This is a genomic window from Undibacterium sp. FW305-107 (assembly GCF_058788535.1).
Window position 1 is genome coordinate 1 of the sequence record NZ_JBYTAV010000017.1, and the last position, 57,671, is coordinate 57,671.

A 57,671-nucleotide genomic window follows, 5' to 3' on the forward strand; every position below is an offset into this window, starting at 1 on the left:
GGGTGATGCCACCCCAGGTGAGTCCGTAGAGGCTGTCTTTGGCACCGGCATAGGAGAGGTAGCTGTCGGTGACGGAGTGTCTGGCGATTTCTATGCCTAAGCTGGCTCCATCATCGCTGCCACTCCAGCGCAAGCCACCAACAACATTCTGGACGGGGAAACCTATGGGGCTGGAGCCTATGTCTGCCCTGACACCGGCAATTTCGTAGCTGAGGTTGAGGGCGACGCCTTTGGCTTCTTCGTCGAGTGTGGCGACGTTGGACAGACCTTGCTGGCGGGCGATGGTGGTGAACGGGACTTTGCCGTATCTGGCGCGCTCTACCACGATGGCATTGCGGCCAAACTGGCCTGAAATAGCGGGATCATTCAGATACAGGGTTCCTGCATCCACGACAACGGGGATGATTTTGAGACCAAACTGGCCCAGACCAAGGGTGTTGATGCGGGCTTCTATCGGGATTTCTATATCTGTCAACGCGGACAGGCCTTTTTCTCCGCTGCGCGTCCTGGTCGCCACTTCTACTGATACTTCTGTGCGCTTCAGTTCGTTGATGGCGTCTATTTCTTTCAGCAAGGCTGCTTCTTCTGCGCTCACATTTGCGGCCTTGACTGACCTCGCTTTGCTATTACTTACCGCATATTGCTGAGGCACCGGCACGGGCGCCGCGTAGCTGGCTTTGGGCGGTACATATGGCGTAGCTGGGGTGTATTGTGCCAGCATGGTTTGCCCTTCAGGATAAGGGCTTTGCATGGTCGCGCCATTGCTGTATGTATCTGGCCTGCCACGGTTTGGCTCTGGTGGTGCACCCACCGCCGTTGGCATCTTGGGCTGTAAAGGATTTGCAGGTGGCGGTGTCGAACCCGCTGGCGTGCTGGCCGGGGCAGGCTGAATTTTGGGGGCAACAGGCAGACTTGGAATAGCCTTGGGCACCGCGCTACCAGGCGTTACATTATTAAGTGGTGCTGCGCCTGATGCAGGTGGTGCTGTCAGTGGTTTGCCGACAGGTGCAAATATGCCACCGGTAAAATTACTGGCTGGTGCCTCCTTCAGGACTGGCCCTGGCATTATAGTTGGTGCTACCGTTTTTAACTGGGGTTGTTGTCCCTGTACCGGCCCTTGTCCCTGAGCTGCGCCACCAGCTTTGCGGTCCGCAAAAGGATTCACCTTGAAATCGTTTACCGTACTGGCTGGTGCAGTATCCACCAGACGCAAACCATTCGGGCCTGAGCCGACCACAGTTTTTTGTGCCTGTTCGAGTGCCAGCGCTTTTTTGAAATAACTGAGGGCGCGGCTATTATTTCCCTGTGCCCTGGCGACATTGCCTGCCAGTGCCAGGTAACGCGGATTATCAGGTTCCTGGCGCAGCAATACACTCAGGTATTTTTCTGCATTGTTGAGATCACGTGCTTCCATTGCGGCATAGACCAGGCCTTGCAAGACTTCAGGGTTTTCTGGATCGCTTTGCAATACCTTGACATACAATTCCCGCGCTGACGCGCTATCGCCTGACGCCGTATAAATACGGGCCAGGGTCAGCAGCAGCATCTCGTCATCAGGCGTGGCAATCAGCATGGGCTGTATGTAGGCATAGGCCGTTGCATAATCGCCTGCTTCACGCGCACGCTCGGCATAGCGCATGGCCAATACCCTTTGCAGTTGGGTGAAGGCGGTAATTTCTGCCTCTTGCAGATTGGGCATGGCGGCTACCCGGCGCATGACGGCTTCGAGCTCACCTTCCTGGTTTGCCTGCATCAGGGTGCCAGCATATTGCAAGAGCAAACCTGCCGCCGGTTTGGGCGTATTTTGCACAGCCTCGCGCAACATGGCGTAACCACGTTCCTTGTTGCCCAACTGTATATACAGATTCGCCATGGTGCCGGTGAATTCCATATCGTTGCCGGCGACCTGTTCTACCTGTGTCAATATGTCACTCGCCAAGCTGGTATTGCCGCGCCTGGCCAGCAAGGTGATGCGGTCTATCTGTACTCTGATCCACAGGCGTTTTTGCAGATCCACCATTTCCTTCTTACGCGAAGCTGTGGGTACTCTTTCCAGCGTATTCAAGGCTTCCCACCAGAGTTGCTGCATTTCACTGAGCAAGGCACTGACATAGAGTGCTTCTGGATCCGCTGCCTCAACATTGGTCATGGCCTCTATCAGGGCTCTTGCCTGGCCTGGCATATCACGCTTCAGATAAATTCTGGCCAACGCCATGCGCAGCCAGGCATTGTCAGGCTTGATCATGATGGCATCTTCCAGCATTTTTTGTGCTGTGTTGATGTCACCTGCAGCCTCAGCAGCTTTGGCCTTATTCCACAAATCTTCTGACTTCAGGTTGGCGATGATGGCCAGATGACGCGGCAACATGATGCTGCTCAGCGCTTCCAGATCAGTAATGCGTTTTTGCAAAACCAATACGCCAATCACACCATCCAGCGCGCGAATATTGGTTTTATCTGCATCAAGCACGCGGCGGTAATTTTCCTCTGCACCTTTTAAATCGTTCTCTGCCTGCAAGGCATCAGCGAGTTGCAGAATACCGGCAGGTTCCTTGCTATTCAGGGCGATGGCCTTGCGCAGGAAATCAATGCCCTTGGTGCTGTCACCGTCTTCAAAGGCATTCCTGGCTTCTGCCACGGTTGCCCAGTAGCTGGCATCGTCAGAGGCTTGCTTCCATTGGTCCTTGGACTGTGCAGGTGAATACTCAACCGCCTTATGTAAAAAGCCACGCGCCTCTATGAATTCTTCCTGACGCATCTTGACCAGTCCCATGCCGCCATAGCCTATGGGATTTTTGGGATAGTTTTTGATCAGGCCCTGGAACTCGGTTTCTGCAGCCTCGATCTCATTGTCTTCCAGCGCCTTGAAACCGGCGATGCGGCTTTTCTCTATGGGATTTTCTGTGACCGGCTTGGGTTTTGGAGCGGCTTTCTCAGTCTTCTCAGCCTTCTCAGTCTTATCGCTCTTCTCAGTCTTATCGGTCTTCTCAACCTTCACAGGCTTGTCTGCGAGCTTTATCTCTGCTGGCTTTGCAATTTGTGCAGTTTGCACTACTGGTGGCGTGACTGCCGCAGGCTTGCTCAAACCTGCCATCCTGTCCCGGATGAGCTGGTCATCCGGATGTTTTTCGAGGTAATGGTTGAAGTATTTGGCATTTTCCGGCTTCATGCCCATCCAACTCAGTGACTGACGCCAGGATTCTGTCGCTTGTTTGCCGACATCGGGCCTGCTGCTCAGTCCTTCGAGCAAGGCCATGCCCTCTACCCTGCTGGGCTCACGGTAAGTCAGTACCTGGGCATAGGCGAGTGCATACTTGCTGTTGCCTGGATTTTCCTTGTTAAGCTTTTCCAATCCCTTGCGGGCTTCGGCATGGCCATTCTTGGTGCCGCCCAATACCTGAAAATATTCGAACGCGGCGTCGCCTTTGAGTTTGGATGGGTCACCTATCTGTTTGTAGGCATCAACGGCTGCCTCAGTATCGCCTTGCCTGGCAAGCATGCGGGCATTTTCCAGCTGACCTGCACCACCATTGCTACCCTGGCGCAATGCCTGTTCAACGTTACGTATTTGGGCTGAACTTGCCTGCGTACCACGCAGGCGCGAAAAATAGGTTTTGGCCTGCTCAGGATTACCTGCCTTGGCTTCGAGTATGGACAATGCCATCAAGGCATCGATATTATTGGCGTCGACCTTCAGCAACTTGCGCCAGATATCTGCCGCATTGTCATCGCGACCACGTTGTTGCCAGAATTGCGCCTGTTCTTTCAATTGCTGTGTCAAAGCTGATTGCGCAAACGCAGTTTCGCTCTCAAAAAAAACCGTCAAAAGCGCAAATACTATCGCTTTCTTCTTGAAGACCATTTACTTCCCCTAATGATCGCTTTTTTCTGTGAGTCAGCTTCTTTATCGTCACCTCAGAAAATCAGCACTGTGTCAGGTTTTAAATCAAGGAAATGGGCAGCGCTATCTACATATTTTACTCTTCAGATAGCACGCTGCCCCTCTCAATCCATTTCAATTATTTCTTTTTATCTTCCAGCGCCAGGCGGGATGCCGCCTTTTTACGCAAGAAACGGAACAGCATGGTCGCAGCAATCAGCGAGGCCAGCATCAGGAAAATAATCATGATGAAAGGCTGGGTAGACAAATGCCATTTGAGCCATGTCCACCAAGGCAAGCTACCGGAATAATAGGTTTCACCTATCTGTGCATTGGCGATACGGTCGCCCTTGATAAGCACCAGATCACCCTGGAATTTGCTACGCAAATCAGCCTTGTTCAAACCCGTCGTCAGGTCAGCCAGACTGGTCGAGTCGCCAGAGGTCATGACAATCACGCTATGGCCGCTGGACAAAGGTGATTCAAACTGCATCATGGCACCAAAGGCATTACCAGTCTTGGCCAGCATTTCACCTGCGTGGCGTTCCATGGTGTCGAGATCACGGCCAGCCCAGCGTGTAACGAGACGCAGGAAACCTGTAGGCAGTTGCAGGCGGTTGCCGTTTTCATCCATGCTCATGGGCATGTATTTTGACCATTGCTTGAGCAAGGGCAGGTTGCCGCTGGTACCAATCAGCAGGAAATCTTTATCGCTATGTTTTTCAACATCAGCACCACGGATCAGACTGCTATTAAGTACTGGGTAACCGGTGGACTCACCCATACGGCCCATGACATTCAGGAACAATTCCATCTCTTGTGTATTTGGCCTGTCCGGCATGACGATGGCGGTTTGCGCCAGATCTGCCATACGGGTGAACGGGAAACCGGCATTTGCCATATACGCCAGATTAGGCATCGCTGCATAGTGCGGCATATTCGAGAAATCGATGGTCGAATCCGGGTCTATCGCAGAGCGCACATTGTCCAGGTAGACATCTTTACACGCGCCTTGTTTTGGGTAATCGTAAAAGAAGTGGAACTGCAACTGGTTTTCTGCACCGATGCGGAAAGTCGGCACCTGGATTTCATCCTGGGCATAACGCTGACCATCCTTGAAGAACAGCATGACCGATTCCTTGATCTTGCCTTTTTCTACTTGGGTACCAGACAAAGGCAGGGAGCGCACGAATTCATCATTGATACCGATGTTCAGCGTTGATTTGTCTACCGTAGGACGTGGTGTGAAGCGATAACGGAGATCGATAGGCACACCTTCTTTTTGCCAGGTGAACAAGTCAGGTGCAACGCGCAGGTTGACGCGGATCAGGTCAGGGGTCAAGCCATTGACTTTCAGGGCTGGTGGCGCAGCCAGCTCACCAAATTTGACTGGCCTGTCGGTAGGCAGCCACTTTGGCGCATCATAAGCTTTGCGTGGGTCGATTTCTTTAAGGTTCTTGATCAGGGCAGACTCACCAGACATGGCCATCTGGCCCATGGTCAGCGCCTGCACGGCAATCTTGAGTTCATTGACGTCACGTCCCAGCACCAGCAACAATTTGGCCTTAGGATTGGCCGGGTTAGCCATGATAGCCAGGGTTGGCCCTGCAATCGCTGGCAAGGTCACACCTGCCGGTGCTTCGTTGGCAGTGGCAAACAAGACAGCATTACCACGTGGCAGTGTATTCGCTTCAATAGGAAAACGCGCACCACGGTAAGAAGACAGATGACCAAACCAGGAGGCAACCACACCAGCATTGCGCAAGACTTCCAGTGATGGTGTGGCTGGCAGGATGAAAGGCAGTTCCAGCAATTTGTTGTCGCGCCTGTCAAAGAATGGTGCCGGCAACATGCCCAGGTCATTCGCCAGGGTCAGAGGGGAAACTGTCAATTCCAGATTGGTCGTGTGGCTGAGCTTGGCCCACAGGCTGGAGTGATAAGGGTCTTCACAATCCCTGGTGTAATGGCCGATGAGCTTGAAGCTGAGTTGGTTGAAGTCAGCAAAAAAACGTGGATCGATGACATCTTCACGCACGATGCCTTTGGAGGTTTCTTTAGGTAGGGCTACGACGCTGACCAGTTCATTATTGACCAGCACCTGTATATGGGACAGGTCAGGCAATAATGCCGGTGAATAGGCAATGCCATATTTGACCTTGGCAGCAGTGATCACTTCGTCGCTGCGTACTGTGAAGGGGAAGGAGCGCTCCCCTTCCGTACCGCGCAGTTCAACGCTGGAGCTGACGCCTATCATGTCCTTCAGGCTGATGTTATAAGTCTTTTGACCACCGATCACCGAAGTCGGCTGCAAGTCTTCCAAAGCCACTTTTTCAGTTGCGACAGCCTGTGCACTGGCAGAGGCGCTGGCATGCTTGGATTTGGCCATCACGTCATCATGATGTACTACACTCGTCAGGCCGCAAAGGATGGCCAGGGCCGTGCTACTGCCTTTACGCGATAATTTTGCCCGAACATTTGTCACTATGGTTTTCACGATGGACGCCTCATTTATTTTATTCATATGCCCTGTTCTTTCCGCTACGTATTGCCTGATACTGGTACCAAACCTGCTGAAGCCGCGCATGCTGTGGTATGCGATTTCTTTCAAACCATTCAGTGGGTGGTCGATATCCCTGTCATTTGACCAGCTGAGCCAGACGTCGGCTCGGCCTATGGTGCAATTGATCAAATCCATTTCTTGCTGCAAATCGAGCGGCATGAATTGCACGCTGAGCAGATTATCCTTGAAGAACACGGTCTTGGCCGGGAATACTGATTCACCGTTGGTGCCGTACAGGGAGACCATCAAGTCTTCTTCCTTGTGCATCTGAAAACCTTCAGGTACGCGGAAAGACATGCCACCCATGGAAAAATCCTCAGTACGGCAGACTATAGAATGTCCATTATTCAAACGCAGGGTGGCATTCAATACTGCCCTGACCCTGTGGGTACGCCTGACCTGCTTGGACTCCGTGGCCACAGCCAGTGTTGCACCTAGGATGACCAGGTTATAAATCGTCCACAGCATATTGAGGATAACGGTATCCATCTCGTAGGTATTCCACCACACTGCCCGGCCTATGCCGACAAAGAAACCCAATATATTCATGCCCAACATGATCAGATAGGGCTTGGAGATAGACCAGTCAAAATGCTCTTGCTCAACCAGACCACCTTTGGCAGTCACGTTGAACTTACCCAGTTTGGGGTTGATCAGCGCCACCAGCGTGGGGCGGAAGATATACCAGGCCAGCGTTGCCTCATACACCTCGGCCCAGAAAGAATGCCGGTGCGCACCCTGTATGCGGGAGTTGGTCAGATTGGCATGCAGGAGATGCGGCAAGGAATATGCCGCAATCGACAGGGCCGAGGCCTTGATGATATGCACTTCAAAGAACAGGTACGACAACGGCGCCAGCAAAAACACCATGCGCGGCAAGCCATAAAAGAAATGGAGCATGGCATTGCTATAACAAAGCCGCTGGCCAAAACTGAGCCCCTTGCCAAGCAAGGGATTATCAGTACGGAAAATCTGCGCCATACCACGAGCCCAGCGTATACGCTGACCGACGTGGGCAGACAAACTTTCGGTCGCCAAACCTGCAGCCTGTGGCAGCGCCAGATAGGCGGTGTTGTAGCCAAGACGCTGCATTTTCAACGCAGTGTGGGCATCTTCAGTCACGGTTTCAACCGCAATGCCACCAACTTCTTCTAGGTAGGTGCGGCGCAGAATGGCGCAGGAACCACAGAAGAAAGTCGCATTCCACAAATCATTACCATCCTGTATCAGGCCGTAAAACAGCTCGCCTTCATTCGGCACATTGCGGAAGGTTTGCAAATTGCGCTCAAACGGGTCTGGCGACAGGAAATGATGGGGGGTCTGTACCATGGCCAGCTTGGGATCAACCAGAAACCAGCCCATCGTATATTGCAAAAACGAGCGCGTCGGCATGTGATCGCAATCGAAGATGGCGACGAAATCGCCCGTAGTGCGCTTCAGTGCAGCATTGATATTACCGGCCTTCGCATGATTATTATCGGCACGGGTAAAACACTGGACACCCACAGATTTTGCAAATTCGGCAAAAGCAGGACGGCGTCCATCATCCAGGATAATGATATTGAGCTTGTCTTTGGGCCAGTCTATGCCCATCGCCGCCAGCACAGTAGGCTTGACCACACTCAGGTCTTCGTTATAGCTGGGGATGAACAGATCGATGGTAGGCCAGGTCGATGTGTCTGGTGGCATCATTACAGGCTTGCGCTTTAATGGCCAGGCGGTTTGCAAATAGCCCAACAGCAGCACCAGCCAGGCATACACCTCAGCCATGATCAGTACCAGCGCAAAAAACAGGTCGATCAGATTGTCTGTGCCTATGGTGTATGTGATACGCCAATAGATATAGCGACTGGTAGCACTGATGGAAAACATCACCATCACCAGTGAAATCAACGTACCGGTATACCGGCGCAGATACAGCGCAGTACTGAAAATGATGATGGAAAACAGTGTTTGCAGCGGCAAATCCAGCGGGATGCTGATACTGGTCCAGTACAAAAAAATTGCCACCATCAAAGCCAGAAAGCGTGGCGTCTTGCGCTCCCAGCCTGGCCAGTTGACCATGGCACGCCCCAGGTCGTTGAGGCGACCGTAGAGATATCGGGAGTTAAGTATCGAGCGCATTAGTCAACCAATCTGAAATTCGTTTGCAGCCAGGCCGTCAGCTCTTGCATATCATGGGTGGCAGAACAATGCTGGGAGTAATATGACACCGGCGTCTGGCAAGCCAGTGCTTCACTGACTGCTTCATCTTTATGAATGGTGACCGGTATAAAGCGTTTACCCAGACTGCTGCGCAACATGCCAAAAACATCGCGGCTCAATTGTTTTGCTGCATCCATCTGATTCAACAAGTAGCAATAACCCAGAAATTCCTTGCGGTCGGCACAGTAATATTCAATCAGTGATTCTATGGATGGAATCGTTGAATAAGAAGCTGCATCCGGCTTTAACACCACCAGCGCATAATTGGCAGCATGCAGTACCTGTTGTAAATAAATACTGGGGCCAGGTGGCGTGTCGATCAGGACTACACTGTTTTCTGCCAGATTCAGAGAAGCAAGCCGTTTTGCCAGCCACTTGGGATTGGCCTTGATTTCTTGCTCAAAAACTGCGCGCTGAGCTTCATCCACACTGCCATAAGGCAGAAAATCAACACCATAAGCGCTTTCAAACAAAACATCTGTCCAGCCACTGTCCATCGTTTCTTGCTGCGCAATACCGCTGGCATCATCATGTGCCATACCAAAATGCAATCTGAGTGCATTTTGTGGGTCCAGGTCCAGTATGGTGATACGAGGACCAAGACGGGCCAGGGATGTCGCCAGATTGGCGGTGACGGTAGTTTTACCTACCCCACCCTTGGGAGAAATGACGGCAACTACCCTCATGGTTTAAATATTTTTTTAAAAAATGAATTGGTACCTGTATCGGCTGGCTTGGCTTCTTCCTGCTTGCCAGCCAGACGACCAAAGACTGCGCTGACAGGCTGGTCTTTGGCGGCGGATTTGGTCTTCACGCTTTGATTACGTGACTCTTCAACATGCTCATGTGCTTGTTTCACCGGCATCGCGTGCGCTGCAGGTATGTTATGTATGAAGGTAGCTGCAGGAGCGACGCTCACAGGTTTGCGTACACTGGAAATCGGAGCAATACCGGGCGCAACATGCGCTGGCGCTTCAACTTCACGGGCCGGTGCAGGTACTGATGCTGCTTGTGCCCTGCTGGAAAACAAGCCACTGCTCACAGATTCTTTTTGATTCGCCGCACTTTGCTTTGATGCTGCGGGCAAAATTCTTGATAAAAATGGTGATGCTGCTTCTGCCGCAGGCTCTTGCTCTTCGGCTGCAGTTTTTTGCATCAACATTTGCTTTAAGGGCAATTGTGAATTGTGCTTGATATTTGCGTGAACCTCAGGTGCAGCTTGTACGGGGCTGGCTTTGACTGCCGCTGATCTGCTCGTTGCAGTTTTCGCAGCAGCGGGGCGAAATGGACTGTCATTCAACTGCACTGGCGCAGCTTGTTCCTCTTCACGATGTTGTACACGGACAGGAGCTGGCCCCGCATGCAGATGCACGTCGCGCAACAAGGGCCAGCGTTGTCTCGCCAGTTCGCTATCTGCATCACGATTAATTTCGCGATAAGCATCTGTCGATTGTCCAAATTTCTGAAAAAGATTTTTTACGTCATCATCCATAATGTCCACCAGCTCCGGTTACTTGCAGCGTCACGATCAAATTAACGACGTGTAAAATAAGACGGTTCTTCTGACTGCTTCTTCAAATCAAATACAAATAACTGCCCATCTTCGAAAACCCCGGCACGCTGCGTCAGGCGCAAGGACTTATCCATGCCCAGGCCATCGAACCACTGTGCATAAACACCTTCCAGCAAAGCTGGCGACCAGTCCAGAGCATTTTCGCCGAACGCTACTTTCAGTGGCGAAGCATGATGGGCAACCACCAGAGCATCGGCTTCTTCCACCAGCTCGACCCAGCCCCAGTTCATTTCGGACCAGACCTGATTCATGCACGCTTCCAGCGCTTGCAGACTACTGCCATCATTCACATGAAAACCTGCTGCCATGGTGCGGCCCAACTGGTGCATGAATGCACGCAAATCTCCGGGTTCGCCCTTGGAGGCGAATTCAGCAGAAAATGCTCCCAGGAAAGATCTCCACTGGACTGAGCACTGCTGCTCTTCGTAATAACGAATAGTATTTGTCGACATGCTTATTGCACCTTTGCGTTAACTTTTTCTCTATGGCTACTATCGTGACACGCAAATCATAGAGAGTGTTGATTCGTTGCGACTTTACCACTCGCCTTTATTGCTAGTCCAGCCTATATGAATGGTGAAATGTCAACAATTAATAATAAGACCAAGCATTTATAAAAATTTAATTATTTTGCAAACCATTTTCACAATTGTTGAGCTAAAACGCGCAATTTATTGGTTTTTGCACTAAGCAACACACACTTACCAATGTAGGCAAGCGTGTCCACAAAAAACAGTAATATGGTGATAGAACCTGAAGAATTTCAGCATGCTCACGCAATTGAAATCTCAGCGTCCACCCGTCAACCCGGCCAGCAACCAGTCTATGATTTTTTGTATGCTTAAAGACGCAGGATTGTCCGGCTTGTATTCGAGTACCGGACGCTCATAAGCGAGCGCTTCCTCGACTTGCGGACTTTCCTGGACGATGAAGGGAACCATGCGTTCACCCAACCTGTCGGCAATCAGGGCAACGACATCTTGTGCCAGTTGCCGTTGCGAGCCCTGGTTGACAATATAGGCTGAACCAACGTCAGCCTGACTTCTGTGGCCATAGGTAGAAATCAACTCTTCCATCTCTGGCAAAGTGGAATACGAAGCAGCATCTGCCAGCACCACCACCAGCAAAAAATCTGCCGCATGAATGGCCTGTTTCAGATAGACAGAAGGGCCCGGTGGAGTATCAAGCAAAACGATGGCATTGGCTGGCAATTTTGCCGCCTGCAGTTTCTTGCGCAGCCATGGCTCTTGCTGCTCCAGCATGTCTTCAAAGCGCATGCGCTGTTTTTCGCCGCCATTACCAAAAGGGATGAAGTTCAATCCAAATTGGCTGGTGTAGCAGGCATCCATCAGCTTGGCACGCGCTGCAGTCAATAGGCTGATGCCATTTGTCTCGCCCTGCTCCAGACCACCGAGATGCCATTGCATGGCATTTTGCGGATCGAGATCAATAACGGTGACAGGAAAACCACGCTGCGCCATACCTACACCCAGATTGGCAGTGATCGTGGTCTTGCCGACCCCGCCTTTCGCAGAGACGATGGCAATCACGATCATGCGTGCAACCCCGGCTTGTCAATACATGGCTTGACACAGGCCATCAGGCAGTTCCCCCAACGGTCAAACCTTCTATGCGCAGACTGGGCTGGCCCACACCTACCGGCAAACTTTGACCTTCCTTACCGCAGACGCCGATCCCGGAATCAAGGCGCAGGTCATTACCTATCATGCTGACATGATTCAAGACTTCAGGGCCATTGCCAATCAGGGTAGCCCCCTTGACCGGATAGGTGAGCTTGCCGTTTTCTATCATATAGGCTTCACTGGCTGAAAATACGAACTTGCCATTCGTTATATCGACCTGGCCACCGCCAAAGTTGACGGCGTAGAGGCCATTTTTTACAGACGCCAGGATTTCTTCAGGGTCCTTGTCACCGGCCAGCATGTAAGTATTGGTCATGCGGGGCATAGGCAGGTGTGCAAAGGATTCACGTCGCGCATTGCCCGTCACCGGCATGTTCATCAGGCGTGCATTCATGGTGTCCTGCATGTAGCCTTTCAGGATACCGTCTTCAATCAATGTCGTGCACTGGGTAGGGTTGCCTTCGTCATCCATATTCAGAGAACCGCGACGATTCAACATCGTGCCATCATCAACAACCGTCACACCTTTGGCAGCCACACGCTGACCTATGCGGCCAGAGAATGTGCTTGAGCCTTTGCGGTTGAAATCCCCTTCCAGGCCATGACCTATCGCTTCATGCAGCAGTACGCCCGGCCAGCCTGGGCCAAGTACCACGGTCATAGGGCCTGCCGGAGCAGGACGTGCTTCCAGATTCACCAGGGCAGACTTCACGGCTTCATCTGCATATTGCTCGAGCAACGCATCAGTGAAATACGAATAATCATAACGTCCACCACCACCGCTGGTGCCCATTTCACGACGGCCATTTTGTTCTGCGATGACAGTCAGCGAGACACGCACCAAAGGACGGATATCGGCAGCTATTACACCATCACTGCGGGCCACCAGCACCACATCATACTCACCTGCCATGCCCGCCATGACTTGTACTATGCGTGGGTCCTTGGCTCTGGCGATTTTTTCCAATTTTTCCAGCAACTGGACTTTTTGATTGGCGTCCATGGAATGCAATGGGTCATCACGCAAATACAAAGAGCGGCTATCCAGACCTTGCAGGCTGGATGCGACCTGGATTTTGCCAGAACCCTGACGGGCAATAGTACGGGTTGCCTTGGCTGCATCAAACAAGGCTTGCTCGGATATTTCATCAGAGTAAGAGAATGCGGTTTTATCACCAGAGACAGCGCGCACACCTACACCCTGATCGATAGAAAAACTACCTGTCTTGACTATTCCTTCTTCCAGACTCCAGCCTTCATTGCGCGTGAACTGGAAGTACAGATCGGCATAATCCACCTTGTGAGTGAACATACTGGCCAGCACCTTGCTGAGTTTGGCTTCGTCCAGGCCAAAAGGGGTCAGCAAAATATCACGTGCAACAGCGAGGTGGTTTAAAGCGGGTTCAAATGGTGTCATAGAATAAATTATTTATACAGCGAATCAACAGCGCACTTTGGTAGCAAAATTTGTTATCAAAAACAGGCGCACACACTTACATTGTAGAGCATCTGCAGCAATCGCTGGGTTGCATACTCAGGATGCTGTCAGCTTAGGTCTTGCCATCCTTCATAACTTGCGGTGGCGCAATGCTGGCAAACTTTCGCGTATGCTGGCAATCAGGCTTTCATCGATGTCACCGATGACGATGCCCTCACCTTCTTCCAGTACATTGACGACTTTACCCCAGGGATCAATCAGCATGCTGTGGCCCCAGGTACGGCGACCATTGACATGCTTGCCGCCCTGGCCGCAAGCCAGTACATAGCACTGGTTTTCTATGGCGCGGGCACGCAAGAGTATTTCCCAGTGTGCCTGGCCTGTCGTGTAGGTAAAGGCTGCAGGCACGACGATCAAAGAACTGGTTCCGAGCGCGCGGAACAGTTCAGGGAAGCGCAAGTCATAGCAAATAGAGAGGGCAACCTTACCAAAACCGGCATCAAAGCTGCTGATCTGGTTACCAGCCACAATGGTGCGCGCCTCTTCATACGACTCTTCACCTTTGCTGAATCCAAACAAATGAATCTTGTCATAGCGCGCAATCTGCTCTCCCTGAGGGTTATAGACGAGCGTAGTATTCAAGACCTTGCCTGGCTCATCCGCCTGCAAGGGTATGGTGCCGCCGATGAGCCAGACGCCCAGGCTGCTGGCCATATCGGCCATAAAGGTCTGCAGCGGACCGTCACCGGCTACTTCTGCAATATCTACTTTGTCTGTCTCCTGCAAGCCCATCAAGGGCCAATATTCAGGCAGTAGCAATAATTTCGCGCCAGATGCAGCAGCTTCTTGCAACAAACGTCTGGCAGTTGCTATATTTTCCACCGGACCTGGCGTGGATATCATTTGTATTGCTGCGATCTTCATATCAATCCCCCTATCTTTTATGGTGATGGCATCGTCGAAAGATTCAAGGCCTGCTTGCAGCCTTGATTGCTGACGGGCTGTCACGATTTTCAATTTTAGTCACTGTCGGTTCTTTCCATGAGCCGCTGACTTTGTATTCAAAAGTAAATGCCCTGCTCAAAGGTTCCTTTAAAAACAACTGAGCAAGAAAAGTGCCAAGACCGATCACTGGATTCACAGCCAGACCATAGACGACTGAAGCCGTACCTACGTTGACAACAGGTATAACGGTTACATGCAGGTCTTGCGCTTCCCGGACGATATCAGCATTTCCTTCCAGCAGCACAGTCGCATTCACGCCCAGCATCTTCAGGTTATCGGTTTTTGCCACACCCTGCTGTATCTGGGCAATACCTGCTATTGAATCAAAGGCAAAGCCATCAGAAAACACATCGCGGAAATCCAGCGTCAGACGACGTGGCAAAGATTGCAGACTAAGTACGCCTAACAGTTTCGCTGCACCTGGGTCCACTTTCAAAAATTGTCCGCTGGCAAGCACCATCTTAACCTGACCACTCATGCTCGGTATATCCATGGCAAAAGGCAGACCATTCCATTGCACTTCCCCTTCCAGCTTACCTTTGCCGCCGCGCAAGACATCGGCAAAACCAAGGCGCTCAAGCAGCTTGCCTGAATTGACTATATCCAGCACATAGTTGAGTTGGGTACGTCCATCGCCACCTTGACTCGCCCATTTACCGGTAGCAGTAAAGTCTGCATCAGGATTTTTCAGCAGCAGCTTATTGATCTGCCATTCGCGGCCGCCGTTCCCTTGGCTGATGATTTGATTCACCGCCTGTAATTCCAGATGGCCCAGCTTTTTATTAAACAATTCAAAGTTTTCAGCAACAATGTCCAGGCCAGGTATCTGGGTCGTGGTATTTTTCCCTTCCAGCAATTCACTGACATCGGCAGCTGCTGACTGCGGGATAATGAGATTACTCAGGCGCGCAGTGACGCTGCCCAAGCCTTGTCCGCCCGTACCATCGCTCCAGCTCAGGTAACCAGCCACCTGATTTGAATGTATGTTGGCCTGCCAGACTTTATTCTGGCGAGAGACACCGACAACGACATTCTCCAGTTGCTTGCCCATGATATGCAATTGCGGCGTTCTGGCCGCCATGGTAGTCGGCTCCAGATAGGGTGCCAGGTCGACTTCCGCACTGTCCCTTTCTACACCTGTTGCATTTGCCTGAGGTGCCGCAGCCGTCGTTGACATCAGACGACGCCACTCGTCGATATTCAGGGACTTGAATTCTATATTGGCATTCAAGCCACTATCAGGTTCAGGTGCAGGTGCGTTCACGCCTATGCCGCCGCGCAATACCTGCCAGGGTCCATTGCCCTGTTTTTGCCGGGAATATCTGGTATTGATAGAACTGCCAAGGCTGACGCGTATTTCATCGCGCAAGGTCTGTGCATCCTGGGCTGCCTGCGGCATCAGCTCAAAGTGCAAAGGCATGGATTCTGCCGTATTCTTTTTCAAAGGAGCAGGGAAACTCAAGGACATGCCTGACAGCGTTGAATCGATAATGATCTCTGGCTGGCGCTTTTTCACATGAATGCTTGCGGTATAACGGCTGGCACCACTGATGCGGTCAGCTACTTTATCTATCATGCTGACGGGTATGATCTTGCGTATACCTTCGGCTGTAACCATGCCATCAAGTTTGACTTTGACGCTATTATCTTTTTGTGAGCCGCCAGTGATCTGTACCGGGCCACCAAGTACCATGCCTTTGAGCATACCCAGATTAACACCCGTTTCATTGAATTCCAGTTTGCCGTTCAAGCCTGTTACCTGTGGGATACCAGGCTGCAAAATCACGTCATTATTGGCGAATTGCAAAATACCAAGAACTTTAGACTCAATCAAATGCTGGAGTGGTAATTGCAGTTTCAATTGCAAGGCAGCCGGCGCTGAGGTTTTGGCTTCTTTCAAAAAATGTCCCAGCCAGCCACTGACCGGGCTGGCACCAACATAGGCCAGCATGTTTTGCAAACTGCCGCTGACCGCACCATCAATATTCAAAATGGCGCCATGCTGGGATAAATCAGGGATAATGGCTTTGACTTTTTTGAGATCCACACCCAGAGTTCTGGCAGTGTCCCCCGTAATTTCCATCCTGGCCTTGTCAAAGACAAAGCCACCCTTGATATCTTCAATGACTGGCCATAGAGGTTTGCCTTCTTCATTCAGGGCTCCGGCAGAAAAATCGAGTTTGGCACCAGCCAGATTGCCTTTGATCAGGAATTCACCCTTATGGGCTTTTTTACCATCCGTGTTATGAAACGGAAAGTAAGCCAAGTCACCGCGCACACGCACACTGACATCATTGGCCTTGCCACCCAGGATGGAATTCAGCAGCCAATGCCGTAAATGCTCTTCTGCACCAGCAGGGATGTAGCGATCCAGTTGCTTCAGGTCAAAGCCGGAAATACTGCCCGTCAAATCAACTTCACCAGGCTGGGCATCAACACCATGGCGCATGGACATGATGTGCTTGCCGGACAAAACAGCACGCATACCCTCTTGCTGGGCTTCCATTTTATGTATCTGGAAAACCAGCTTGTCCTGCTCGACAAACTGCCATTGTGCATGCATGTTCAGCCGCGAGAATGGCATGACAGGATCAACAAAATAGCTGGACAGGCGTAAAGACAGGTCTTTTGAATCCAGTATGAAACTGCCACCCTTGTCATTTGCCTCCAGGCTGCCCGACAGGTTTTCAAATCCCGGTATGGCAGGCACGGCAGCTTTTGCAGGTGAAGTTGCCGTCTTTGCCCTGGCCAGTTGTGCTGGCTGCGCCGTCATGGACAAATCGATGAATTGTCCTTTGACGCTATACGATGAGACATCTGGATAAGTCCCTTGCCATCTGGCAGTGAAGTCTTTGAGTTGTCCTTTGGGCGCAAAATCCAGCATCATCTGGCGCTGGTCAGCAGGTAAAGGCAGATGCTCGGCAAAATTTGCCAGGGTCTGCAAATCCAGGGTTTTGGCGTATAACTCTACCTTTTCAGGCTGTCCCTTTTCGCCCGGTGTAAATGTTTCCTTGATAGTGGTCACCGGTAATTGCTGTCCATCGCGGGTGCGCATGGAAAAATTGATGAGCGAGACACTGTGACCAGCCTTCCCCATCAACGCTGCCAAAAATTTGCGTGTTGCCGATTGCGTTTCGCTGGCGACCAGGCGACCACTGACCAGGGCCATGTCCAGTTCCGGTAAATCGGCGCGAAACTTACCTAGCACATCTGCCAGACTCAAGTCTGCAGTCAAGTCAGCCAGCCTGCCCTTGTCAAGATGCAGCCAGGCACGTACCGAGCCATAGGCTTTTTTGACATCTGCCGGGTAATCTATAAAGGCTTTCAGTGCTGCAAGATCAGTACGGCGCAGGTCGGCATAGAGATCGCCAGTCCACAATGAAAAATCTGAAATCTTTTTGGCAAAAACTGGATGCTGGAAATCACCGCGGATATCCAATGGTGCAGACAGGCTGATATCAGGTGTGGCTTTAAGCGCAAACCTGTGGCGGCGCCACTGGTTTTGCAAAAGAAAATCGACATCCGGCAATTTCAGCTCAGTTGCATTGCGCATTTTATCTGTCCAGCGCACAGAACCGTTGCGTATCAATACCTCGTGCTGGGCCAGCACCCAATCCAATCCCTGTCCCTTGCTTTCAGCAGTTGGGTCAATATGAAAACCACCCACATAAATTTTGCCGTCTGCATCCCTTTGTATATCCAGAGCAGGCTTATTGATAACAATACGTTCAAAACGCAAATCCGCGACTGCCAGTGTCCACCAGGACATGGTTGCAGAAACTTCAGGCAATACCAGCGCCTGTCCGCCTTGCTTGTCATGCAGCACGACATTTTCCAGCATTAATTGCGGATTGAGTCCTTGCCAGGATGCATGCAAATTGGCAATCTGTAATTGCCTCCCCAGTGAACTTGAAATTGCCTGCTCTATCTCTGGTTTGTACTTATCGACATTGGGCAACAGTACGTAGCGCAATACCAGCACCAGTATGCAAAACAGGAAATACAATGCAAGTATCAGCCTGAACGTGAAACGCAGGCTCTTGTCGCAGGTCCGCCAGGTAAAGCGACAAAGCCGCCAGAAATGCCCCGGCTTGTTGTCCTCGGCTGCGTTGTTAGCAATGTGTTCTTGATCTGCTTGTGTCATTGCTAATGTTCAATTTATTTGTAAGTAAGACTTGCGCAAAAACCATGCGTTGCAAATAAGCAAGCTTCATTGCTCTTGCGCAAATCCTCACATGCTGGGAAGCATAAGCACAAAACCCCGAAATTTCAAACATACTAACAACTCAATGCACCATCTCCGACTATTTTTTTATTAATTTAGCAATCGTCACATCGATCAGGTATAAGTCCATTGTTTTTAACCGTAATGATTTTTATACTCCCAAGGAGTATAAATTTATTTCCCGTCTGTTGCCTAGCCCTGGCGGCCAATACCACTCTGCCCGCCGCTTATAGCTTAAAATCAATCACAACACTGACCAGAACAGCCCCATTATGACTGCAAGCATCACCATGAACGCCGAAATTCTTCAGGCTTCCCGCTTTTTCAATCATTGCATGGAGGCAGATGCCAGCCGAAATGAGCAGTTGCAGCAAGTTTCTGAATTATCCTTGAGCCCGGCGCATTTTGCGCAGTTTTTACAAAAAGAAATATACGCAGGTGCATCTCTTAACAAAGCCATGCGCCGTTTGCGCAAACTGGTGGTATGCACTCTGATTAAACGCGACTTATGTGGTCAGGCCGATCTGAATGAAGTCATCACCACAATCAGCCTGTTTGCTGACTTTGTCGTACAGCAACATTTGCAAGCCCTGGATATCGAAATGCAGGCCATGCATGGCATCCCCATAGGAGAAGAAAGTGGCAAACAGCAAGCCATGATCGTGCTGGGCATGGGCAAACTGGGTGGCTATGAACTGAACGTTTCTTCTGATATCGATTTGATTTTTTGCTATGCCGAAGATGGCGAAACACAGACGACAGACTCCAGCCAGCGCAGCCTGTCAAATCATGAGTACTTCAGCCGCCTGGGTAAAAAACTCATCGCCGCCATCTCTGAAGTGACTGAAGACGGTTATAGCTTCCGCGTCGATATGGCATTGCGCCCGAATGGCGCATCTGGCCCCCTGGTGGCCAGCTTCAATATGATAGAAGAGTATTTCCTGATACAGGGGCGCGAATGGGAACGCTATGCCTGGGTCAAAGCCAGGGCAATGACAGGCAATGCCGATGATATCGCTGCGTTGGAAAAAATTATCCGCCCCTTCGTTTATCGCCGTTATCTCGATTATGGTGCGATTGATTCCCTGCGCTCCATGCATGCCCAGATCAGGGCTGAAGTAGTACGTCAGGAAACCAAGCATCCCGAGCGTAGCAATAATGTCAAACTGGGTCGGGGTGGTATACGTGAAGTAGAGTTTCTGGCGCAAGTCTTCCAGCTGATACGCGGTGGCCGCGATGCCAGCCTGCGTGAGCGCTCTACCCGCCAGACTTTGCAGACCCTGGCTGAAAAAGGCATCATGGATGCCTCCATCATAGAGAAACTGCTGGACTCCTATACCTTTTTGCGCAATCTGGAACATCGCCTGCAATATCTGGATGATGCCCAGACCCATACCTTCCCTGCCAGGGATGAAGATCAGCAAAGAATTGCACAAATGATGGGTTGTGCCAGTGTTAATGAACTCCTGGATCAGTTGCGCCCGCATCGTGAATTCATCGCCGAACAATTTGATGCCATCTTTCGCGACAAAGCCGAAAACAATAGCGAGAATGAACAGGGTATGCTGGCAGTCAGCCTGTCCAGCCCAGACAGTGACGAATTGATTGCCGCCCATCTGGCAGGGCTGGAATTTTCAGCACAGGATGCGGCGGCATTTAGTCAGAGGCTTGTGGCAACCTGGCAATCCCCCAAGGTGCAATCCTTGTCCGAGGCCAGCCGCATGAAGCTGGTGGCTTTGGTGAACAATGCCCTGAACATTATCGCCAGACAAAACAGCAATCAATTACTGGCCTGGAACCGCCTGCTTGATTTCATGGAGGCCATAGCCCGCCGTGCTGCCTATCTGGCACTGCTGACTGAATATCCACATGCACTGGCGCGGGTAATACGCATGATGGCGGCCTCTGACTGGGCAGCCAAATTCCTGACCCGCCACCCCCTGCTGCTAGATGAGCTGCTGGATGAATCCTCTCTCCATCAACGGCCGGACTGGTCAGTATTCCGCCTGGACTTGCAACAACATCTGGCGCAACACGCAGGCGACACCGAAAGGCAGATGGAAACCCTGCGTGAAATGCACCATGCCATGCAATTTCGCTTGCTGGCGCAAGATCTGGAAGGCCAGCTCAGCGTAGAGCACCTGGCTGATGAGCTCTCGCAACTGGCTGACATCATCGTCGCAGCAGTCTTGCAGTCTGCCTGGCTAACTATCGCCACCCGACACAAAGCGGAACCCAGCTTTGCCGTAATCGCCTATGGCAAACAAGGTGGCAAGGAACTGGGATATGCCTCCGACCTTGATGTGATTTTCCTGTACGAAGATGAAGACCAGGATGCACCTGCCAATTATGCCAAACTGGCGCAGCGCTTCATTACCTGGATGACCTGCCACACCCCTGCGGGTATTTTGTTTGATATTGATATCGCCCTGCGTCCTGACGGTGCCAGTGGCTTGCTGGTTTCTTCAGTCTCCTCCTTTGCCCGGTACCAGGAGAAATCTGCCTGGCTGTGGGAGCATCAGGCACTGACACGGGCCCGCTTTTGTGCAGGCGATACAAATATAGGTGCACAGTTTGAGCAGATACGCGAACAGGTCCTGCGCCAGCAAAGAGACATAGACAAGCTGCGCACTGAAGTTATCAGCATGCGTAAAAAAATGCATGACGCGAATATCAATCGCAGCGACCTGTTTGACCTCAAGCAGGATGCGGGCGGCATGATAGATATAGAATTCATCGTGCAATTTCTGGTATTGAAATATGCAAACCAGTATCCGGAATTAACGGCCAACAAAGGCAATATCGCCTTATTAAGACGCTGCGGCGAGCTGGGTTTAATTGACTTGCATCTGGCCAATCAAACTTCAGATGCGTACAGACTATTCCGCAAATTGCAGCATGGAATACGGCTGCAAGGTGAAGACCGCGCCAGGGTGGAAAGCGAAAGGGTCAGCAAAGAAGCGGATGCGACAAAAGCTCTATGGGATAGTCTGTTCGCTTAATCTAGCAGAACAAAAAATGACGCTCAGTTTATGTTCTGAACGTCATTTTTTTGCAGTTTTTATAAGAAGGATAAAGATACCTCCTTATTTTCCGCTAGCGACGTGAACCAACAACTTCCACAGTCACTCGACGGTTTTTTGAGCGCCCTTCGCTTGTTTTATTATCAGCGATAGGTTGCGTTTCGCCCTTACCTTCGGTGTAGACGCGCGTAGTGTCAATACCTTTGCTCACCAGATAGGCTTTTACAGCTTCGGCACGACGGATAGACAATTTTTGATTATATTCATCACTGCCTACCGAATCAGTGTGACCGACGGTAATCATCACTTCGGTATTCATGCCCTGCAGCTTATTCAACAAATCATCCAGTACTTGTTTGCCCAGTGGCTTGACAACTGATTTATCAAAGTCAAACAAAGCCTCTGCACTAAAGGTAATTTTTTCAGATACCGGTTGTGGTCTTGGCGGTGGAGGTGAATTTTGCGCAACCGTAACTGGGATGGGGTCTTGTTGCATCACAGGTATTGGTGGTGCTACATTGACTACTGGTCTGGCATAGGCTGGCTTGCCAAACTTGTAGACGAGGCTGAAAGAATAAAAATCTACATCACCACGATTATGGACAGCATCGTTGACGCGATATCGTTCTGCTTCACCACGTATTGCCAATGCTTGCGTGAATTTATATTCAAGGCCAACACCGACTTTTGGGTTCAGTTTTTTCTCAGTAGGATTGGGATCTGTTATCGCGAACAGGCGATTGCCGCTGAAATGAGCATTAGCCCTGGTGTAATTTGCACCGACTCGTCCGAGCAAAGAGAAACGCTCAGACAATGGCAACTGCCCCACCAGATCCAGATTAAAACCGCGAAAACCAACTTCACCATTGATAGAGCCTGGTGGCGTAGTAGTTGCATTGAACCCAAACTTACCAAGATCAAAGTAGCCTGCTTCTATGGCAAAGTATCTATTCATTTGCTTGCCCATAAAAAGCTTGAAGGCAGTATCACGCTCGTTTGATCCGAATGTCACCGAACTTGCACCATTGTCCATCAGGCTGCGCACCAGTCTGTCTTTGTCAATACTGGTATTTGCACGACCAGCACCCGCACCTATATACCACGCACTGTCTGCCCAATCCTGGTTGGTCCATGGTTCATCAGCTTGTGCCAGTTGACTGACAAGAAGTGCACAAGCGAACAAGTTAAGTGTTACTAATTTTTTTGGCAGCGCCATATTTTTCTCCTGATGAGTTTGCCTGAGTTTATTGAGACGTTTATTGAAAGAGCTCACCATGAACTCTTTCAAAATCCATACGTGTTTAACGAGCGATCACATTATTTTTTAATGTCACTGCACTACCCGACAATACCCGTCCGTTTTGCAGCGTCGCAGTATCACCCATCGTGATGGCTGCAGACTGCCCCATGATGTTCCCCTTGAACACACTGTTTGCACCAAGGGTTGTTGCTGATACAGGCACCCAGAACACGCTGGCTGCCGAAGCACCACCATTCAAAGCAACGATGGAATTCGCAGCCGTGTTTAAAGTAGAGCTACTACGGAACAGGTACAGGCCAGGACCATTCATCGTGAAAGTACCGGTAATAGTGATGGCACCGGCATAGCAATACACACCAGGCGTAAAAGTTTGCCCGCCCAGATCAATGCCGCTGGCGGAATTGACAGTACAGGTGCGACTATTCGCATCAGCAATGGCAACTTGCAGATCAGCCAATGCGGTAGTCAATATCGCACCAGATTTGTAGTTGCTAAAACCTGCTGTCTGTACCGGATCAACCGTCTGCGATGGCGCACCTACGTCGCCACTTACCAGGGTAATGCCACCAGAATTATTGGTAATCGATGCGCCTGCCAATACAGCAAAGCTGGCTGCACCACCAAGATTGATACTTGCCACTGGCGCTGCTGTTACGGTGAAACTGGTACTTGCTGTCTGCACACCTTGCGTTGCCGTGATATTTGTCACACCTGCAGCAATTGCCGTAGCCTGTCCACTGGACGAGATACTGGCTACACTACCAACACTTGAATTCCAGCTTACCGTGCTGCTGATGTTGTTTGTTGTACCGTTTGAATAAGTGCCGGTCGCCGTAAATTGCTGCAATGATCCAGCAGGTACTGAGCCATTGACTGGCGCAAGCGTAATGCCTGTCAGAGTGACGGCCGGCGTGACTGTTACGCTGGCACTACCCAGCTTGCCAGCAAAACTGGCGGTAATGGCAGCCGTACCGCCAGACAAACCATTGGCGACTCCCGTTGCTGATACCGAGGCAACTGCCGCATTGGCTGAAGCCCAGGTGACAGAATTGCTGATGTTAAGGCTGCTGCCATCTGCAAAGCTGCCCGTAGCGACCAGACTCTGTGCGCCATTGACAGCTATGCTAGGCGAGGCTGGCGTCACCGCGATGGAATTTAAAGTTGCAACCGGCAAAACATTGATCGTCACTGAAGCAGATTTAGTGCCGGATATCGCCACAACAGGTGTAGTTCCAGGAGAGACTGCAGTCACCAGCCCACTTCCATTCACCGTTGCAATCGTACTTGCACCAGAACTCCATGTGATGGAGTTTGTAATATTGGCGGTACTGCCATCCGAATAACTACCCGTTGCCACCAGATTCTGTGTTGCACCAACAAGCAAACTGGCTGGTGGTGCAGCAATAGATATTGAAGTCAAGGCCGGGCTGGATACAACTGTGAGTGTGGCTGTCGCCGATTTCGTATTCAGGCTCGCTGTGATGACTGATGTACCTGCCGTCACACCTGTAGCTACGCCAGTCGACAATATGCTTGCAACCGAACTGCTGCCAGAACTCCAGGTAACCAAATTCGTGACATTGACATTGCTGGCATCAGAGTAAGTACCAATCGCTACGAATGCCTGGGTAGAACCTATCGCCAGATTTGCAGTGACGGGGGTGATCACGATAGAGTTCAGGGTAACAGCAGGTACGACAGTCAATGCGGCAGAACCTGTTTTACCACCCAGCGTTGCTGTTATAAGCGAAGGGCCGGTAGCCACAGCAGTAGCAAGACCGTTTGGCAAGACAGTTGCAACCAGAGGTGAGCTTGTCGCCCAGGTCACGCCATTGCTGATGTTTGCTGTTGTTCCGTCAGAATAACCGCCACTGGCGACAAATTGCTGGGTACTGCCAACTGCAACATTAGCATTAGGTGGTATCACGGTAATAGTAAGCAACACGGCAGAACTGACGTTGATGGTCGTTGTCGTGCTCATGCCATTAAACGTCGCCGTAATGACAGAGGGGCCAGTAGCGATTGCAGTCACCAGACCATTGCTGGCTGCGACAGTCGAGACTGTTGCATTGGCAGGTGTGGCAGAACTGAAGCTGGTCGCCGCAGTCACATTCACGCTGCTGCCATCTGAATATTTAGCCGTAGAAGTCAGCTGTTGCGTCGTGCCTATTTGCATAGCCGGATTAGCGGGCGTCAAAGCAATGGAAAGCAAGCTTGCCGGTGTTACAGTCAGCAATGTTGTTGCCGTCCTTGCGCCAGACACTGCAGCAATGACCGACGATCCGATTGCTACACCTGTCGCCAATCCAGTGCTGCTGATCGTGGCCGATGCAGGCGTTGCCGACGTAAAGCTGGAGATCGCTGTAATGTCACTGGTGGTGCCATCAGAGTAAGTTCCCATCGCCGAGAATTGCTGCTTACCACCGATAGCTAAAGAAGGATTTGCCGGAAGCAGGCTGATCGATTGCAGAGATGCAGGCGACACTGTCACAGTAGCAGAAGCAAGTTTGCCACCGAAGCTAGCGGTGATAATCGCAGATCCACTCACCAGACCTTTGGCAACGCCGGTATCACTGACGACACTAGCTATTGCAGGGCTGCCAGAACTCCACACGGAAGCCGTTGTGACATCACGGGAAACACCATCGGCAAAGGTCGCTGTAGCGACAAATTGTTGCATACCGCCGCTTGCTACTGTGGCAGTTGCCGGACTGACGGTAAGAGTTGACAGAGTGGTCGACGGCAACCCCAAAATCGGATCGCGGCCTTGATCACCACCGCCGCAACCTGCAACGAATGATGTGATGAGCATTGCAGAGACGCACGCAAGCGGCCTCAGGTAGCGCTGTAGGATATTCATTTTTGCCTTTTTTTATCAGGTGAAACCGGTGCCGAGTAATTTCGGTATGGCCGCAATACGGTGCTTCTTTCTTATTTCGGAAAGCGACCTGAAGTGAAATTGCTAACCAAGATAGGTTTCATTGGTTACGTTGGTTTCACATGTGGGAGGCAGTCTTTATCCGTCCGACTTTGACAGATTGACCAGGCAATTTCTGCTTGAGTAAGGTATCAAGCATCCCTTATCTCTCTTTTCTCCATGTGCGATCTGTGCGATAGCGCACAAAAATCCAATTGAATTTTTAATTGTTTTTTTAAACAACACATGCGAATGTTTTTACAAAAGGCAAACAGATGACCTGCAGCGATGGACTTGCCTGTGTACACTAATAACAAAACAGAATATTCATACTTATCAACAAAGCCTTCACGTGATGCCAAAAAAGTGAGCTGCGGAAAATCATGCCTGGCAGCTCGTTTGCGAGCATCAAAGCAAGCTGAAAATGTAGGTGCACCCCGGCAAAGCTGAAATAAGCCTGCGGAAGGCTGCGGAAGTAAGGATGAATATGGGCGAAAAAATACCCGCTTTTAGCGGGTATCTTAATGAAATCTAAAATGATGCCAGTTTTTACCTCTGGCTATACTTGTTCCTGAGCATGAATTTCATACATGGGGTTTGATTGTCTCCAGCCATTTTTTCATGCGGTCTGCATCGGCCAGACGTGAATACTTACCCTTGGAATCGAGGAAAACCATGACGATATTACGACCTTCGATAATGGCTTGCATAACCAGGCAGCGGCCAGCTTCGGCAATATAACCAGTCTTTTGCAGGCCAATTTCCCATGCAGGGTTAATCACCAATTTGTTGGAAGTACCGTATTCGAGATTTTTGCCGCCCGGTGCGACGACATATTTTGAATCAGTGGAATACTGTCTGATGACAGGATGCTGATAGGCAGCATTCACCAGTTTGACCAAATCCCGTGCGCTGGCGCGGTTCTGGCTGGAGAGACCGCTGGAATCAACATAATGCGTGTCCGACATACCCAACTGTTTGGCTTTGGTATTCATGGCTGCGACAAATGCAGGCAAACCACCTGGATAATTGCGCCCCAGTGCTGAAGCTGCGCGATTTTCTGAACTCATCAAAGCGATATGCAACATGTCAGAACGCGAGAGTTTGGCACCGATCTTCAACCGGGAACTGGTATTTTTTTCCTTGTCGATGTCATCATTCGTCACTTCTATCTGCTCATCCATGTCCTGGTGAGCCTCCACCACAACCAGGCTGGTCATGAGTTTGGTAATCGAAGCGATAGGCAGGGAAACGTCGGAATTTTTCTCAAACAAGACCTTGGAACTGTCCTGATCAACCACATAGGCCACATTCGATTTCAGATCCAAAGGATCTTGGGTATTTTTCAAGCCTGCACTATCGCCCATACTTGGCCTGTCCGGCACTTCACGCACCAGTGCAACACGTTCAGTAATCACTCTGCGCTTGCCATGTACAAGAACGGTACGCTTGACCACTGTGCCCGATGCGGTATGAATAACAATTTTTTTGTGAGAAGCCGCATGCGTCTTGCCGTGAGTCGCATGTTTTTTGGAAGAATTTTTGTGTGAGTTTGTGGCAGCCAGCACGCTAGCCATTGGCAAGAGCGCGATTAATGAGAAAACCACTGCACATCGGGCAAATTTCACCATTAATGACTCCAGATCAGATATGCCAAAAAGATAGTGCAGTGTAGCAAAATTCGGAAATTCCGCAAGGAAAATAAGGAGTTAGCGAAGCTTATTCATTAGTTGTATTAGACTAAGTTGCAAAAACATTCTGACTTTTAAACAAATTTCACAATTCAGTTTCCATAAAATATTCAATTATCTTTTCTAATCGATAAAACGAGCAAAATCTGATGGACTGGCTCTTTCAGTCACCAGAGTATTTTCAATCTTGCTATGATCCGCATAACCTAATGACATACCGCAGACCAGCATTTCATCTTCAGGCAATCGTAATTGCTGGAAGATAATTTTGTGATACTGGGTAAATGCTGCCTGTGGGCATGTATCAAGGCCACGACCACGTGCGGCGACCATGATACTTTGTAAAAACATGCCGTAGTCCAGCCAGGAGCCTTGCTCCATCACCCGGTCTATCGTGAAGATGAAACCAACAGGCGCATTAAAAAACGCGTAATTGCGGCCATGCTGTGCATGCATACCCATTTTGTTCTCGCGCCCCAGGCCTAGCAACGCATATAAGTCCCACCCCACTTTGCGGCGGCGCTCCAGATAAGGCGTCACCCATTTGACGGGGTAATAGTTATATTCTTGCTCATGTCCGCCCTGCCCCTCGCTGTTATGCGCCGCCAGGATGGCATTTGACAATGCTTGCAGTTTTTCTCCTGTCAGTACATATACCTTCCATGGCTGGGTATTGCTGCCAGAAGGGGAACGTGCAGCCACTTCCAGTATTTGCTCAATATCTTCACGAGCCACCGGCGTCGGTAAAAACGCACGAATGGAGCGACGCGACGTGATGGCTTCATCCACCACTTGCTGTGTTATTGAAGTGATCATAGGGGTTATGCCTCTATAGTTTGCAAAAGCTGGCGCATGGCAGCAGGGATGGCCGTTGGACGCCGATTTTCCCTGTCCACATACACATGAACGAAATGCCCCTGGGCAGCCGCACTGTCTTCGCCACTCTTGAAAATACCTACTTCATAACGCACGCTGGAATTACCCAACTTGCTGACCGCAACCCCAGCCTCAATAACGTCAGGAAAAGCCACCGACGCCAGATAATTGCACTGGGTTTCTATGACCAGGCCAATGACAGGGCTGTTCTCTATGTCCAGCACCCCATTGGTGATCAGAAACTGATTCACGACCGTATCGAACCAGCTGTAATAAACAACATTATTAACATGCCCATACGCATCATTGTCCATCCAGCGTGTGGTAATCGCATGGAAATGCTTAAAGTCTTTTCTGGTTTTTGCTTGTATCGCCATCGTCTGCCCACCCTACTATGATTAGAAAATGAATTGCCCGAGCGCAAGTCTCAGCACGAAAGTCTAACATAGGCAACACACTTCATTTTCTGGTCATAATTGCCATACATAATTGCCTCAGGAAAAATGTTTTCAATGTTTTCATTTTCCTGTTTGTATATTTATTAAAAAGTATTTCCAAATGAATAATTATTATATTGCGACGCACAAATTTATCTTGACTTCATTTTGTGAATCAATAGAATGTAACTTATTGCATCGCACAATTTCATGGTTTATTAATTAAGTCCGCGCTGCAACATTCCACTTAGCAATCGCCAGGTTTCTTGTATTCCACTTTCCTACTTAGGAGACGTCCATGTTTACTGCACCAGAACAAATTTCCGCAGCAACTAAAGCCAATTTCGATGCACAACTTGCTCTGTTCACTACATTGACAGGCAAAGCATTTGAAGGCGTAGAGAAATTCATCGAACTGAATTTGAATGCCGTCAAATCCTCTTTGGAAGAAAGCTCTGCCGCAACCAAGCAATTACTGGCAGCCAAAGACCCACAAGAATTTTTCAATCTGTCCGCAGCCCAGGCACAACCTACTGCTGAAAAAGTACTGGCTTACAGCCGTCACCTGGCAAATATCACTTCCAGCACACAGGCAGAATTTACACATGCTGCTGAAGCACAAATCGCAGAAACCAATCGCAAAGTTTTGTCTTTGATCGATGAAGTATCCAAAAATGCTCCCGCAGGTTCCGAGCAATTTGTTTCTTTCTTCAAAACATCGATAGACAATGCGAACGCCAGTTACGATCACATCAGCAAAACAACCAAGCAAGCTGTTGAAGCGCTCGAAGCTAATCTGAACAATGCGGTCTCGACTGCAACTAAAGCCGCCGCACCAAAAGCTGCAAAGAAATAAGCAAGTATTTTCATCCTTGCCATGCGCTTTTACAGCGCATAAAAACAAAACCCCGCACATATTGCGGGGTTTTTTATTTCATCCGAACTTAAGGTAATGACTGCATTTGTGCAGGAGAATTCTCCCAAGGCAAAGAACGGGTCAGCAAGACATTCAAGAGATTGTCTTGAAAATTGATGTTATTTGTCAGTTGCACATGGTTTTCACACAAGAAAAACCAGTAAGCAATCGGAATAAAACTATCCTCGCTTTGTTCAGCCGACGGATCCAGGGTTTCCCTTGCCAGCAAAGATGGCTTGGTAACCCGGCCATCTCCCGGCTCCAGCATCAGCTCTTCGTACCGCACACCAGCAACTGGTCTGCGTATATGGGCAGGATCCAGTCTGGTCAATAATTGCTCACCCTCTTTTTCCAGCATCAGGCGTGCTGGTGTCAAACTGCAATCGCCACCAAACAAGACATAGCGTATCGGTGTTTCGGGTTCTGGCGTAGACAAAGCCCACATGAAGCGACGGGCACGCTCCAACCGGTAAGCAAAGAAACGCTCCAGATCTTTCTGAGGCATGCCTGACATGGCGGTGTCCTGCCCCTGTATGCGTGCTTGTATTTCAGGATTAAAAAGACTCCAGCGATAACGTTGCCAGGTTGCCATATCGAACAGATTATCGCCGAGGACATTGCCATCCGCATCGATGAGCCAGGTCACCAGAGGATGAGGAAATAACTGGTAACCGCTGGGCATCGTGGCCAGCACTTCAGGCAGGATACGTCCCAGGCCTATCGGCTCTCCACTCAGGAAGGCATGCAAGGAAGAAGCGGAACCAAGATTAGGCGTCCCCAGCAACACCAGCTTGCGTACCCGTGTCGTACCGTATAGCGTTACTTGCTCATGTTCACCGCTGAGTACGTCAGCAATGCCATAGCGCAGATAATAGCGCGCAACCAGTCCCCCCATGCTGTGGGCTACCAGATCAACCCGCAATTGGGGATTGGCGTAATCGCGTCGGACCTGATTGATCAAAGCTTCCAACGCTACTGCATGACCACTGTTATCTTGCCTGAAGTCATAGGGAAACAGGTAATAGCGGCGTTCCCCCTTGCGAACAGGTGTACCTGGCACTCCTTTTACATAACCACCAAATTTTTCCAGGGTACTGATAATGGGGCCATAAATATCCTGACCGAGCACCTTGTCAGCGACATCAAAAGCTTCCAGATCATCAGGCAGTACCTGTAGAGTTAGCGGGTCAAATTTCAAGGCCAGTTGACGATAGTCACCAAACAACACGTCCGTCGCAGATCCGGGCCAGACTTCTTTGCCTGTTCGGCGATTGCGCAACTTTGAGCCAAACAACCCCGGGATGAGAATGACAGGCGTGTTATCGGCAGCCCGGTCACTCAATCTGTAGAGGCGTGATAAATCAGGTCTGGGAGCAGATGCGCAGGACAATAATAAACCACACAATAACAGGCAGTTAAAAATGGGGAAGCATGGGGAGAACCATAAACTAAACAAGCGCTTGAGCTGATTTGACATCTGCTTACTCCTCGCTGGAATCATGCACGCTGTGATGTGACTTTCACTTGCCTTTCCGATTGTAAATGACATCTGCCGCTGCGAGATCGACGAATGACGCTGAGTGAGAAAAAATAGACAAAAAAATACCTGCAATTACTTGCAGGTATTTGAAATGCCCTGGCACGGCAATGCCATGCAGCGGGCTTACCTTACTTCGTAAATCGCTTAGCTCGTACTAGCCTTCACCCAGGTAAGCTGCCTGGACCTTAGGATCATTCAGCATATCCTTGGCGTTGCCACTCATGGTAATGGCGCCAGAATCCATGACGTAACCACGGTGGGCTGCCTGCAAGGCCAGTTTGGCGTTTTGCTCAACCAGCAGGATGGTGATACCCTGGGCCGACACATTACGCACGACTTCAAAAATCTTCTCCACCATGATAGGTGACAAACCCATGGATGGCTCATCCAGCAACAGCAGGTTGGGGTGGCTCATCAGTGCGCGTGCCATGGCCAGCATCTGTTGCTCACCACCGGACAAGGTACCTGCCAATTGGGCAGCACGTTCTTTCAGTCGTGGGAAAACCGTAAACCATTTTTCCACATCGGCATTGATACCCGCTTTATCGTTACGGATATACGCACCCATCATCAGGTTTTCCAGAATCGTCATGCGAGTAAACACACCACGGCCTTCTGGCACCATGGCCAGATGGTTTTTCACCATCTCGAAGGAATTGACGTTACGGATGGAAGCACCAAGATAAATGATCTCGCCTTCCACTTTGCAAGCGGGCAGCGTGCCGGTGATGGCTTTCAGTGTCGTGGTCTTGCCCGCACCATTGGCGCCAATCAGGGTAATCAATTCGCCCTTGTTGACTTCCAGGTCTATCCCTTTAACGGCCTTGATGCCGCCGTAAGCAACTTTCAGATTGCTTATCTTTAATACGTTCTCAGCCATTAGTGACCACCTCCCAAATACGCTTCAATAACTGCCGGATTTTTCTGTATGTCTGCTGGCAAACCTTCTGCAATTGGCTTACCGTAATCCAGAACAGTCATCCTGTCACATAATCCCATCATCAATTTGACGTCATGCTCGATCAGCAAAATCGTCTTGCCTTCTGCCTTGATCTTGACCAGCAACTCACGCAGGGCGAGTTTTTCAGTCGCATTCATACCGGCGGCTGGTTCATCCAGCGCCAGCAGTTTTGGATCAGTTGCCAGTGCACGGGCAATTTCCAGGCGGCGTTGATCACCATAAGACAGGAACTTTGACGTGCGGCTGGCAAACTGGCCTATGCCGACGAAATCCAGCAATTCTTGTGCACGCTTACGAATATCCAGTTCCTCTTTGCGCGCAGCAGGATGGCGGAATACCGCACCAAACACGCCCTGATGAGTACGGATGTGGCGGCCTACCATGACGTTTTCCAGAGCAGTCATTTCACCAAACAGGCGGATGTTCTGGAAAGTCCTGGCGATACCAGCCTTGGCCACTTCATGCGGTGCTGATGGCGAGTATGGTTTGCCATCAAGTTCAAAAGTGCCAGTATCAGGCTGGTACAAACCAGTAATGACATTGAAAAAAGTTGTTTTACCTGCGCCGTTCGGGCCTATCAGGCCATAAATCTGGCCTTTCTTGATATTAATGCCGACATTCGACAGCGCCTGCAAGCCGCCAAAACGCTTATTGGCACCTTCGATTTTTAAGATAGTCTGTTCAGTCATCTTGATCTTCCTTAAGCTGCCGCTTCGTTAGTCTTTGCCATACGATCTTCATGCTTCGGTGCAGGCCACAAGCCGGCAGGACGATTAAGCATGATGGCAACCATGGCGAAGCCGTACAACAATTGACGCAATACTTCGGCTTCGATCCAGACTTTACCGAAAATCAGGTTTTGTACTGGTTCAACCACGTGACGCAATACCTCTGGCAAAGCCGCCAGCAATACCGCACCGAGAATAACCCCTGGAATATGACCAATACCGCCCAAGACCACCATTGCCAGAATCACGATGGATTCCATCAGGGAGAAAGACTCTGGTGACACGAAGCCCTGGAAGCTGGCAAACATCGCACCGGAAACACCACCAAAAGAAGCGCCCATGGAGAAGGCCAGCAATTTGACGTTACGGGTATTGATACCCATGGCCTTTGCCGCAATCTCATCTTCACGTATCGCCACCCAGGCACGGCCCAGACGGGAATCTTGCAAACGCAGCGAGACGATAACAATCGCGATACACAGGAACAGGAACAGGAAGTAATACGCATTTACTGAAGGCATGCTCATGCCCAGGAAACGTACTGTCGCATTCGAGCCTTCTTCACCACCCAGCGATACACCAAAGATACGGATAGGATCGATCATGTTGATCCCTTGTGGGCCGTTCGTGAAATTGATCGGTGCATTCATGTTGTTCATGAAAATACGGATAATTTCACCAAAACCCAGGGTCACGATCGCCAGATAATCACCACGCAGTTTCAAGGTTGGCGCACCAAGCAAGGCACCAAACATGCCTGCAATCGCCGCCGCAAATGGCACGATGATCCAGACTGACAAGTGAATACCGTTTTTGGTAATTTCCGGCCCGCACACAGCAACCAGGAACTCACCCACTACCGGGTAATTATTGACGAAAGACTCAAGAATGGTCGCGAACTGCTGCGAGCCAAAAATCGCAGCCAGATAAGCACCAACGGCATAGAAAGCGATATAACCCAGATCCAGCAGACCGGCAAAACCGACCACGATATTTAGACCTAGCGCCAGCATGATATACAACAGCGCGAAGTCAATAATCCTGACCCAGGAATTACCAAAATTGGCGGCCACGAATGGGAACAAGACCATGACCACGCCCAGCACAGCAAAGCTGGCGTAAGCCTTGGTTGGATTAGCTTTTACATCAAATATGGTTGACATTGATTTTCTCCTTACGCACGGTCAGCAACACGCTCACCCATGATGCCGGATGGACGCAAGGTCAGTACGATGATCAAAACGACGAAAGCAAAAATATCCTGATAGTGACTACCTAACACACCACCAGTCAGGTCACCGATATAACCGGCACCCAGACTTTCAATCAGACCCAGCACGATACCACCTACCATCGCGCCATAAATATTCCCGATACCACCCAGTACCGCTGCCGAGAAGGCTTTCAGGCCAGGTACAAAGCCCATGGCAAACTGTGCGGATGAATAGTTCGCTGCCCACATCACACCAGCAATCGCAGCCAGTGCAGCACCGATGGCGAAGGTAGCAACAATCACCTTGTTGGAATCGACCCCCATCAAACCGGCGACGCGTGGGTTTTCAGCAGTAGCACGCATGGCACGACCCATTTTGGTTTTTTCAACCAGCAAGACCAGGCCTACCATCGCCAGCGTTGCCAGTACCAGCAAGACGATCTGGGTTTGCGAGATCACAGCGCCACCGATTTGTACGGGGATGAAGGACATCACGGATGGGAAAGAGATAGGGCTGCGGCCCCAGATCATCATGGCGAAAGTTTGCACCAGGATGGACACACCGATCGCCGTGATCAGGGGAGCCAGGCGTGGTGCATTCCGTAATCGTCGGTAGGCGACGCGTTCTATCAATAGATTGACTGCGATACAGACCGGAATGGCACCCAGAATCGCGATGATAAGTTTGATGATGCCAGGCAGGTCAGGCGCAACCACTTGCAATACTTTGATGATACTCAGGCCTGCCATCGCACCAACCATCAGTACGTCGCCATGCGCAAAGTTAATCAGATTGAGTACACCATAGACCATGGTGTAACCGAGTGCGACCAGGGCATACATGCTGCCCAGCACCAGACCGTTAATAATTTGTTGGATAAAGGTATCCATATTTTGCTTCTCACTTTAAGAACGAAACGAATTTCTGAAAAAACCAGGAGATGAACTGCTTGCCATCTTGCCACTTGAAAGAATCAAGTAACAACGAACAGGTTTCAGCAAAAATCATTCCTGATAAGGAAAGCGGCACCCTGTCTGGGTGCCGCCGGAATTCGAACGCGCGTTAGCCAAACAGGCGCGTCATCAAAGTAGAAGCAGTAATGGCGTAATTGATACACATAGTAGAACTCTCCTCAGCAACTTTTGGTAAAAGTTTTTGTAATATATTTTGACTTAAAGGTTATCCCAGTAAAGTCGGCGGGATTATACATAGTTTGTCTCTTCTTCCAGTGGTAAAAAAGCCACCGCAAGCTACGTACTTTCCACAAGTGCCGAATACCAGCATACACGTTTTGCCAAATCCGGCAAATACCGAACTTGATTGTGCCGCAATCTTAAACACGTATTTGCAAAATAAAATATCGAAAACAACAGCCAAAACAAATTTTTTATCAAATTCACTTACTTAAGAGAGTTACAAGCATCATATCTTTGCTGCAGATAATCCTTTAGGCATGGGGAAAGTCACTGCCTCTTCAACACCGTCGAGCGCACGCACACTGCGTGCGCCCAGCTGACGCAAACTGGCTATTACTTCCTGCACCAGTACTTCTGGCGCAGAAGCACCGGCTGTCACACCGATACGCAAACTGTTTTCCAGCCATTCAGGTTTGATCTGGCTGGCATTGTCGACCATATAGGCAGTCACACCTTTTTTCTCAGCGACTTCACGCAAACGGTTTGAGTTGGAACTGTTCGGGCTACCAACCACCAATACCAGGTCCACTTGCGGTGCCATGAATTTCACGGCTTCCTGACGATTGGTAGTGGCGTAGCAAATATCGCCCTTTTTTGGTTCGCTGATCAAAGGAAAGCGCTTTTTCAAAGCATCTATAATTTCTGCCGTGTCGTCAACAGACAAAGTCGTTTGCGACACAAAGGCCAGCATTTCCTCATTCCTTACTTGCAATTTCGCGACATCTTCCACGGTTTCAACCAGATACATGCCTGCTTCGGATTGTCCCATCGTCCCCTCAACTTCAGGGTGACCATGGTGACCTATCATGATGATCTCACGTCCTTCCTTGCGCATCTTGGCCACTTCTATATGTACCTTGGTCACCAATGGGCAGGTCGCATCAAAAATGGTCAACCCTCTGGACTCTGCTTCCTGGCGCACGCTTTGTGAAACACCATGCGCAGAAAATATCAGGGTATTACCGGCTGGGACATCATCCAGTTCTTCGATGAAGATAGCACCTTTCTGCTTGAGGTCATTGACGACATAAGCGTTATGCACAATTTCATGCCTGACATAAATCGGCGCACCGAATTGCAGCAAGGCACGCTCGACAATTTCGATGGCACGGTCAACACCGGCACAAAATCCGCGCGGCTGAGCTAGTAAAATTTCTTTGTCCATAAACTTTGATTAAAGAATCCCGATAATTTTTGTTTCAAACAGCACGGTTTGCCCAGCGAGGGGATGATTAAAATCAAATAATGCCCCCTCGTCATCCAGTGCACGCAGGATACCGGCAAACTTGCCACCGGCAGGTGCCGCAAATTCAACCAGGTCACCAATCACATATTGCTCGCCAAAAGCGGAGTTTTCTTTTAGTGTAGCCAGCGACACTCTTTGTATCAAATCAGGATTGCGCGGGCCAAAGGCTTTTTCTGGTGCCAGTTCCTGGGTGGTATGAGAACCTTCTTCCAGCCCAAGCAAAGATGCCTCCAGTTCAGGAGCCAGTTGTCCTGTACCTAATTGCAGGGTTGCAGGGCGTTCGTTGAAGGTGCTGAGTATATCTTCACCATCCAGCGTCGCGAGGCGATAATGCAGGGTCAGGTAGGCGTCGGGGGTCACGGTAGGGATAGCATTTGCAGACATGGTATGAAGCTAAAGGTAATAGGCTGAGAATTTGATATTGTAAGCCAGCTTTAACTTATTAAGAGGTAAGGACCGCATTCTATGGAGAAAACTTAGATGGCAATCAATGAATGGCCAGAAGACCAGCGCCCGCGGGAGCGGTTGATCAAGCATGGAGCCAGTGCTTTATCGGACGCAGAATTACTGGCTGTATTTCTCCGGGTTGGCGTCAAGGGCAAAAGCGCAGTTGACCTGGGGCGTGACATGATCAAGCACTTTGGCTCACTTTCTGGCCTGTTTGCTGCCAGCATGAAGGATTTTTCTTCCATACATGGGCTGGGCGCAGCCAAGTATGCGCAATTGCAAGCCGTGCTGGAACTGGCCAAACGGGCAATTTCTGAGCAATTGGAGGAGAATGCTTCGCTCTCCTCCCCTCAGGCAGTGAAGAACTACCTGCAACTGATGATAGGTAATAAACCGCATGAGTCTTTTGCCATCCTCTATCTGGATGTCAAAAACCGCCTGATCAAGGCAGAGGAGTTGTTTCGCGGCACATTGAACCACGCGAGCGTTTATCCGCGTGAGGTGGTCAAATCAGCCTTGCATCAGAATGCTGCCGCCATCATCCTGGCCCACAACCACCCTTCTGGTTCGTGCGAACCCAGTCAGGCAGATATCAGCCTCACGCAAACCCTTAAGCAGGCTCTGGCTTTGGTAGATGTGTGCGTACTGGACCATTTCATCGTTGCAAATCCGAATGTATATTCCTTCGCAGAGCATGGTTTGATTTGAGTGTTTTTTCATTTCCCCTCGGATATTTTGCAACACAGGGCACATTGACGGCACGGGTATCTGATATGCCAGAACAAGCAGTTTACGTATGCATTTACCAGTGGAGAAAACCTTAAAATCGAATTGTTAAATCAATTTTTTAAATAAGACACACTTGTTTTCTGCAAGTCGTTGATATTTCATGAGATTTTGTTTATACTTGCGTTTTTCCAATTTCGGAATCGTCTAAGGAGTTAAACATGGCACGTGTCTGCCAAGTGACTGGGAAGGGGCCAATGGTTGGCAACAATGTATCCCACGCTAACAACAAAACAAAACGCCGCTTTTTGCCTAATCTGCAAAATCGTCGCTTTTTCGTAGAATCAGAAAACCGTTGGGTTTCTCTGCGTTTGTCCAATGCTGGTCTGCGCGTCATTGACAAAATCGGCATCGATGCCGTTTTGACTGACATGCGTGCTCGCGGCGAAAAAGTTTAAGCTAAACTATTGTTAGGAAAATATCATGGCTAAATCTGGTCGCGACAAAATCAAGCTGGAATCGACTGCTGGTACAGGTCACTTCTATACAACCTCCAAAAACAAGCGCACTATGCCTGAAAAAATGGAGATCATGAAGTTCGATCCTAAAGCACGTAAGCACGTCATCTACAAAGAAACCAAGATCAAGTAATTCTGGTAAGTTTTGTAGAAATAAAAAACCCTGCACTGCAGGGTTTTTTTATGCGTCTACTTTTTGTGCACAAGCACTGCCAGTAAATTAGACGCCTTATTTTCTCTCCCCATCCTTTCCCCAACTTCAATCTTCGACGCGTGCTTGAACGCAGCTTGTTCTGAACGTTCAACTGTCAGGCGTTCAAACTAAAACTACTTGCCATAGAGCCTGTGGAATGGGTTCGATTAATCAATACAGTACTTCTTCATACAGCCAAACATCGCACAGCCTGGAGATGAAGGAGATGGCATAAAAATGTCGCGCAAAAACAAAAACGGCGCATCAGCGCCGTTTTTGAAGAAGCAGACAAGCTTTAAGCGTAAGTGCGCAATCTCAGGGAGAATTCACGCAGAGTCTGGATACCAGATGCTTCTGCACGCACACACCAGTCCTGCAATTGCTGTACCAGTTGTTCACGGCTGACAGTAGAACGTTCCCAGATCAAGCCCAGTTCCACGCGCATGTCATGCATGGTCTTCAGGGCACGGCTATGTGCCAGTACCTCAGACAATTGCTGCTGCTGAGGCGCTTCGAGCTTGGTAGGTTCACGTTGCAACAATTTCTTGGTCGATTTAAGCATGTGCGCTTCGAACATGGCTTTCTCGCGCAAGCTTGCTACTTCTTCACTCCAGGCACGACGCAAGGACTTGGTATATTTCGCCATGACGTCATAACGATTGGTGATCACGGCTTGCAGAGTTTCCAGATCAACGACGGTCTTGATTTCCTTGAACTTGGGTTCGGGGGCGACTTTCTTGACCTTGGCCAGACCAACAATTTCCATGCTGCGAATATATAACCAGCCGATATCAAACTCATACCATTTGGACGACAGTTTTGCTGAAGTGCCGAAAGTATGGTGGTTGTTATGCAGCTCTTCTCCACCAATCAGGATACCGAAAGGTACGATGTTACGCGAAGCATCGGTGCAATCGTAATTGCGATAGCCCCAGTAGTGACCAATACCATTGATGATGCCTGCAGCAGTTACAGGTATCCACAACATTTGCACAGCCCATACCGTAATGCCAGCAACACCAAACAAGATGAAGTCGATAATCAGCATCAGAGCCACGCCCTGCCAGCTAAAACGGGTATAGATGTTACGCTCCATCCAGTCGTCAGGAGTGCCATGACCATACTTTTCCATGGTTTCCGTGTTTTTGCATTCTGCGCGATACAGCTCTGCGCCTTCGAGCAAGACTTTTTTGATACCACGTGTCACTGGGCTATGCGGATCTTCTTCCGTCTCGCATTTGGCATGGTGTTTGCGGTGAATCGCTGCCCATTCCTTGGTGACCTGGCCAGTCGTCAGCCACAACCAGAAACGGAAGAAATGGCTGGGGATAGCATGCAATTCCAATGCACGATGCGCTTGGCAGCGGTGCAGGAATATCGTCACGCTGGCAATCGTGATATGCGTCACGACCATGGTGAAAATAAATACCTGCCAACCCGTTGCACGAGTCAGTCCATTGGACAGAAAATCAACTACTGTATCGATAAAAGTGCTCAAAATGACATGTACTCCATTGTTATTGACGGCATCTTGGTTGATTTCGCAAAAACGCCATCAACTTTTTTCATTATAGACATCGGACGGCATTGTACGCGGTTTTAGAGGAATCCCCCCAATTTTAGAACTAATATTATTGCCTGGCTTCAAGTTTCTTTGACTGGACTGTTAATTAAAGTCACAACCCTCTGACCATAGGGTAAATTCACCTTATGCTCTTGCAAAACCTGCCACAAAGCCAGGTTAACCGCAGACATGACACTGGAGCGCCCATTTTCAGGGTCGGCAATCCAGAAGCCTACCCGCAGCTCAAAACCATCCGCACCAAACTTCAGCAAATATGCTGAAGGTGCGGGGTCCTTACAAACCCGCTCCACGGTAGCAGCAGCCTCTCCAAGTATGGGCATTATCTTGTCGAGATCAGTTTCATAGCTCACCGTCATATCGGTCCACATTGCTACAGTTCTGTCACTCAGGGAGTAATTTTGCACAGGTGTGGACACCAGCATTTCATTCGGTATCACTGCCTCGCCACCATCCTGCCCTTGCAACACGGTGTAGCGGGTGTTGATTTGGGTTACCCGTCCGCTGAATTTATCGACCGTGATCATATCGCCTATGGACATACTACGGTCCAGCAAGATGATGAAACCGGAGACATAACTGCTGGTAATTTTTTGCAAACCAAAACCCAGACCTACGCCCAAGGCACCACCAAAGACTGAAAGCACGGTCAGGTCTATGCCAACCAGAGTCAGGCTGATGAGTATGGCCAACAGGATAAATACTGCCCTGCCCACACGTGACAAAACGACTTTCAAAGAAGTGTGCGCGTTCGGCAGCTTCATCAAACGTGTTTCCAGCGCGGCACTGGCCCACATCGCAACGACGAGGGTAACCACGACTGAGGCTATCGCTTGCAGGATAGTCAGCAACGATACCTTGTTTTTACCTATAGGCAGGGAAACTTCGTCAAGGCCGGTAAACAACTCCTGCCCAAGGCCGGTGAAATGCAATACCACACCCAGCCAGACCAAGCCGGCAAACAATTTCTCAAATGCAGCAAGGAAGTTACCTATGGAACCGTCGCGGGCAAAGGTTTGCCGCACGACATAAAAGGCAAAGCGTATCAATGCCAATGAACCGATGATAGGGAATAATAAAGACAGCAAATGCGTATGCTGCCATTTGCCTAAAATCATTTTAGCAATCAGGATAAAAATCATCGCCAGGGCTGGCGAGAGTACACGGGTAAAACTTTCCACCCCCAGCTTCACTACGCCAGAATCAGTGTCTTTTGCAGTAAAGCTGCGCCTGAGTGCACGTGACAATAACCAGGCCAGGCTGAAACACAAGGCGACCGCCCCTACTTGCCAATAAAAATCAGGCTGGCCTAAATCTTTCGATAAGTCAGACAATAAACTGGCGAGTAAGGGTGTACTCATAATGTGCAGGAACGATGAATTGGATGATGGGATTACTTACAGTGACACCTGAATCAATCTTCTTCTGCTTCTGGAGCGACCTCTTCTGGCGCAACTTTGGCTGGTGCCTTTTTACGTTCCAGTATCGCGGCAAAGAAACCATCGGTCTGATGCAGATGCGGGTAGAGCTTCAGGTAATCACCCATTTCCAGATTCACTTTTTGCTCAGCCAATACCTGAGAGGCTGGCACCAGTGCATAGTCAGCATGTTCAGCCAGGAAAGCCTGGACGATGCCTTCGTTTTCTTCATCCAAAATACTGCAGGTTGCGTACACCAGACGGCCACCTGGCTTCACCATGCGCGCAGCGCTGGCCAGGATGGAAGCCTGCTTGACATTCAACTCTGCCACACCCTCTGGCGTCTGACGCCATTTGACGTCAGGATTGCGGCGCAAAGTACCCAGTCCACTGCAAGGTGCATCGACCAATACGCGATCCAGCTTGCCCGCCAGGCGTTTGATCTTGGCATCTTTTTCATGCGCGATGACGACAGGATGCACATTTGACAAACCACTGCGCGCCATGCGTGGCTTCAGTTTGGCCAGGCGCTTTTCAGAAATATCAAAGGCATACAGACGGCCTGTGTTACGCATCAATGCACCCAGTGCCAAAGTTTTGCCACCGGCACCAGCGCAAAAATCAGCAACCATTTCACCGCGTTTGGCACCGACCAGTTGAGCCAGCAATTGACTACCTTCATCCTGTACTTCTATCGTGCCGTCTTTAAACAAAGGCAGATTCTGGATGGATGGTTTTTTGCGTACGCGCAAACCCGTGCTTGAATAGGGAGTAGGCTCAGCGATGATAGGTGCCTGTGCCAGTGTGGTGATGACGGTGTCGCGATCACCCTTGATCGTGTTGACGCGCAAATCCAGCGGTGCCGGGGTGTTCAGCGACATGGCCAGCGCCAGTGCCTCTTCTTCACCAAAGCGCTCCACCAGTTTTGTCCACAGCCATTCTGGCAAATTGGCTTTCATCATCAAAGGCAGGTGCGTGCGATCAATTTCCATCACACGTTGCAGCCACGCTGTTTCATCTTCCGTCAAGCCACCAAGAGCATCGACACCAACTGCATCAGCCAGACCCAGCAGGCTCAGGCGGCGCATAGGTGAGCCTATACCAGACTCAGAAAAATTGGTGTACACCGCTTTATTACGCAGCAAGCCATAAACAGCCTCCGCAACTACACCGCGTTCGCGTGAACCCAGGCGTGGGTGATCACGAAAATAACGCGACAAAGTGCCATCTGCCGGGCCGGTAAAACGCAAAATCTCACGTAATACTTCTTCGGTATTGACGAGTATGGCTGGAGGTAATCTCATGCTGCTTCCTTCTAATATGCTGACGTGGTCCGGATGAACCAAATTACTATGTAGTACTAACTATATTGGTGGCTAATGTTTAACCAATGCCCATGCAAAATCGCGCTGGCAGCGCCGCTGATGCTCACTAATTAATTTATTAATTACTGATATGAACACGATTGCCGTCTATGCGCAATTTGCCTTCGACAAATTGCAATACGGCGCGCGGGTAAATCTGGTGCTCTTGTTCAAGTACCTTGTGCGACAGAGTGTCTTCGGTGTCGTCGTAAAGCACTGGCACAACCGCCTGCGCGACGATGGGACCATGATCGAGTTCAGCAGTAACAAAATGCACGGTCACGCCATGCACTTTAACGCCCGCATCAATTGCCTGCTGATGCGTTGCCAAACCGACAAAACTGGGTAACAGGGATGGATGGATATTTAACATCCTGCCGGCATAATGTTCGACAAAGCCTGTAGTCAGTATGCGCATGAAACCGGCCAAAACGACCAGATCAGGGGCAAATTCATCTATTTTTTCCCGCAAAGCAGCATCAAATGCATCACGCGTTGCAAATTGCTTACTAACGACTACCGCTGTCGGTATGCCACGGCTGGCTGCATATTCCAAACCACCCGCATCAGCACGGTTGCTGATAACGGCAGCGATTTGCGCTGGCCATTGCTGTTTTGCGGCAGCTTCGACGATGGCTTGCATATTGCTGCCACGACCAGAAATGAGGATAACAATCTTTTTCATGGCGGCATTGTAACGCTGACAGGGGGTTAGCCCCAAACAAAAAATGCCAGCAATTACTTACTGGCACCTATTATACAGGGTATAAAAATACTATTCGAAGGAGTAGAACACACGAAACGCGACTTTTCTGTCGGCCCAAAAATCGGCGGCGTCCCGAAAAACGTCCAACAGTGTCTCGCGCGCTTCCTTGTCAAATTTTTGCGTATTTGGCAATTGTTCAAGCACGATCAAAAAACCGGGTTGCGGTCCGGCCTTGTAAATCATATCAGTCAGGCAATCTGACAATGCATCCAGATTACGACACATGGGCTTGGGAAAACCGAAAGACAAGGCAATCTTACCCAGCACTTGCTGCTTGGTGGCTGCTTCGAGGCAATAGGCATACAAGAAATGCTGTCCCAGCTTGGCTGCTTCAGCTTGTAAATCGGGCACACGGAAAGCACGTATGGATTGCACCACATTCGGCGCTACCGTTGCCAATAATTCCATTTCCCCCTCGGTTGCTGAGATCATATTTACTCTTTAATTCTGCGAAAACTCTCGTAGTGGTCTTCAGTGTAATAGTATTCGCCCGACGTTTGCGGGTCTGCTCCGGCAATGATGCGACGCACGCCACGATTACGGACACGCGGCGTTTTCACCGTATACTCATGATAGTAACCACGCTTTTGCTTGGGTAGCCTGGATTCATAATTGCCGAACACGACGCCATCCTTGTCATAAGGAAATGGACCACCTTGCTTGATGAGCTTCAGTGTTGCCTGTGCTTCTTTAGGTAATTCAGCAATAGCAACCTGGCCAAGACTATTGGTGTCTTTGGCGAAGCTGGTTGCTGCCAGCAAAGCAAGCGTCAGAAATACCAGCCATTTTTTAAAAAATGTTGGATTTATCATTATTTTGTCTATCCGCACATGCTTAAACAGGGCATAGAGTAACGGTTTGTCGATGATGAATCAATCATTGTTGCAGATGTTACAATATATTAATTCATCTGCCTGTCACATTTTCGACAAAAATACTTTATGGCAATAATGTCCAGCTATCACACCAATCTCGCTGGCACCCGTGACGTTGTATCAACACCAAAGAAGTGCAAGACATCATCCATCCGGGCACGGGTATCCCGTCGCCCAAGGGCAATTAGCTCTTTGGTATAAGTCGATTCAAACAAGAGATAAGACGCCAGAGCCGAACCACGTGCTTCGGTAGCACCTATACCACCCAGCATGGTGCGCACAGGCAGGGGCAGGCTATTGGTGTGGCGGCTGGCAATTTCATCCAGTCTTTCTGAAGGCGCAATGACCAGGAGATCAACTGGTCGCAAGGGGGTTTTCTCCAGCAATTCTGGCGGCAACATCGACAAGGTCTTGTTGATGCGCATCAGTCTTTCTATATCCACAGCCAGACTATCAAGAAAAATGCTGGACAAGGCATGACCGGCAATTTGTGCAAGACTGGGATAACGGGCAGTTTCAGTGCTGACACTGGGCGGCTCAGTCAAACGGCCCGCGCCGACGATCAAGACCTTTTGCGCCCCCAGATGGATGGCGGGTGATATCGGTGCCAGCTGACGCATGGAACCATCACCACAATATTCCATACGCCCGCCCCAGTTCAGTGGCACGGCAGGAAAAATAAAAGGGATCGCGGCAGATGCCAGCAAATGCTGGACGCCGATAAAATCACGCTGCGCCAGACGTTGACTTCTGACCCAGGGTTCAATATCGGCCAGAGTCTGGTAAAAAGTCAGATGCTGACCGGCTGTATAAGAAGATGCCGTTACCGCCAAAGCATGCAGGCTGCCATTGTTAAATGCGGCATCCAGACTACTCAGGTCCAGCATACGGGTCAACAGTGCTTCCAGCGGAGAATTATCGAGCAAAGAATTTGGTGGTGCCTTGCGCCATTTGTTGAGCAACCAGCCAAACGACCACAATGTCAACCAGCGCGCCCCGCTACGCATAACACCCAGCGAATCCGCCCGGTACACTTGCGCCGCTTCAAAATTTTCCCAGATATGCAGCATGCGCCCCACTGCATCAGCAAAATTATCAGCCCCGCAGGCCAGCGAGGTCGCATTGATCGCCCCCGCAGAAGTACCACAGATAATGCCAAAAGGATTGCTTGCAGGATGCCAGCCAGACTCCACCAGTATCGCCGAAATTTCATGAAGCACCCCAACCTGATAGGCCGCACGCGCCCCACCACCGGTCAAGATCAATCCTGTTCCCGCATTATTACTCGTTTGTGTAGGCATAAAAAAAGGGCAAATCCAGATTTGCCCTAGTGTAGTAGCCCCCTAGCAATTTGTCATGCTGCACGGCACAGTGAAAGAACTCCACTCTACAAATACAACAATCATGCCTAAACAGCACCGAAGTGCAGTTATTTTTTCTGCCCGCATACTGAGGCGCGTAAGTGCTGAGAAAGCGTAGCGAGCGACGCTAGTTTTGGTTGAGAAGCGCAATCGTACTTTAGTACGATGAGCATCGCCGACCAAAAATCGCGCCGCGCAGTAGCTTTATCAGCACTTACTATTTGGGTTGCATGCGAATGGCTCCGTCTAATCGGATGGTCTCACCATTCAACATCACATTCTCAATAATCGTCTTGGCCAGATTAGCATATTCATCCGGCTTGCCGAGGCGCGGAGGAAACGGCACCATCTTGCCCAAAGCATCCTGCACTTCTTGCGGCATGCCCAGCAGCATGGGTGTTTCAAAAATACCTGGTGCGATCGTCATGACACGGATGCCGCTGCGTGACAGATCACGTGCCATAGGCAGGGTCAGGCCAACTACCGCTGCCTTGGAAGATGCATAGGCTGCCTGGCCAATCTGACCATCATAAGCAGCGACGGATGCTGTATTAATGATGACACCGCGTTCACCATGCTCCACACCTTCGGTCTTGCCCATGGCGTCTGCTGCCAGACGGCACATGTTAAAAGTACCGATGAGATTGATGTTAACCACGCGCTGAAAAACGTCCAGTGGATGCGGGCCATCTTTACCAACCGTCTTGATCGCTGGTGCAACACCGGCGCAATTGACCAGCCCACGCAGCGTACCCAGAGTAGCAGCGGCTTCAACGACAGCTTTGCCATCGGCTTCAGAAGTCACATCGCATTTGACAAACTTGCCACCCAGCTCAGTCGCCAGTGCTTCACCAGCTTCTACCTGCACATCGGCCAGCACGACCTTGCCGCCGTTGGCAACGATCATTCTTGCCGTCGCTGCACCCAGGCCGGAAGCACCACCAGTAATAATAAATACATGATTTTGAATTTGCATATTTGTCTCTCCAAGCTATTGTCAATAAGCACATTAATCAAATTGTGGGGATGGCACTTATTTGTATCCACTAGTTGCATCCACGATTACGACTACAATTACGTTTACGTAAACGTCACATCTTCGTATTGTAGCGAATAATCCTCTCCACGCAAAAATAAAAAAATGGCAGCGAATATCGCTGCCATTTTTTTGCTACCCAGTCTCTGCAACAACTTAATGTTTATTTGCTGGCAGATGCAGGATCAGTCATTGCGGGTGGCGGTGGCACCTCTGCCGGGGCTGATGCTGAAGCAGATGCAGCAGGCGCAACAATGCTGGCCGAGGCAGAAGCTGCCGGTGCTGCCATTTGCGCTGGCGGACTAGCATGGCTGGCTGCACTCGTCGTGGTTCCCGTTGCAGGCAATAAGGGTACCAGCAACAGTGCCACGATATTGATGATCTTGATGAGCGGGTTGACTGCCGGGCCAGCTGTATCCTTGTATGGATCACCGACAGTATCACCAGTCACGGCAGCCTTGTGCGCTTCCGAACCCTTGCCACCAAAATGACCGTCTTCTATGTATTTCTTGGCATTGTCCCAGGCACCACCACCTGTGGTCATTGAGATCGCAACGAACAAACCAGTCACGATAGTCCCCATCAACAAACCACCGAGCGCGGCTGGCCCCAGCAACAAGCCAACCAGGATAGGCACGATGACAGGCAATAGCGATGGAATGATCATTTCCTTGATCGCCGATGTCGTCAGCATATCGACCGCCTTGTCATACTCAGGCTTGCCTGTGCCATCCATGATGCCCTTGATTTCCTTGAACTGACGACGCACTTCCACTACCACGGCACCGGCTGCACGGCCCACGGCTTCCATCGCCATCGCGCCAAACAGGTAAGGAATCAAACCGCCAATAAACAAGCCGACAATGACTTGCGGATTCGACAAATCAAACGAAGTACTCTTGCCAACAGAATCCAGCGCATGGGTGTAATCGGCAAACAGCACCAGTGCTGCCAGGCCGGCAGAACCAATTGCATAACCCTTGGTGACTGCCTTGGTGGTGTTACCAACGGCATCGAGAGGATCAGTAATCGCACGTACTGAAGCAGGCATTTCTGACATCTCGGCAATCCCACCGGCATTATCTGTAATAGGGCCATAGGCATCGAGCGCCACGATGATGCCCGCCATCGACAGCATGGAAGTTGCCGCAATCGCGATGCCATACAAACCAGCAAGATTGTAGGAGACAAGTATCGAAGCACACACAGCCAGCACTGGCCACGCAGTTGACTTCATCGATACCCCAAGACCAGCAATGATGTTTGTACCGTGACCAGTGGTTGATGCCTGAGCCACATGCTGTACCGGTTTAAAGTCTGTGCCTGTGTAATATTCAGTGATATACACCATCAGGCCAGTCAGGACGATACCCACCAGGGCAGCGCCCATCATCTTCATGCGCATGGCTTCATCAGGCCAGACTTGCCAGGTCACGATGGCAAAACCGATCAACGACAAGCCAGCAGCCCACCATAAGCCTGTGTACAGGGCAGACATGATTTTCTTGCCGGGCTTGGCTTTTACCATGGAACAGCCAACGATGGAAGCCAGAATGGAAACAGCACCGAGCAACAATGGATAAACAATCGCTTCGGTGACATTGCTGGTGACCACCAGCGCACCCAGCAACATGGTGGCGATCAGGGTCACGACATAGGTTTCAAACAAATCAGCAGCCATACCAGCGCAGTCACCGACATTATCACCGACATTATCAGCAATCACGGCAGGGTTACGCGGATCATCTTCAGGGATACCGGCTTCAACCTTACCGACCAGATCGGCACCGACGTCAGCACCCTTGGTAAATATGCCGCCACCAAGACGGGCGAAGATGGAAATCAGCGAAGCGCCAAAGGCCAGGCCTATGAGGGGTTTGATAACGTCATGCTGTGTCAGCGTACTGCCAGCAGCATTCATGACCAATACCCAGTAGAAAATCGTCACACCCAGCAAACCCAGGCCAACAACCAGCATGCCAGTGATGGCACCGCCACGAAAAGCCACGTCCAGCGCTTCATTCATGCCTTTGGTTGCTGCCTGCGCGGTCCTGACATTGGCCCTGACCGACACATTCATGCCGATGAAACCACAGGCGCCGGACAACACCGCACCGATAAGGAAACCGATGGCAGTAATCAGACCCAGGCCCGGTATGGCGGCAACGGCGATAAACAGCACTACACCAACGATGGCGATGGTGCGGTATTGCCGCGCCAAGTAGGCGGCAGCGCCCTGTTGAATAGCGGTAGCGATTTCCTGCATACGCGCATTACCAGCATCCTGCTTCAAAATCCAGCTACGCGATATCAAACCATATAGTACGGCGATGACGCCACATGCGATGACAAACCAAAGACTTGCTGCCATGTTGACTCCTCCAATGTTATAGGCATGTTGGCCTTGTGGGCGCATGCATTTTTTTAACGACAAAGTGAAACAACGACAATTCTTCATTTTTCAGACTTAAGTGCCAGACTGCTTTGCACCCAATGACAAAAATGAATCCTGCACACTGCGAAACTTTTACGTAGCCCATATTTTTGGAGAAACTGGCTGGGGCTTAGCCGTACTTGGTAGCTATAAAAAAAGCGGACAATGCAGTCCGCTTTTTTTCTTATTTATTCGGATAGCGCCGCAAACGCGCTGTCGCGGATGGACTCTACCGGTCCGACACCAGCGATCTTGCGATATTTAGGTGCGCCTGGCTTGCCAGACTTGGCCCAATCGCCATAATAAGACAACAGGATTTCTGTTTGTTCGTGATATACGGACAAACGCTTCTTGACGGTTTCTTCCTTGTCGTCGGGGCGTTGTACCAGTTCTTCACCAGTTACATCATCCTTGCCTTCAACTTTTGGCGGATTGAATTTGACGTGGTAAGTACGGCCAGAACCTGGGTGAACACGACGGCCACTCATACGATCGATGATGGCTTCATCTGGTACATTGATTTCCAGTACATAGTCTATCGTCACGCCAGCATCCTTCATCGCATCTGCCTGTGGCGTGGTGCGTGGAAAACCGTCAAACAGATAACCATTCGCGCAATCAGGCTGTGTCAGCCTGTCTTTGACCAGGCCGATGATGATGTCATCAGATACCAGTCCACCAGTGTCCATGACTTTTTTTGCTTCCAGACCCAAAGCTGTGCCTGCAGCGATTGCAGCACGCAACATATCACCAGTAGAGATTTGCGGGATATTGTATTTTTCTTTGATGTAATTGGCTTGTGTACCTTTGCCGGCTCCCGGCGCTCCCAACAAAATAAGACGCATGTTAAATTTCCTAAGACGAGTTTGAATTTTTTGTGCTTGTATTATCAAAACATGACAGCCAGCGGTTTCATGGCAGGCACGGCTCTTTTTTGCTTTTCTTATTTAGCTTGATAACACAGTTTCTTTTCACGAAACTTACCACAATTTTCGTAATTCTTGATGCTTTGCCACGAAAACTTGGGGTTTTGCCCGTTTTTTTATTTCTTATTTATAAAAAACTGCCGGACACGTTCGAGATCTTCTGCCGTATCCACCCCTGGCGCCGGGCTGGAACCGGTAACATGAACCGCAATCGCATAGCCATGCCACAAAACCCGCAATTGCTCCAGCGCTTCAATTTGTTCCAGTGGAGAAACAGCCAGTTGTGGATATTTTTTTAAAAAGTCGTTGCGGTAGGCATACAAACCTATGTGACGCAGCGGTGCATAAGCTGGCGGAAACTGTTCACGGCTGATGGTAAACCCATCCCTGTGCCAGGGTATGGTGGCGCGGGAAAAATACAGGGCGCGGCCGTGCTTGTCTAATACCACCTTAACGACATTCGGATTAAAACCATCCTCTACCGTATGGATAGAATGGGCTGCAGTCGCCATAGGCACATCTGCATTCACCAGGGCTGCAGTTGCTGCGATCAGCGCTGGATCTATTAATGGTTCATCACCCTGCACATTCACGACAACCGCATCGTCAGCCAGATTCATGCTGGCAGCGACTTCGGCGATCCGGTCGGTACCGGATGGATGATCTGCCCGCGTCATGCATACTGGCACGCCATGGGCCTTGCAGGCAGCGACGATGTCGGCATGATCGGTGGCCACCATGATGGCACTGGCACCAGACAACAATGCCTGCTCTGCAGTGCGCACAACCATGGGCTTGCCGCCTATGTCTGCCAGGGGTTTATTGGCTAAACGGCTGGAAGCCAGCCGTGCCGGGATAATGGCGATAAAACTCATAAAACGTTAAGCCTTGAGTCTGGCGTCAATTTCTTCATTGGTGAGTGCGCGCGCCTTATCTGCCCACATGATGGGAATATCGTCGCGTATCTGATAAGCCAGTTTGTCGCCATAGCAAATCAATTCCTGACTGGCTTTTTGGTAGACCAATTGTCCTTTGCACAAAGGGCAAACCAACACATCAAGCAGACGTGCGTCCATGCTTTTTCTCCAAAATCATTTGTATCAGGGATGCGGCAAAAGCTGCATCGAGTTGAGCTTCAACTGGTACTACCCAGATGCGGGCATCGTCCAGTAAAGCCGGGATTTGCCTACATTTTACTGCATCCTTTTCAGTAATCAGGATGCAATCCGCATCTACGCCCTTAAAACTCTGCACATCAAAGACATGGTGATCAGGAAAAGACCGTGTCTGACATTGCAAGCCCTGCAATGCCAGCATGCTGAAAAAACGCTGTGGATTACCTATGCCAGCCGATGCCAGCAAGCTTTGCCCCCGGAATTCAATCAATGAGCGGCGCTGTGTGTCGTCATTCAATCGATAAGCCTGACCAGCTTGCAAATGCATGCGCACAGTGTCGACAGGCATTCTGACCGGGAATGCTGCGCCCGGATCTGGTAAATTACAGATCGTAAAGTCACGCCTTCTTTGTACAGGCTCACGTAAAGGTCCAGCTGGCAATAACCAGCCATTACCGGTACCGCGCTGGTCAAATAAAACCAGTTCAACGTCACGGCCCAAGGCGTAATGCTGCAAACCATCATCAGCAATAATGACGTCGACTTGCGGATTGGCTGCCAGCACACAGCGCGCCACGGCAACGCGGTCGCGCCCTACTGCTACCGGGCATTGTGCCCTGGCAGCAATCAATACTGGTTCATCACCAACCTGCTGCGCTTGCGAGGTAGCATCCAGCAGGATCACACTCTCGGCATGCACACCATAACCACGCGAGATGACAGCTGGATGCCAGCCTGCCTGTTTCAATTGTTGCACCAGCCAGATGACCAGCGGTGTCTTGCCAGTACCACCGATAAAGATATTACCGGCCACAACGACAGGCACAGGCAATTTGGTTTGCGCTTTGTAGCCCATTACAAACAGGCCAAAACGGAAAGTGATGATCAATTGAAATAGCTTTGACACTGGCCACAACAAACAAGCCAGCAGCCCTCGCTTTTGCCAGGCACTCAATAAAACTTTTTCCAATACTGCCCGCATGTCATTCTCTAAAAAAGAAACCGGGGAGCTACACACTCCCCGGCTGTCTGGGTTTGCATATGAAACAGCTTTCCGCTTCAACGCAAACTTGCTGGTGTCTTTATTTCGCAGTAGCCTGGGCCGCAAACGTAACCTTGGCCATGCCCGCAATACGTGCAGCTTCCAGTACATCAATCACAGACTGATGGCTGGTCGCACGGTCTGCATTGATGATGATGACAGGATCAGGCTGGGTGCCAGTCTTGCCAGCTTCCAGTGCAGCTGCCGCTTTTTTCAAATCTTCAGCCAGGGTCAGGGTGTCGAGGAAAGACACGGCCTGGCTATTGATCTTGTAACGGCCCTGGGCATCAATACCGATATCTATCTGATTCGGTTTGTCCTGGGCTTTTTCTGCATCTGCAGTTGGCAAGGTGATTTGCAATTCAGTAAAGCGACTATATGTCGTCGTCACCATCAGGAAAATCAGGATCACCAGCAAGACGTCAATAAACGGGATCAGGTTGATCTCTGGCTCTTCCCTGCCCCTTCCTTTACGAAAATTCATGACTACTTCCTGGCGCTGTGGACGACATCAACAAACTTGATAGCCTGTTGCTCCATATCAACGACGATGCTATCTACCAGTGCGCGGAAATGGCGCCAGAACACCATCGCAGGCATGGCGATCATCAAACCAAAACCCGTGTTATACAGCGCTACTGAAATACCATGCGCCAGTTGTGCAGGGTTCGCACCCGTCGCATTTTGTGAGCCGAAAATTTCTATCATGCCGACGACAGTACCAAACAAGCCCATTAAAGGTGCCAGTGAAGCAATCGTGCCCAGTGTCGTCAAGAAGCGTTCCAGTTCATGCGCGACTGCACTGCCCGCTTCTTCTATGGATTCTTTCATGACGTCGCGCGGCGCATTCACATTGCGCAAACCCGCCGCCAGTACTTTACCCAAGGGAGAATTGCCTGCCAGCTGTTCTACGACTTCAGGTTTGACTTTACCTGCCTGATAAACGCGTATGACTTCGTCCAGCAAAGTGGGCGGCAAAATGCGGCTACGGCGCAAAGAAAGACTGCGTTCTATGATTAATGTCAGCGCAATAACTGAGGCAATCAATAAAAAATAAATTGGCCAGCCTGCGGCTTGAATGATGGCGAACAAATTAACTCCTTGAAGGTTCCTAAATCCAAGCCCGCAATGTAGCGCGTTGTCTGCCTATGGGCAAGAGCACAGAGCAAAAAACTCGGCACAAAATGTTTCAAAGCATCATTTTCAGCTAAAGCATAAAATTTGCACGAAATTTGCACTGATCATAGTAAATCAGGATATCCACTGTTTTACACAAAATCTGTGCGCAAGCTTGTGGATAAGTGCACTGAATCTAGCTAAGCCCATGATTTATTTCACTTTTCCAGCCCTGCCAAAGATTTAGGCACTGTCATTTTGTGGACAAAACAGCATTTTTCTCATTTTACCCCCGTCTTTTCTACACATAATTTGTGGACAAGTATGTGCAAAAGTCTCGCACATAATGACAAGTAACTGATTTAAAAGAAAATTATTGTGCTGCCAATATTTTAGGCATATCTGCAATTTCAGTCCTTTTTGCACAAAATTTCATCAAAAAATTTTGATCGACGACAAGCCAGGTGTTTTACACAAAATATGTGGACAAGATTGTGCATTACCGTAAAGAAACACTGTAAGTCGCTGATTTTTATATGATAAGTAAGGCTGCCAGAAAAACAGGCAAATGCTCATTTTGACGAGGAAATATGCTCTTTCCACAGAAATATTATCTTAAATGCAAATATGTATCCGGTAAAAATTGCAAAAATCAGGCTTTTGCACAAAATATGTGGACAACTATGTGAAAAAGTATGGGCAATGTTACTAAACCATTGATTTTATTAATTATTTCATTCGCGCCTAAAAAAGTGGCAAACTCAGCTTATTCACAAGCATGCTAAAAACTTTGCTTTTTTAATCACTTTCTCTGTGAATAAGCGCTTATTCTGCACAAAATTTGTGGACAAGCTTGTGTAAAAGCGCAGGAAAAGAAGATAAGTACTTGATTTCAATAAAGATTACTTCCATGCCAATATTTTAGGCAAACAGGCATACTTTGATGAAGGTTAAAGTTTTCAACAGCTTAATCACAATTTCTGTGGATAAGTTTGTGCACAAGCTGCTTGATGCATTGCAATGTCCTTGATTTGAAAGGGAATTTTCATTTTGCCTTATTCTTTTGCAGATTGATTTTTATTAAAAATCAAAGACTTAGATAGTAAACTTTCATTTCTTTTGACATCTCAGAGGCAAAATGACATGCTGATGACCAAACCACGCTTCTGTGGACAGATTTTCCGCCGCCAAGCTTTATGAATCCTGAATCACCTTATGCCAATCCAGTAAACACGCCGTCCGTGATGACAGTTACGGCGCTGAATCAGGCCGTTGCTCAGCTTTTGGAACGCAACCTGCCATTAACCTGGGTTTCTGGCGAGATTTCCAACTTTACCCGCGCCGTTTCTGGACATTGGTATTTCACATTAAAAGATAGTGGCGCCCAGGTCAGGGCTGTCATGTTCCGTGGCCGTGCCCAATATGCCGACTTCCAGCCCCGAGAAGGCGACAAGGTAGAAGTACGCGCCCTGGTTACCCTGTATGCACCGCGCGGCGATTATCAGTTAAGCGTAGAGGCCATACGCCGTGCCGGTGTTGGCAATTTATATGAGGCTTTCTTGCGCCTGAAGGCTCAATTGACGCAGGAAGGCTTGTTTGATCCCGAGCGCAAGCGTCCCTTGCCCGCCTTTGTCAAAACCATAGGCATAGTCACCAGCCCGCAGGCTGCCGCCCTGCGAGACATCCTGATCGCCCTGCACAGGCGTGCGCCACATATCAATGTCATTCTCTACCCTACCCCAGTACAGGGTGAAGGTGCAGGCATGAAGATAGCCCAGGCGATAGCCTCCGCCGCTGCCCGCGAAGAATGCGATGTCTTGCTGGTCTGCCGTGGCGGCGGCAGTATGGAAGACCTGTGGGCCTTCAATGAAGAAGTCGTGGCCCGTACCATCGTCAATTGCCCCATGCCCGTGATTGCCGGCATAGGCCATGAAACTGATTTTACCATCGCCGATTTTGCCGCCGACCTGCGCGCAGCCACTCCAACAGCAGCGGCAGAACTGGCAGCCACGCCAAGGGATGCATGGTTGCAGTTATTACAGCGCCAGGCACAGATACTTAGCCGTTGCATGCACAGGCAACTTGATGACCAGGCCCTGGCCCTGGACTGGCAAAGCCGCCGCCTGCTCAGCCCCAAGGCGGCCATTGCTGCCAGACGCCTACAACTGATGAACCTGGCCCGTAACCTCAGCCACAGCGCGAGTCTGCCTTTGCGCCAGGCCAGACACGCGCTGAGCCAATTGACGCAGAGCTGGCAGGCACATAAACCCGACCTGAGCAAGCCCAAACTGCTGCTGGCAGACATGCAAAGACGCCTGCAGCAAGCGACCAGGCACCGCCGTGAAGGCCATAAGCAACAGCTCTCAGCCCTGCACAGCCAACTTGAGCTGCTCAACCCGCAACGCACGCTGGAGCGTGGCTATGCCATCCTCAGTGACCACAAAGGCAAGGCCTTGCGCAAGACGTCTGAACTCAAACCACAATCGCTAGTACAAGTCAGACTGGCTTCAGGCACTGCTGAAGTTGGCATCAGCAGCGTACAAACCAAACTCGACTGATCCATGCCTGAGCAAAAACCACTTCGCCTTACCGTCCTGCACTTACAGTCATCATTTTGCGCATATACATGTAATTAATGCGAATTTGCATAAGCCCACGTGCAAGCTTTTGTACAAAAGCTTACAATGCTGGTCTGGCTTTTCCGGATTGCCGGAATTGATAAACTCACGATAAAAGGACGCGATATGGAACATACCTTACCGGCACTGCCTTATGCACTGGATGCTTTGGCTCCGCATATCTCTCAAGAGACGCTGGAATACCACTATGGCAAGCATCATCAAACCTATGTGACCAATCTGAATAACCTGATCAAGGGTACAGAATTTGAGAACTCCACACTGGAAGAAATCGTCAAGAAATCTTCTGGCGGCATTTTCAATAACTCAGCACAGATCTGGAACCATACGTTCTACTGGAATGGCCTGAAACCTAACGGCGGCGGCGCACCAAGCGGCAAACTGGCAGATGCCATCAATGCCAAATGGGGTTCTTTCGATGCATTCAAAGACGCTTTCACCAAGTCTTGCGTAGGCAATTTCGGTTCTTCCTGGACATGGCTGGTCAAAAAAGCTGATGGCACTCTGGATATCGTCAACACATCCAATGCAGCGACACCACTGACAACAGCAGACACACCATTGCTGACTTGCGATCTGTGGGAACACGCTTACTACATCGACTACCGCAATGCACGTCCAAAATACCTGGAAGCATTCTGGGCACTGGTCAACTGGGAATTTGCCACAGCAAACCTGGGCTGAGTCAGCTTGTCGTGATGCACTCATCATGACATATGCACGACAGATGAAAAAAACCTGCGATGCTGATGCAAGCGCAGGTTTTTTTTCATCCATCACTTAAGCTGTTTATGCGAAGATCATGGCTCAAACGAGCGCCAGGAACTTTCCCCTATGCTCTACCGCCCTACTCTTTGAACAGCATGCATACCAAAGCCTCACCTTTATTACGCTTTCTCCCCGCCATCTTCATTTTCATCTGGGCTTCCGGTTACGTCGTGGCCAAATATGGCCTGCCCTATGCCGAACCGCTGACTTTTTTATGCCTGCGTTATCTGGGTGTGATCATCTTCATGCTGATACTGGCACTGGTCATGCGTGCGCCCTGGCCAGAGCGTCGTGTATGGCTACCGATAGCCATCGCAGGCATCCTGATGCAGGCCATGTATCTGGGCGGTATCTGGTGCGCTGTCAAGCTGGGCATGCCCGCTGGCGTGGCAGCACTGATTGCCAATACCCAGCCCATCTTTACCGCTTTCCTTGGCCCCATCATTGGTGAACGCATCTACGGCAAACAGTGGGCCGGGCTTGCGCTTGGCATTTGCGGCGTGGCACTGGTGGTCGCCAATAAAATCTCTGTCATTGGCTTGTCTGTCAGCAGCGTAGCGCTGGCCATCATGGCGCTGACCGCCATGACCATAGGCACGCTGTACCAGAAAAAAACCTGTCCCAGTTTTGATGTCAGAACCGGGCAAGTCATACAGTTTGTTGCTTCTCTGCTGGTGACATTGCCATTTGCGCTGACGCTGGAAACCCAGACCATCATCTGGACACCACAGTTCTTCGCTGCCATGGTCTGGTCAGTATTTGTCTTGTCTGGCGTCGGTATCTCGGTGTTGTTCATCATGATACGTCATG

At 50.0% G+C, this 57,671-nt stretch carries 44 protein-coding genes (1 of these 44 running past the window's edge); 8 read left to right on the forward strand and 36 right to left on the reverse strand.

Annotation, left to right across the window (positions count from 1 at the left end):
• The 9 genes from AC3WQT_RS26890 to AC3WQT_RS26930 all read right to left on the reverse strand — a co-directional run.
• Nucleotides 1-3,862: tetratricopeptide repeat protein (locus AC3WQT_RS26890; protein ID WP_492708795.1), on the reverse strand; the 3,862-nt coding region annotated here is incomplete at its 3' end.
• 157 nt (nucleotides 3,863-4,019) lie between these two features.
• Nucleotides 4,020-8,564 (reverse strand): UDP-forming cellulose synthase catalytic subunit, encoded by a 4,545-nt coding sequence (gene bcsA, locus AC3WQT_RS26895; protein ID WP_492708797.1) that lies wholly within the window; start codon nucleotides 8,562-8,564, stop codon nucleotides 4,020-4,022.
• On the reverse strand, nucleotides 8,564-9,331 hold the full coding sequence (gene bcsQ / locus AC3WQT_RS26900) for a cellulose biosynthesis protein BcsQ (protein ID WP_492708799.1): 768 nt from the start codon (nucleotides 9,329-9,331) through the stop codon (nucleotides 8,564-8,566). The genes bcsA and bcsQ (AC3WQT_RS26900) overlap by 1 nt, the downstream gene beginning before the upstream one ends.
• Nucleotides 9,328-10,137, reverse strand: a complete 810-nt coding sequence (gene bcsP, locus AC3WQT_RS26905) for a cellulose biosynthesis protein BcsP (RefSeq protein ID WP_492708801.1) — start codon at nucleotides 10,135-10,137, stop codon at nucleotides 9,328-9,330. The genes bcsQ (AC3WQT_RS26900) and bcsP overlap by 4 nt, the downstream gene beginning before the upstream one ends.
• A gap of 41 nt (nucleotides 10,138-10,178) precedes the next feature.
• Nucleotides 10,179-10,670 (reverse strand): cellulose biosynthesis protein BcsD, encoded by a 492-nt coding sequence (gene bcsD, locus AC3WQT_RS26910; protein WP_423012812.1) that lies wholly within the window; start codon nucleotides 10,668-10,670, stop codon nucleotides 10,179-10,181.
• Nucleotides 10,671-11,006: 336 nt separating this feature from the next.
• Nucleotides 11,007-11,774: a cellulose biosynthesis protein BcsQ gene (gene bcsQ, locus AC3WQT_RS26915; RefSeq protein ID WP_492708804.1), complete on the reverse strand. Its 768-nt coding sequence runs from the start codon at nucleotides 11,772-11,774 to the stop codon at nucleotides 11,007-11,009.
• Nucleotides 11,775-11,817: 43 nt separating this feature from the next.
• Nucleotides 11,818-13,278, reverse strand: a complete 1,461-nt coding sequence (tldD, locus tag AC3WQT_RS26920) for a metalloprotease TldD (RefSeq protein ID WP_492708806.1) — start codon at nucleotides 13,276-13,278, stop codon at nucleotides 11,818-11,820.
• Nucleotides 13,279-13,428: 150 nt separating this feature from the next.
• Nucleotides 13,429-14,223, reverse strand: a complete 795-nt coding sequence (locus tag AC3WQT_RS26925; protein WP_492708808.1) for a carbon-nitrogen hydrolase family protein — start codon at nucleotides 14,221-14,223, stop codon at nucleotides 13,429-13,431.
• Between the two features lie 43 nt (nucleotides 14,224-14,266).
• Nucleotides 14,267-18,448: a YhdP family protein gene (locus AC3WQT_RS26930; RefSeq protein ID WP_492708809.1), complete on the reverse strand. Its 4,182-nt coding sequence runs from the start codon at nucleotides 18,446-18,448 to the stop codon at nucleotides 14,267-14,269.
• Between the two features lie 353 nt (nucleotides 18,449-18,801).
• Here AC3WQT_RS26930 and glnE point away from each other — a divergent pair, with 353 nt between their 5' ends.
• Complete coding sequence (glnE, locus tag AC3WQT_RS26935) at nucleotides 18,802-21,531, forward strand: bifunctional [glutamate--ammonia ligase]-adenylyl-L-tyrosine phosphorylase/[glutamate--ammonia-ligase] adenylyltransferase (RefSeq protein ID WP_492708811.1); 2,730 nt, start codon at nucleotides 18,802-18,804, stop codon at nucleotides 21,529-21,531.
• Nucleotides 21,532-21,625: 94 nt separating this feature from the next.
• Here glnE and AC3WQT_RS26940 read toward each other — a convergent pair whose 3' ends face one another.
• The 5 genes from AC3WQT_RS26940 to AC3WQT_RS26960 form a co-directional block, all read right to left on the reverse strand.
• Complete coding sequence (locus AC3WQT_RS26940; RefSeq protein WP_492708813.1) at nucleotides 21,626-22,768, reverse strand: OmpA family protein; 1,143 nt, start codon at nucleotides 22,766-22,768, stop codon at nucleotides 21,626-21,628.
• A gap of 85 nt (nucleotides 22,769-22,853) precedes the next feature.
• Nucleotides 22,854-25,625, reverse strand: a complete 2,772-nt coding sequence (locus AC3WQT_RS26945; RefSeq protein ID WP_492708815.1) for a beta strand repeat-containing protein — start codon at nucleotides 25,623-25,625, stop codon at nucleotides 22,854-22,856.
• Between the two features lie 689 nt (nucleotides 25,626-26,314).
• Nucleotides 26,315-27,361 carry a D-alanyl-D-alanine endopeptidase gene (gene pbpG / locus AC3WQT_RS26950; RefSeq protein ID WP_492708817.1) on the reverse strand — a complete coding sequence of 349 codons (1,047 nt, stop codon included), beginning with the start codon at nucleotides 27,359-27,361 and terminating at the stop codon, nucleotides 26,315-26,317.
• A 183-nt stretch (nucleotides 27,362-27,544) separates the two neighbouring features.
• Nucleotides 27,545-28,237, reverse strand: a complete 693-nt coding sequence (locus tag AC3WQT_RS26955) for a nitroreductase (protein ID WP_492708819.1) — start codon at nucleotides 28,235-28,237, stop codon at nucleotides 27,545-27,547.
• Between the two features lie 5 nt (nucleotides 28,238-28,242).
• Nucleotides 28,243-28,674: an acyl-CoA thioesterase gene (locus AC3WQT_RS26960; protein ID WP_492708821.1), complete on the reverse strand. Its 432-nt coding sequence runs from the start codon at nucleotides 28,672-28,674 to the stop codon at nucleotides 28,243-28,245.
• 358 nt (nucleotides 28,675-29,032) lie between these two features.
• Here AC3WQT_RS26960 and AC3WQT_RS26965 point away from each other — a divergent pair, with 358 nt between their 5' ends.
• The gene (locus AC3WQT_RS26965; protein ID WP_492708823.1) at nucleotides 29,033-29,590 is read left to right on the forward strand and encodes a phasin family protein; all 558 of its coding nucleotides are present in this window, start codon (nucleotides 29,033-29,035) and stop codon (nucleotides 29,588-29,590) included.
• Between the two features lie 88 nt (nucleotides 29,591-29,678).
• Here the strand turns inward: AC3WQT_RS26965 and AC3WQT_RS26970 are convergent, their stop codons facing one another.
• The 7 genes from AC3WQT_RS26970 to AC3WQT_RS27000 form a co-directional block, all read right to left on the reverse strand.
• Nucleotides 29,679-31,127, reverse strand: coding sequence for an alpha/beta hydrolase (locus AC3WQT_RS26970; RefSeq protein WP_492708825.1), 1,449 nt, complete (start codon nucleotides 31,125-31,127; stop codon nucleotides 29,679-29,681).
• 217 nt (nucleotides 31,128-31,344) lie between these two features.
• Nucleotides 31,345-32,070, reverse strand: coding sequence for an ABC transporter ATP-binding protein (locus AC3WQT_RS26975; protein WP_492708827.1), 726 nt, complete (start codon nucleotides 32,068-32,070; stop codon nucleotides 31,345-31,347).
• Nucleotides 32,070-32,840: an ABC transporter ATP-binding protein gene (locus AC3WQT_RS26980; protein WP_423011988.1), complete on the reverse strand. Its 771-nt coding sequence runs from the start codon at nucleotides 32,838-32,840 to the stop codon at nucleotides 32,070-32,072. The genes AC3WQT_RS26975 and AC3WQT_RS26980 overlap by 1 nt, the downstream gene beginning before the upstream one ends.
• 11 nt (nucleotides 32,841-32,851) lie before the next feature.
• A complete protein-coding gene (locus tag AC3WQT_RS26985; RefSeq protein WP_492708829.1) occupies nucleotides 32,852-34,042 on the reverse strand; it encodes an ABC transporter permease subunit in 1,191 nt (396 codons plus the stop codon).
• A gap of 11 nt (nucleotides 34,043-34,053) precedes the next feature.
• On the reverse strand, nucleotides 34,054-34,983 hold the full coding sequence (locus AC3WQT_RS26990; RefSeq protein WP_492708831.1) for a branched-chain amino acid ABC transporter permease: 930 nt from the start codon (nucleotides 34,981-34,983) through the stop codon (nucleotides 34,054-34,056).
• A 532-nt stretch (nucleotides 34,984-35,515) separates the two neighbouring features.
• Nucleotides 35,516-36,454 carry a 4-hydroxy-3-methylbut-2-enyl diphosphate reductase gene (gene ispH / locus AC3WQT_RS26995; protein WP_492708833.1) on the reverse strand — a complete coding sequence of 313 codons (939 nt, stop codon included), beginning with the start codon at nucleotides 36,452-36,454 and terminating at the stop codon, nucleotides 35,516-35,518.
• Between the two features lie 9 nt (nucleotides 36,455-36,463).
• On the reverse strand, nucleotides 36,464-36,919 hold the full coding sequence (locus tag AC3WQT_RS27000; RefSeq protein WP_492708835.1) for an FKBP-type peptidyl-prolyl cis-trans isomerase: 456 nt from the start codon (nucleotides 36,917-36,919) through the stop codon (nucleotides 36,464-36,466).
• Nucleotides 36,920-37,015: 96 nt separating this feature from the next.
• On the opposite strand from AC3WQT_RS27000, the gene radC reads away from it, so the two are divergent.
• The 3 genes from radC to rpmG all read left to right on the forward strand — a co-directional run bounded on the left by radC (nucleotide 37,016) and on the right by rpmG (nucleotide 38,359).
• The gene (radC, locus tag AC3WQT_RS27005; RefSeq protein ID WP_492708837.1) at nucleotides 37,016-37,690 is read left to right on the forward strand and encodes a RadC family protein; all 675 of its coding nucleotides are present in this window, start codon (nucleotides 37,016-37,018) and stop codon (nucleotides 37,688-37,690) included.
• Nucleotides 37,691-37,929: 239 nt separating this feature from the next.
• A complete protein-coding gene (gene rpmB, locus AC3WQT_RS27010; protein WP_110257749.1) occupies nucleotides 37,930-38,166 on the forward strand; it encodes a 50S ribosomal protein L28 in 237 nt (78 codons plus the stop codon).
• Between the two features lie 25 nt (nucleotides 38,167-38,191).
• A complete protein-coding gene (gene rpmG / locus AC3WQT_RS27015) occupies nucleotides 38,192-38,359 on the forward strand; it encodes a 50S ribosomal protein L33 (RefSeq protein WP_110257750.1) in 168 nt (55 codons plus the stop codon).
• 355 nt (nucleotides 38,360-38,714) lie between these two features.
• Here rpmG and AC3WQT_RS27020 read toward each other — a convergent pair whose 3' ends face one another.
• The 15 genes from AC3WQT_RS27020 to AC3WQT_RS27090 all read right to left on the reverse strand — a co-directional run bounded on the left by AC3WQT_RS27020 (nucleotide 38,715) and on the right by AC3WQT_RS27090 (nucleotide 53,430).
• A complete protein-coding gene (locus AC3WQT_RS27020) occupies nucleotides 38,715-39,917 on the reverse strand; it encodes a DesA family fatty acid desaturase (protein ID WP_492708840.1) in 1,203 nt (400 codons plus the stop codon).
• Between the two features lie 146 nt (nucleotides 39,918-40,063).
• A complete protein-coding gene (locus tag AC3WQT_RS27025) occupies nucleotides 40,064-41,362 on the reverse strand; it encodes a mechanosensitive ion channel family protein (RefSeq protein WP_492708842.1) in 1,299 nt (432 codons plus the stop codon).
• A gap of 53 nt (nucleotides 41,363-41,415) precedes the next feature.
• Nucleotides 41,416-42,723: an RsmB/NOP family class I SAM-dependent RNA methyltransferase gene (locus tag AC3WQT_RS27030; protein WP_492708843.1), complete on the reverse strand. Its 1,308-nt coding sequence runs from the start codon at nucleotides 42,721-42,723 to the stop codon at nucleotides 41,416-41,418.
• 139 nt (nucleotides 42,724-42,862) lie between these two features.
• Complete coding sequence (gene purN, locus AC3WQT_RS27035; RefSeq protein ID WP_492708845.1) at nucleotides 42,863-43,468, reverse strand: phosphoribosylglycinamide formyltransferase; 606 nt, start codon at nucleotides 43,466-43,468, stop codon at nucleotides 42,863-42,865.
• Nucleotides 43,469-43,558: 90 nt separating this feature from the next.
• On the reverse strand, nucleotides 43,559-43,957 hold the full coding sequence (locus AC3WQT_RS27040) for a barstar family protein (RefSeq protein WP_422978767.1): 399 nt from the start codon (nucleotides 43,955-43,957) through the stop codon (nucleotides 43,559-43,561).
• A gap of 26 nt (nucleotides 43,958-43,983) precedes the next feature.
• The gene (locus AC3WQT_RS27045) at nucleotides 43,984-44,361 is read right to left on the reverse strand and encodes a guanyl-specific ribonuclease (RefSeq protein ID WP_492708847.1); all 378 of its coding nucleotides are present in this window, start codon (nucleotides 44,359-44,361) and stop codon (nucleotides 43,984-43,986) included.
• A gap of 149 nt (nucleotides 44,362-44,510) precedes the next feature.
• Nucleotides 44,511-45,725 carry a patatin-like phospholipase family protein gene (locus AC3WQT_RS27050; RefSeq protein WP_492708848.1) on the reverse strand — a complete coding sequence of 405 codons (1,215 nt, stop codon included), beginning with the start codon at nucleotides 45,723-45,725 and terminating at the stop codon, nucleotides 44,511-44,513.
• Nucleotides 45,726-46,002: 277 nt separating this feature from the next.
• The gene (locus tag AC3WQT_RS27055) at nucleotides 46,003-46,761 is read right to left on the reverse strand and encodes a 3-hydroxyacyl-CoA dehydrogenase (RefSeq protein ID WP_492708850.1); all 759 of its coding nucleotides are present in this window, start codon (nucleotides 46,759-46,761) and stop codon (nucleotides 46,003-46,005) included.
• Between the two features lie 223 nt (nucleotides 46,762-46,984).
• The gene (locus AC3WQT_RS27060; RefSeq protein ID WP_492708852.1) at nucleotides 46,985-49,192 is read right to left on the reverse strand and encodes a sodium-translocating pyrophosphatase; all 2,208 of its coding nucleotides are present in this window, start codon (nucleotides 49,190-49,192) and stop codon (nucleotides 46,985-46,987) included.
• Between the two features lie 251 nt (nucleotides 49,193-49,443).
• A complete protein-coding gene (adk, locus tag AC3WQT_RS27065; protein WP_423003542.1) occupies nucleotides 49,444-50,100 on the reverse strand; it encodes an adenylate kinase in 657 nt (218 codons plus the stop codon).
• A gap of 197 nt (nucleotides 50,101-50,297) precedes the next feature.
• Nucleotides 50,298-51,056: a 3-deoxy-manno-octulosonate cytidylyltransferase gene (kdsB, locus tag AC3WQT_RS27070; protein WP_492708855.1), complete on the reverse strand. Its 759-nt coding sequence runs from the start codon at nucleotides 51,054-51,056 to the stop codon at nucleotides 50,298-50,300.
• Nucleotides 51,057-51,062: 6 nt separating this feature from the next.
• Nucleotides 51,063-51,257, reverse strand: a complete 195-nt coding sequence (locus AC3WQT_RS27075; protein ID WP_492708857.1) for a Trm112 family protein — start codon at nucleotides 51,255-51,257, stop codon at nucleotides 51,063-51,065.
• On the reverse strand, nucleotides 51,238-52,278 hold the full coding sequence (gene lpxK / locus AC3WQT_RS27080; protein ID WP_492708859.1) for a tetraacyldisaccharide 4'-kinase: 1,041 nt from the start codon (nucleotides 52,276-52,278) through the stop codon (nucleotides 51,238-51,240). Before lpxK ends, AC3WQT_RS27075 begins: the two co-directional genes overlap by 20 nt.
• Before the next feature lie 100 nt (nucleotides 52,279-52,378).
• Nucleotides 52,379-52,822, reverse strand: a complete 444-nt coding sequence (locus tag AC3WQT_RS27085) for an ExbD/TolR family protein (RefSeq protein WP_110257768.1) — start codon at nucleotides 52,820-52,822, stop codon at nucleotides 52,379-52,381.
• 2 nt (nucleotides 52,823-52,824) lie between these two features.
• Nucleotides 52,825-53,430, reverse strand: coding sequence for a MotA/TolQ/ExbB proton channel family protein (locus AC3WQT_RS27090; protein WP_492708862.1), 606 nt, complete (start codon nucleotides 53,428-53,430; stop codon nucleotides 52,825-52,827).
• A gap of 1,220 nt (nucleotides 53,431-54,650) precedes the next feature.
• On the opposite strand from AC3WQT_RS27090, the gene xseA reads away from it, so the two are divergent.
• From xseA to AC3WQT_RS27105, 3 genes are all read left to right on the forward strand, one after another.
• The gene (gene xseA / locus AC3WQT_RS27095; RefSeq protein WP_492708863.1) at nucleotides 54,651-56,012 is read left to right on the forward strand and encodes an exodeoxyribonuclease VII large subunit; all 1,362 of its coding nucleotides are present in this window, start codon (nucleotides 54,651-54,653) and stop codon (nucleotides 56,010-56,012) included.
• Nucleotides 56,013-56,198: 186 nt separating this feature from the next.
• Nucleotides 56,199-56,777 carry a superoxide dismutase [Fe] gene (gene sodB, locus AC3WQT_RS27100; RefSeq protein WP_162040495.1) on the forward strand — a complete coding sequence of 193 codons (579 nt, stop codon included), beginning with the start codon at nucleotides 56,199-56,201 and terminating at the stop codon, nucleotides 56,775-56,777.
• 179 nt (nucleotides 56,778-56,956) lie between these two features.
• On the forward strand, nucleotides 56,957-57,671 hold the 5' portion of the coding sequence (locus AC3WQT_RS27105) for a DMT family transporter (RefSeq protein ID WP_492708866.1). It continues 158 nt past the right edge of the window; the window shows 715 of its 873 coding nt (coding positions 1-715); it begins with the start codon at nucleotides 56,957-56,959; its stop codon lies beyond the right edge, outside the window.

What these genes read in the sequence shown, in the direction of transcription:
- bcsA (WP_492708797.1), bottom strand. Translation starts at nt 8,564, where the DNA reads ATGCGCTCGATACTTAACTCCCGATATCTCTACGGTCGCCTCAACGAC.
- bcsQ (WP_492708799.1), bottom strand. Translation starts at nt 9,331, where the DNA reads ATGAGGGTAGTTGCCGTCATTTCTCCCAAGGGTGGGGTAGGTAAAACT.
- bcsP (WP_492708801.1), bottom strand. Translation starts at nt 10,137, where the DNA reads ATGGATGATGACGTAAAAAATCTTTTTCAGAAATTTGGACAATCGACA.
- bcsD (WP_423012812.1), bottom strand. Translation starts at nt 10,670, where the DNA reads ATGTCGACAAATACTATTCGTTATTACGAAGAGCAGCAGTGCTCAGTC.
- bcsQ (WP_492708804.1), bottom strand. Translation starts at nt 11,774, where the DNA reads ATGATCGTGATTGCCATCGTCTCTGCGAAAGGCGGGGTCGGCAAGACC.
- tldD (WP_492708806.1), bottom strand. Translation starts at nt 13,278, where the DNA reads ATGACACCATTTGAACCCGCTTTAAACCACCTCGCTGTTGCACGTGAT.
- AC3WQT_RS26925 (WP_492708808.1), bottom strand. Translation starts at nt 14,223, where the DNA reads ATGAAGATCGCAGCAATACAAATGATATCCACGCCAGGTCCGGTGGAA.
- AC3WQT_RS26930 (WP_492708809.1), bottom strand. Translation starts at nt 18,448, where the DNA reads ATGACACAAGCAGATCAAGAACACATTGCTAACAACGCAGCCGAGGAC.
- glnE (WP_492708811.1), top strand. Translation starts at nt 18,802, where the DNA reads ATGACTGCAAGCATCACCATGAACGCCGAAATTCTTCAGGCTTCCCGC.
- AC3WQT_RS26940 (WP_492708813.1), bottom strand. Translation starts at nt 22,768, where the DNA reads ATGGCGCTGCCAAAAAAATTAGTAACACTTAACTTGTTCGCTTGTGCA.
- AC3WQT_RS26945 (WP_492708815.1), bottom strand. Translation starts at nt 25,625, where the DNA reads ATGCTCATCACATCATTCGTTGCAGGTTGCGGCGGTGGTGATCAAGGC.
- pbpG (WP_492708817.1), bottom strand. Translation starts at nt 27,361, where the DNA reads ATGGTGAAATTTGCCCGATGTGCAGTGGTTTTCTCATTAATCGCGCTC.
- AC3WQT_RS26955 (WP_492708819.1), bottom strand. Translation starts at nt 28,237, where the DNA reads ATGATCACTTCAATAACACAGCAAGTGGTGGATGAAGCCATCACGTCG.
- AC3WQT_RS26960 (WP_492708821.1), bottom strand. Translation starts at nt 28,674, where the DNA reads ATGGCGATACAAGCAAAAACCAGAAAAGACTTTAAGCATTTCCATGCG.
- AC3WQT_RS26965 (WP_492708823.1), top strand. Translation starts at nt 29,033, where the DNA reads ATGTTTACTGCACCAGAACAAATTTCCGCAGCAACTAAAGCCAATTTC.
- AC3WQT_RS26970 (WP_492708825.1), bottom strand. Translation starts at nt 31,127, where the DNA reads ATGTCAAATCAGCTCAAGCGCTTGTTTAGTTTATGGTTCTCCCCATGC.
- AC3WQT_RS26975 (WP_492708827.1), bottom strand. Translation starts at nt 32,070, where the DNA reads ATGGCTGAGAACGTATTAAAGATAAGCAATCTGAAAGTTGCTTACGGC.
- AC3WQT_RS26980 (WP_423011988.1), bottom strand. Translation starts at nt 32,840, where the DNA reads ATGACTGAACAGACTATCTTAAAAATCGAAGGTGCCAATAAGCGTTTT.
- AC3WQT_RS26985 (WP_492708829.1), bottom strand. Translation starts at nt 34,042, where the DNA reads ATGTCAACCATATTTGATGTAAAAGCTAATCCAACCAAGGCTTACGCC.
- AC3WQT_RS26990 (WP_492708831.1), bottom strand. Translation starts at nt 34,983, where the DNA reads ATGGATACCTTTATCCAACAAATTATTAACGGTCTGGTGCTGGGCAGC.
- ispH (WP_492708833.1), bottom strand. Translation starts at nt 36,454, where the DNA reads ATGGACAAAGAAATTTTACTAGCTCAGCCGCGCGGATTTTGTGCCGGT.
- AC3WQT_RS27000 (WP_492708835.1), bottom strand. Translation starts at nt 36,919, where the DNA reads ATGTCTGCAAATGCTATCCCTACCGTGACCCCCGACGCCTACCTGACC.
- radC (WP_492708837.1), top strand. Translation starts at nt 37,016, where the DNA reads ATGGCAATCAATGAATGGCCAGAAGACCAGCGCCCGCGGGAGCGGTTG.
- rpmB (WP_110257749.1), top strand. Translation starts at nt 37,930, where the DNA reads ATGGCACGTGTCTGCCAAGTGACTGGGAAGGGGCCAATGGTTGGCAAC.
- rpmG (WP_110257750.1), top strand. Translation starts at nt 38,192, where the DNA reads ATGGCTAAATCTGGTCGCGACAAAATCAAGCTGGAATCGACTGCTGGT.
- AC3WQT_RS27025 (WP_492708842.1), bottom strand. Translation starts at nt 41,362, where the DNA reads ATGAGTACACCCTTACTCGCCAGTTTATTGTCTGACTTATCGAAAGAT.
- AC3WQT_RS27030 (WP_492708843.1), bottom strand. Translation starts at nt 42,723, where the DNA reads ATGAGATTACCTCCAGCCATACTCGTCAATACCGAAGAAGTATTACGT.
- purN (WP_492708845.1), bottom strand. Translation starts at nt 43,468, where the DNA reads ATGAAAAAGATTGTTATCCTCATTTCTGGTCGTGGCAGCAATATGCAA.
- AC3WQT_RS27040 (WP_422978767.1), bottom strand. Translation starts at nt 43,957, where the DNA reads ATGGAATTATTGGCAACGGTAGCGCCGAATGTGGTGCAATCCATACGT.
- AC3WQT_RS27045 (WP_492708847.1), bottom strand. Translation starts at nt 44,361, where the DNA reads ATGATAAATCCAACATTTTTTAAAAAATGGCTGGTATTTCTGACGCTT.
- AC3WQT_RS27050 (WP_492708848.1), bottom strand. Translation starts at nt 45,725, where the DNA reads ATGCCTACACAAACGAGTAATAATGCGGGAACAGGATTGATCTTGACC.
- AC3WQT_RS27055 (WP_492708850.1), bottom strand. Translation starts at nt 46,761, where the DNA reads ATGCAAATTCAAAATCATGTATTTATTATTACTGGTGGTGCTTCCGGC.
- AC3WQT_RS27060 (WP_492708852.1), bottom strand. Translation starts at nt 49,192, where the DNA reads ATGGCAGCAAGTCTTTGGTTTGTCATCGCATGTGGCGTCATCGCCGTA.
- adk (WP_423003542.1), bottom strand. Translation starts at nt 50,100, where the DNA reads ATGCGTCTTATTTTGTTGGGAGCGCCGGGAGCCGGCAAAGGTACACAA.
- kdsB (WP_492708855.1), bottom strand. Translation starts at nt 51,056, where the DNA reads ATGAGTTTTATCGCCATTATCCCGGCACGGCTGGCTTCCAGCCGTTTA.
- AC3WQT_RS27075 (WP_492708857.1), bottom strand. Translation starts at nt 51,257, where the DNA reads ATGGACGCACGTCTGCTTGATGTGTTGGTTTGCCCTTTGTGCAAAGGA.
- lpxK (WP_492708859.1), bottom strand. Translation starts at nt 52,278, where the DNA reads ATGCGGGCAGTATTGGAAAAAGTTTTATTGAGTGCCTGGCAAAAGCGA.
- AC3WQT_RS27085 (WP_110257768.1), bottom strand. Translation starts at nt 52,822, where the DNA reads ATGAATTTTCGTAAAGGAAGGGGCAGGGAAGAGCCAGAGATCAACCTG.
- xseA (WP_492708863.1), top strand. Translation starts at nt 54,651, where the DNA reads ATGAATCCTGAATCACCTTATGCCAATCCAGTAAACACGCCGTCCGTG.
- sodB (WP_162040495.1), top strand. Translation starts at nt 56,199, where the DNA reads ATGGAACATACCTTACCGGCACTGCCTTATGCACTGGATGCTTTGGCT.